The sequence below is a fragment of the Frigoribacterium sp. VKM Ac-1396 genome (genome assembly GCF_015350895.1).
Classification (GTDB): Bacteria; Actinomycetota; Actinomycetes; order Actinomycetales; family Microbacteriaceae; genus Frigoribacterium.
In genome coordinates this window covers 799,267-856,705 of record NZ_JADKSD010000002.1, presented here as the reverse complement: position 1 = coordinate 856,705, position 57,439 = coordinate 799,267, and the positions used below count along the sequence as shown (strand labels likewise).

The 57,439-nt window shown below is 72.1% G+C and carries 47 protein-coding genes and 2 tRNA genes (2 of these 49 running past the window's edge); 17 read left to right on the top strand and 32 right to left on the bottom strand.

The features are described from left to right. From ITJ55_RS11050 to ITJ55_RS11030, 5 genes are all read left to right on the top strand, one after another. On the top strand, positions 1-1,151 hold the 3' portion of the coding sequence (locus ITJ55_RS11050) for an MSMEG_0569 family flavin-dependent oxidoreductase (protein ID WP_194595378.1). 130 nt of this gene lie to the left of the window's left edge; only the last 1,151 of its 1,281 coding nucleotides appear in the window; its start codon lies off the left edge, out of view; it ends in the stop codon at positions 1,149-1,151. A 28-nt stretch (positions 1,152-1,179) separates the two neighbouring features. Beyond that, positions 1,180-2,028 carry a carbon-nitrogen hydrolase family protein gene (locus ITJ55_RS11045; protein WP_194595377.1) on the top strand — a complete coding sequence of 283 codons (849 nt, stop codon included), beginning with the start codon at positions 1,180-1,182 and terminating at the stop codon, positions 2,026-2,028. 25 nt (positions 2,029-2,053) lie between these two features. Beyond that, the gene (locus ITJ55_RS11040) at positions 2,054-3,202 is read left to right on the top strand and encodes an MSMEG_0565 family glycosyltransferase (RefSeq protein ID WP_194595376.1); all 1,149 of its coding nucleotides are present in this window, start codon (positions 2,054-2,056) and stop codon (positions 3,200-3,202) included. Then, complete coding sequence (locus ITJ55_RS11035) at positions 3,159-4,661, top strand: AMP-binding protein (protein WP_194595375.1); 1,503 nt, start codon at positions 3,159-3,161, stop codon at positions 4,659-4,661. Before ITJ55_RS11040 ends, ITJ55_RS11035 begins: the two co-directional genes overlap by 44 nt. Positions 4,662-4,728: 67 nt before the next feature. Further along, entirely contained in the window at positions 4,729-5,055 is a 327-nt protein-coding gene (locus tag ITJ55_RS11030) for a hypothetical protein (protein ID WP_056262342.1), read from the top strand. A 24-nt stretch (positions 5,056-5,079) separates the two neighbouring features. Here ITJ55_RS11030 and ITJ55_RS11025 read toward each other — a convergent pair whose 3' ends face one another. The 10 genes from ITJ55_RS11025 to mnmA all read right to left on the bottom strand — a co-directional run bounded on the left by ITJ55_RS11025 (position 5,080) and on the right by mnmA (position 16,697). Beyond that, complete coding sequence (locus ITJ55_RS11025; RefSeq protein WP_194595374.1) at positions 5,080-5,505, bottom strand: DUF3054 domain-containing protein; 426 nt, start codon at positions 5,503-5,505, stop codon at positions 5,080-5,082. Positions 5,506-5,558: 53 nt separating this feature from the next. After that, positions 5,559-6,413, bottom strand: a complete 855-nt coding sequence (locus ITJ55_RS11020; RefSeq protein ID WP_194595373.1) for a spermidine/putrescine ABC transporter substrate-binding protein — start codon at positions 6,411-6,413, stop codon at positions 5,559-5,561. Positions 6,414-6,517: 104 nt separating this feature from the next. Further along, the gene (locus tag ITJ55_RS11015; RefSeq protein WP_194595372.1) at positions 6,518-7,354 is read right to left on the bottom strand and encodes a DUF3097 domain-containing protein; all 837 of its coding nucleotides are present in this window, start codon (positions 7,352-7,354) and stop codon (positions 6,518-6,520) included. Beyond that, positions 7,347-8,132 (bottom strand): hypothetical protein, encoded by a 786-nt coding sequence (locus ITJ55_RS11010; RefSeq protein ID WP_194595371.1) that lies wholly within the window; start codon positions 8,130-8,132, stop codon positions 7,347-7,349. Before ITJ55_RS11010 ends, ITJ55_RS11015 begins: the two co-directional genes overlap by 8 nt. A 37-nt stretch (positions 8,133-8,169) precedes the next feature. After that, entirely contained in the window at positions 8,170-9,669 is a 1,500-nt protein-coding gene (gene gatB / locus ITJ55_RS11005) for an Asp-tRNA(Asn)/Glu-tRNA(Gln) amidotransferase subunit GatB (protein WP_194595370.1), read from the bottom strand. Beyond that, positions 9,669-11,219, bottom strand: coding sequence for an Asp-tRNA(Asn)/Glu-tRNA(Gln) amidotransferase subunit GatA (gene gatA, locus ITJ55_RS11000; RefSeq protein WP_194595369.1), 1,551 nt, complete (start codon positions 11,217-11,219; stop codon positions 9,669-9,671). Before gatA ends, gatB begins: the two co-directional genes overlap by 1 nt. 2 nt (positions 11,220-11,221) lie before the next feature. Continuing rightward, entirely contained in the window at positions 11,222-11,521 is a 300-nt protein-coding gene (gene gatC / locus ITJ55_RS10995) for an Asp-tRNA(Asn)/Glu-tRNA(Gln) amidotransferase subunit GatC (protein WP_043594160.1), read from the bottom strand. Positions 11,522-11,643: 122 nt separating this feature from the next. Beyond that, positions 11,644-13,101, bottom strand: coding sequence for an alpha/beta hydrolase (locus ITJ55_RS10990; protein ID WP_194595368.1), 1,458 nt, complete (start codon positions 13,099-13,101; stop codon positions 11,644-11,646). Positions 13,102-13,206: 105 nt separating this feature from the next. Further along, positions 13,207-15,555, bottom strand: a complete 2,349-nt coding sequence (gene ligA, locus ITJ55_RS10985) for an NAD-dependent DNA ligase LigA (RefSeq protein WP_194595367.1) — start codon at positions 15,553-15,555, stop codon at positions 13,207-13,209. A gap of 11 nt (positions 15,556-15,566) precedes the next feature. Continuing rightward, positions 15,567-16,697, bottom strand: a complete 1,131-nt coding sequence (gene mnmA / locus ITJ55_RS10980; RefSeq protein ID WP_194595366.1) for a tRNA 2-thiouridine(34) synthase MnmA — start codon at positions 16,695-16,697, stop codon at positions 15,567-15,569. A 39-nt stretch (positions 16,698-16,736) separates the two neighbouring features. Between mnmA and ITJ55_RS10975 the strand changes: the two genes are divergently transcribed. The 3 genes from ITJ55_RS10975 (at position 16,737) to ITJ55_RS10965 (ending at position 18,886) form a co-directional block, all read left to right on the top strand. Then, entirely contained in the window at positions 16,737-17,987 is a 1,251-nt protein-coding gene (locus ITJ55_RS10975) for an MFS transporter (RefSeq protein ID WP_056263122.1), read from the top strand. Between the two features lie 56 nt (positions 17,988-18,043). Next, positions 18,044-18,125: transfer RNA gene (locus ITJ55_RS10970), tRNA-Leu, on the top strand. A gap of 23 nt (positions 18,126-18,148) precedes the next feature. Then, positions 18,149-18,886 (top strand): DedA family protein, encoded by a 738-nt coding sequence (locus tag ITJ55_RS10965; RefSeq protein WP_228498120.1) that lies wholly within the window; start codon positions 18,149-18,151, stop codon positions 18,884-18,886. A 66-nt stretch (positions 18,887-18,952) separates the two neighbouring features. Here the strand turns inward: ITJ55_RS10965 and ITJ55_RS10960 are convergent, their stop codons facing one another. The 4 genes from ITJ55_RS10960 to ITJ55_RS10945 all read right to left on the bottom strand — a co-directional run bounded on the left by ITJ55_RS10960 (position 18,953) and on the right by ITJ55_RS10945 (position 22,969). Beyond that, positions 18,953-19,579 carry a non-canonical purine NTP pyrophosphatase gene (locus tag ITJ55_RS10960; protein ID WP_194595365.1) on the bottom strand — a complete coding sequence of 209 codons (627 nt, stop codon included), beginning with the start codon at positions 19,577-19,579 and terminating at the stop codon, positions 18,953-18,955. After that, positions 19,576-20,322: a ribonuclease PH gene (rph, locus tag ITJ55_RS10955; protein WP_194595364.1), complete on the bottom strand. Its 747-nt coding sequence runs from the start codon at positions 20,320-20,322 to the stop codon at positions 19,576-19,578. The genes ITJ55_RS10960 and rph overlap by 4 nt, the downstream gene beginning before the upstream one ends. Before the next feature lie 72 nt (positions 20,323-20,394). Next, positions 20,395-21,249, bottom strand: coding sequence for a glutamate racemase (murI, locus tag ITJ55_RS10950; protein WP_194595363.1), 855 nt, complete (start codon positions 21,247-21,249; stop codon positions 20,395-20,397). A 124-nt stretch (positions 21,250-21,373) separates the two neighbouring features. Next, the gene (locus tag ITJ55_RS10945; protein WP_194595362.1) at positions 21,374-22,969 is read right to left on the bottom strand and encodes a hypothetical protein; all 1,596 of its coding nucleotides are present in this window, start codon (positions 22,967-22,969) and stop codon (positions 21,374-21,376) included. Between the two features lie 142 nt (positions 22,970-23,111). Between ITJ55_RS10945 and ITJ55_RS10940 the strand changes: the two genes are divergently transcribed. Further along, positions 23,112-24,401: a nicotinate phosphoribosyltransferase gene (locus ITJ55_RS10940; protein WP_194595361.1), complete on the top strand. Its 1,290-nt coding sequence runs from the start codon at positions 23,112-23,114 to the stop codon at positions 24,399-24,401. 13 nt (positions 24,402-24,414) lie between these two features. Here ITJ55_RS10940 and ITJ55_RS10935 read toward each other — a convergent pair whose 3' ends face one another. From ITJ55_RS10935 to ITJ55_RS16045, 3 genes are read right to left on the bottom strand one after another with little or no spacing between them, the layout of a single operon-like run. Next, a complete protein-coding gene (locus ITJ55_RS10935; protein WP_056262309.1) occupies positions 24,415-24,675 on the bottom strand; it encodes a DUF3039 domain-containing protein in 261 nt (86 codons plus the stop codon). A 24-nt stretch (positions 24,676-24,699) separates the two neighbouring features. After that, positions 24,700-26,265, bottom strand: coding sequence for an ABC transporter permease (locus ITJ55_RS10930; protein WP_194595360.1), 1,566 nt, complete (start codon positions 26,263-26,265; stop codon positions 24,700-24,702). After that, on the bottom strand, positions 26,241-27,686 hold the full coding sequence (locus ITJ55_RS16045) for an ABC transporter ATP-binding protein (protein WP_228498118.1): 1,446 nt from the start codon (positions 27,684-27,686) through the stop codon (positions 26,241-26,243). Before ITJ55_RS16045 ends, ITJ55_RS10930 begins: the two co-directional genes overlap by 25 nt. A gap of 264 nt (positions 27,687-27,950) precedes the next feature. On the opposite strand from ITJ55_RS16045, the gene ITJ55_RS10920 reads away from it, so the two are divergent. The 5 genes from ITJ55_RS10920 (at position 27,951) to ITJ55_RS10900 (ending at position 31,515) form a co-directional block, all read left to right on the top strand. Then, a complete protein-coding gene (locus ITJ55_RS10920) occupies positions 27,951-28,664 on the top strand; it encodes a phosphocholine cytidylyltransferase family protein (RefSeq protein ID WP_194595359.1) in 714 nt (237 codons plus the stop codon). A 60-nt stretch (positions 28,665-28,724) separates the two neighbouring features. Further along, positions 28,725-29,522 (top strand): ABC transporter permease, encoded by a 798-nt coding sequence (locus ITJ55_RS10915; RefSeq protein ID WP_194595358.1) that lies wholly within the window; start codon positions 28,725-28,727, stop codon positions 29,520-29,522. Then, on the top strand, positions 29,522-30,283 hold the full coding sequence (locus ITJ55_RS10910; protein WP_194595357.1) for an ABC transporter ATP-binding protein: 762 nt from the start codon (positions 29,522-29,524) through the stop codon (positions 30,281-30,283). Before ITJ55_RS10915 ends, ITJ55_RS10910 begins: the two co-directional genes overlap by 1 nt. 9 nt (positions 30,284-30,292) lie before the next feature. Further along, positions 30,293-31,096: a hypothetical protein gene (locus ITJ55_RS10905; RefSeq protein WP_194595356.1), complete on the top strand. Its 804-nt coding sequence runs from the start codon at positions 30,293-30,295 to the stop codon at positions 31,094-31,096. A gap of 137 nt (positions 31,097-31,233) precedes the next feature. Beyond that, positions 31,234-31,515 carry a PilZ domain-containing protein gene (locus tag ITJ55_RS10900; protein ID WP_194595355.1) on the top strand — a complete coding sequence of 94 codons (282 nt, stop codon included), beginning with the start codon at positions 31,234-31,236 and terminating at the stop codon, positions 31,513-31,515. Between the two features lie 26 nt (positions 31,516-31,541). Here ITJ55_RS10900 and ITJ55_RS10895 read toward each other — a convergent pair whose 3' ends face one another. From ITJ55_RS10895 to ITJ55_RS10870, 6 genes are all read right to left on the bottom strand, one after another. Then, a complete protein-coding gene (locus ITJ55_RS10895) occupies positions 31,542-31,847 on the bottom strand; it encodes a helix-turn-helix domain-containing protein (RefSeq protein WP_056262293.1) in 306 nt (101 codons plus the stop codon). A gap of 159 nt (positions 31,848-32,006) precedes the next feature. Then, the gene (locus ITJ55_RS10890; RefSeq protein ID WP_194595354.1) at positions 32,007-33,311 is read right to left on the bottom strand and encodes a CDP-glycerol glycerophosphotransferase family protein; all 1,305 of its coding nucleotides are present in this window, start codon (positions 33,309-33,311) and stop codon (positions 32,007-32,009) included. Between the two features lie 54 nt (positions 33,312-33,365). After that, positions 33,366-34,253 (bottom strand): glycosyltransferase family 2 protein, encoded by an 888-nt coding sequence (locus ITJ55_RS10885; RefSeq protein ID WP_194595632.1) that lies wholly within the window; start codon positions 34,251-34,253, stop codon positions 33,366-33,368. Further along, a complete protein-coding gene (locus tag ITJ55_RS10880; protein ID WP_194595353.1) occupies positions 34,250-35,056 on the bottom strand; it encodes a CDP-alcohol phosphatidyltransferase family protein in 807 nt (268 codons plus the stop codon). Before ITJ55_RS10880 ends, ITJ55_RS10885 begins: the two co-directional genes overlap by 4 nt. A 6-nt stretch (positions 35,057-35,062) precedes the next feature. Then, positions 35,063-36,106 (bottom strand): glycosyltransferase family 2 protein, encoded by a 1,044-nt coding sequence (locus ITJ55_RS10875; RefSeq protein ID WP_194595352.1) that lies wholly within the window; start codon positions 36,104-36,106, stop codon positions 35,063-35,065. 150 nt (positions 36,107-36,256) lie between these two features. Beyond that, positions 36,257-37,933 (bottom strand): S1C family serine protease, encoded by a 1,677-nt coding sequence (locus ITJ55_RS10870; protein ID WP_228498117.1) that lies wholly within the window; start codon positions 37,931-37,933, stop codon positions 36,257-36,259. Between the two features lie 144 nt (positions 37,934-38,077). Between ITJ55_RS10870 and ITJ55_RS10865 the strand changes: the two genes are divergently transcribed. After that, positions 38,078-39,277 carry an aminotransferase class I/II-fold pyridoxal phosphate-dependent enzyme gene (locus tag ITJ55_RS10865; RefSeq protein WP_194595351.1) on the top strand — a complete coding sequence of 400 codons (1,200 nt, stop codon included), beginning with the start codon at positions 38,078-38,080 and terminating at the stop codon, positions 39,275-39,277. Here the strand turns inward: ITJ55_RS10865 and ITJ55_RS10860 are convergent. The 5 genes from ITJ55_RS10860 to ITJ55_RS10840 all read right to left on the bottom strand — a co-directional run bounded on the left by ITJ55_RS10860 (position 39,263) and on the right by ITJ55_RS10840 (position 45,870). After that, a complete protein-coding gene (locus tag ITJ55_RS10860; protein ID WP_194595350.1) occupies positions 39,263-40,144 on the bottom strand; it encodes a carbon-nitrogen hydrolase family protein in 882 nt (293 codons plus the stop codon). The genes ITJ55_RS10865 and ITJ55_RS10860 overlap by 15 nt on opposite strands. Then, positions 40,141-41,235: a glycerate kinase gene (locus ITJ55_RS10855; RefSeq protein ID WP_194595349.1), complete on the bottom strand. Its 1,095-nt coding sequence runs from the start codon at positions 41,233-41,235 to the stop codon at positions 40,141-40,143. The genes ITJ55_RS10860 and ITJ55_RS10855 overlap by 4 nt, the downstream gene beginning before the upstream one ends. Positions 41,236-41,370: 135 nt before the next feature. Next, positions 41,371-41,444 (bottom strand) — tRNA-Met (locus tag ITJ55_RS10850). A 159-nt stretch (positions 41,445-41,603) separates the two neighbouring features. Then, positions 41,604-44,534 carry a UPF0182 family protein gene (locus tag ITJ55_RS10845; RefSeq protein ID WP_194595348.1) on the bottom strand — a complete coding sequence of 977 codons (2,931 nt, stop codon included), beginning with the start codon at positions 44,532-44,534 and terminating at the stop codon, positions 41,604-41,606. A gap of 100 nt (positions 44,535-44,634) precedes the next feature. Further along, positions 44,635-45,870, bottom strand: coding sequence for a PDZ domain-containing protein (locus tag ITJ55_RS10840; RefSeq protein WP_194595347.1), 1,236 nt, complete (start codon positions 45,868-45,870; stop codon positions 44,635-44,637). On the opposite strand from ITJ55_RS10840, the gene ITJ55_RS10835 reads away from it, so the two are divergent. Further along, entirely contained in the window at positions 45,869-47,263 is a 1,395-nt protein-coding gene (locus ITJ55_RS10835) for a zinc-dependent metalloprotease (RefSeq protein WP_194595346.1), read from the top strand. The two genes, ITJ55_RS10840 and ITJ55_RS10835, sit on opposite strands and share 2 nt — an antisense overlap. 852 nt (positions 47,264-48,115) lie before the next feature. Here the strand turns inward: ITJ55_RS10835 and ITJ55_RS10830 are convergent. Continuing rightward, positions 48,116-49,828 (bottom strand): ATP-dependent helicase, encoded by a 1,713-nt coding sequence (locus tag ITJ55_RS10830; protein ID WP_194595345.1) that lies wholly within the window; start codon positions 49,826-49,828, stop codon positions 48,116-48,118. Then, entirely contained in the window at positions 49,825-50,757 is a 933-nt protein-coding gene (gene nudC, locus ITJ55_RS10825) for an NAD(+) diphosphatase (RefSeq protein WP_194595344.1), read from the bottom strand. Before nudC ends, ITJ55_RS10830 begins: the two co-directional genes overlap by 4 nt. A gap of 74 nt (positions 50,758-50,831) precedes the next feature. Here nudC and ITJ55_RS10820 point away from each other — a divergent pair, with 74 nt between their 5' ends. After that, on the top strand, positions 50,832-51,833 hold the full coding sequence (locus ITJ55_RS10820) for a phosphotransferase (RefSeq protein WP_194595343.1): 1,002 nt from the start codon (positions 50,832-50,834) through the stop codon (positions 51,831-51,833). 4 nt (positions 51,834-51,837) lie between these two features. Here the strand turns inward: ITJ55_RS10820 and ITJ55_RS10810 are convergent, their stop codons facing one another. Both ITJ55_RS10810 and ITJ55_RS10805 read right to left on the bottom strand, forming a co-directional pair. Continuing rightward, positions 51,838-55,287, bottom strand: a complete 3,450-nt coding sequence (locus ITJ55_RS10810) for a UvrD-helicase domain-containing protein (RefSeq protein ID WP_370544128.1) — start codon at positions 55,285-55,287, stop codon at positions 51,838-51,840. Continuing rightward, on the bottom strand, positions 55,284-57,439 hold the 3' portion of the coding sequence (locus ITJ55_RS10805; protein ID WP_194595342.1) for a UrvD/REP family ATP-dependent DNA helicase. The gene runs 1,060 nt beyond the window's last position; the window shows 2,156 of its 3,216 coding nt (coding positions 1,061-3,216); the start codon falls outside the window, past its right edge; its stop codon occupies positions 55,284-55,286. The genes ITJ55_RS10810 and ITJ55_RS10805 overlap by 4 nt, the downstream gene beginning before the upstream one ends.

The window sequence follows — 57,439 nt, the reverse complement described above, 5'->3', positions numbered from 1 at the left end:
ACGCCTTCACGCTGGTCACGCCGAACTGGCAGTGCGTGCTGCCCGGCCACGCCTACGACGGTGACGACCCGGACGGTTTCATGCGCCGCGACGAGGTGCACGCCTGGCTCCGCCGCTACGCCGACGAGTCCGGCGCCCCCGTCGTCGAGGGCGTCCTCGTCACGCGGCTGCGCGAGGCGGCCGGCGGCGGCTTCGAGGTCGTGACCGACCAGGGCACCCTCCTCGCCGACCAGGTCGTCGTCGCCACCGGCGGTTACCACCGCCCCGTGCTGCCCGCCGTGGCCGCCGGGGTCTCGGCGGACGTCGTCCAGCTGCACTCCGCCGACTACCGGTCGCCCGACGCGCTGCCCGACGGTGACGTGCTCGTCGTCGGCTCCGGCCAGTCGGGCGCCCAGATCGCCGAGGACCTGCACCTCGCCGGCCGGCGCGTCCACCTCGCCCTGGGCTCAGCCCCGCGTTGCGCCCGGTTCTACCGCGGCCGCGACTGCATCGCCTGGCTGAGCGACATGGGCGTCTACGACGTGCCCGTGCACGCCCAGGTCGGCGGGTTGACGAAGCGCGAGTCGACCAACCACTACATGACCGGGCGCGACGGCGGACGCGACATCGACCTGCGCGCCTTCGCGCTCGAGGGCATGCGGCTCTACGGCAGGCTCACCGCGGCCGAGGGCACGAGCCTGACCTTCAGTCCGACCGCCGAGGCCTCGCTCGACCACGCCGACTCGGTGATGGAGTCGATCAAGGACGACATCGACCGCCACATCGACCGCACCGGCGTCGACGCCCCGACCGAGCCGCGGTACGTGCCCGTCTGGCGGCCGGAGCGCGAGGTCACCGACCTCGACCTGCGCGGCTCCGGCATCACGAGCATCGTCTGGTCGGCGGGGTTCCGCAGCGACTACTCGTGGGTGCAGGTCGGGGTCTTCGACGGTGCCGGCCACCCCACCCACCAGCGGGGCGTGACCACCACGGCGGGGTTGTACTTCGTCGGCTTGCCCTGGCTCAACACCTGGGGCTCCGGGCGGTTCGAGGCGATCGCCCGGGACGCCGAGCACGTCGCCGACGGCATCGCGGCGCGGTCGGGTCGACCGCTCGTGACCGACGGCGCCGCGCCCCGGGGCGTCGCGCCCGAGGGTGCCGTCGCCCGGTGAGACGGCGCGGCCGGACTAGCCTGTGCCCATGGCCGAGATCACGATGGGCGCCGTCGCCGCCCACTTCGGTCGCGACGTCGAGCGCACCCTCGCGAAACTGCCCGGCGTGATCGAGCAGGCCCGAGAGCGCGGCGTCGACCTGCTCGTGCTGCCCGACGCGACCGTCGGCGGCTACCTGCTCGACCTCGTGCACCCCGGCCCCGAGGCGTTGCCCCCGGCGGTCGAGATGGACGGGCCGGAGGTCCGGGCCGTGGCCGACCTGGCCGGCGACATGACGATCTGCTTCGGCGTCGCCGAACGAGAGCTCGCCGACGGCGAGGACGTCCGGTACAACAGCGCCGTCTGCGTCCAGGGCGGTCGGGTCCTCGGCACGCACCGCAAGGTGCACCTGCCGCTCGGCGAGTCGGAGGCCTACCGGGCGGGGTCCTCCTTCGAGCCGTTCGACACCCCCGTCGGTCGGCTCGGCATGATGATCGACTTCGACAAGACCTTCCCCGAGTCGTCGCGGACCCTCGCCCTCGGCGGCGCCGTGATCCTCGCCTGTCTCAGCGCGTGGCCGGCCAGCGTCACCGATCGCTCCGACCGACTGCGCAACGATCGGCAGGCCCACCTCTTCGACCTCTACGACTGTGCCCGGGCCGCCGAGAACCAGCTCTACCTCGTCTCGTCGAACCAGACGGGGGTGCTCGGGGGGTTGAGGTTCCTCGGCCAGGCCAAGGTCGTCGACCCGGCCGGCGAGATCGTCGCCAAGACCTGGGCGAAGGGCGGGCTCGCCGTCGCCACGGCCGACGTGGCCGGCGACGTCGCCCGAGCCCGCCGCACGATGGACCACCTGCGACAGCGCGCACCGAGCACCTACGCCGTCGACCCCCGCTGATCCGCCCACGACCCCGAGGAGCTCCGTGCGCATCGCCCAGGTCACCTACTCGACGAAACCGCGCGGCGGCGTCGTGCACACGCTCGCCCTGTCCGAGGCCCTCGCCCGACGCGGGCACGACGTGACGGTCTGGACCCTCGGGCGCGGTGGTGACCGGGCGTTCTTCCGCCGGGTCGACCCCGCCGTCTCGATCAGGGTCGTGCCGTTCGAGGCACGCGACGACGAGTCGGTCGGCGACCGCATCCAGCGGTCGATCGAGACGATGCGCGCCGCCTTCGCCCGCGCTCGCGAGGACGAGCCGTACGACGTGGTGCACGCCCAGGACTGCATCTCGGCGAACGCCGTCGGCCCGTGCGTCCGGACGATCCACCACCTCGACGAGTTCACGACACCCCAGCTCGTGCGCTGCCACGACGAGGCCGTCCGCCGACCGCTCGCCCGCATCTGCGTCTCGGCCGCCGTCGCCGCCGACGTCGAGGCCGGGTGGGGGCTGACGCCCACGGTGATCCCCAACGGCGTCGACTCGGCCCGCTTCGCCACCGCCGCGGGGCCGGCCGGGGGGGACGCCCGCGAGCGCTGGCACGAACGGCTCGGCGTCTACGTGCTGGCCCTCGGGGGCATCGAACCCCGCAAGGGCAGCCTCGACCTCGTCGAAGTGTACGCACGGTTGCGACGTCGCCGGCCCGACGTCCGCCTGGTCTTCGGTGGCGGTGAGACCCTGTTCGACTACCGGGCGTACCGGGCCGCCGTCGACGCCCGCGTCGCCGAGCTCGGCCTCGACCCGGTGCTGCTCGGCGTGGTCGACGACGACGAGCTGCCCTCGCTCGTCGCGGCGGCCGGGGCGCTCGCCTTCGTGTCGACGAAGGAGGGCTTCGGGCTCGCCGCGATGGAGGCCCTCGCCGCGGGCGTGCCCGTCGTCGCCCGCGACCTGCCCGTCCTGCGGGAGGTCTTCGGCCCGTCGGTCGCCTACGCGACCGACGTCGCCACGATCGAGGAGGCGCTGGTCGCCGCCCTGGACGGCTCCGGTCCCCCCGCCGCCGCCGGTCGCGCCCTCGCCGCGTCGCACGACTGGGACGACGTCGCTCGGCTGCACGAACGCTTCTACGCCGCCGTCGGAGAGGAGGGCGACCGTGGTCAGGCAGTCGATCTCGCGCATCGTCTCGGGTCTCGCTGACGCCGAGCCGGGCCGCGTGGTGGCCCGCGACGACACGGGGACGCTGACGGCGGGTGGACTGGACCGCGCCTCCCGGGTCCTGGCCCGGGCCTACCTGGCCCTCGGCGTCGGGCGGGACTCGCTGGTGACGGTCTCGTTGCCGAACACGCTCGAGATGGTCGTGGTCTGCGCCGCCGTGTGGAGGTGCGGCGCCACCCCGCACCCGGTCCCCCGCGGGCTCGACGCCGACGAACGGGCCGAACTGGAGGCGCTGGCACGGCCGGCCCTCGTGGTCGGCGTCCGGTCGGCGTCGGCCGACGTCCCCTGGCTGCCGGAGGGCTGGACGCCCCCACCGGTCGGCGACGCCGACCCGGTGGCGCCCCTGCCCGACGCCTGGGCCACGAGCTGGAAGGCGCCGGCCTCGTCGGGCTCGACCGGCCGCCCGAAGGTCGTCCTGGCCGCCGCGCCGGCCCTGCTCGACCCCGACCTGCCCGTGACGTCGTTCCTGCCCCGCGAGCAGGTGCAGCTCGTCACCGGGCCCCTGACCCACTCGGCCGTCTTCACGTACGCGTTCCGCGGCCTGCTGACCGGCCACGAGCTCGTGCTGCTGCCCCGCTTCGACGAGCGGCGGGTGCTGCGGGCGATCGCCGACCACCGCGTCACCTGGACGATGCTCGTGCCGACCATGATGCACCGACTGCTGCGCCTGCCCGAGGCGGAACGGTCCGCGGCCGACCTGTCGTCGCTCGAGACCGTCGTCCACCTCGGCGCCCCGTGCGCCCCCGGACTCAAGCGGCGCTTCCTCGACTGGGTCGGGCCCGAGCGGGTCGTCGAGGTGTACGCCGGCAGCGAGTCGAACGGCGTGCTGACCATCCGTGGCGACGAATGGCTCGAGCACCCGGGCAGCGTCGGGCGGCCGACCGACGGCACGCGGGTGGCCGTGCGGTCGCCCGAGGGCGTCGACCTGCCGCCCGGTGAGGTCGGCCAGGTCTGGCTGCACCGCGAAGGGGGGCCCACCTACCGCTACCTCGGGGGTCGTTCGGCGCGCACGGCGGACGGGTGGGACACCCTCGGCGACCTCGGCCGGCTGGACGCCGAGGGGTACCTCGTCGTCGTCGACCGGGCCGACGACGTCATCCTCCGCGGAGGCGTCACCGTGCACCCGGCCGAGGTGGAACGGGTGCTCGAGGCGCATCCGGCCGTTCGCAGCGCCGTCGCGTTCGGGGTCGCGGACGACGACCTGGGGCAGCGCGTCGAGGCCGTGGTCGACGTCGCCGGGGCTGCCGTCGACCCCGGCGACGTCATGGCCTGGGCCCGGGACCGCCTCGACGACTCGCGACGACCGACCTCGGTGCTCGTGGTCCACGAGCCCGTGCGCGGCGACGCCGGCAAGACCCGGCGCCGGGCCTGGGCCGCCCGGGTGACGGCCGGCACGCCCGGTGAGGGCACGTCACCGGACGCCGGCTCGGGGAATGCCTGATCGCACGGTACATTGACCTGAGTCGGCCTCGTCGCCGGCACCGGACACCCACACGAATCAGGACCCCATGGGATCGCTCATCTACGGCACGTCGGGCATCGAGGTCGAGTTCGACGACCGCGTGCTCGAACACCTCCAGATCGTCATCGCGACCAAGCTGAGACGTCGTGAGTCGTTCTTCTTCTCGTGGCGCGACACGCAGAAGGTCGGTGACGGTCGCAGCAGCATCTGGCTCGACGCGGGCATCCCGCTCTACTTCAAGTACTCGGGCGGCCGGGTGCCCTCGATCAACCGCGACTGGCTCAGCGAGCTGACCGCCTCGTCGAACAGCTCGTCCGGCCTCGTGCTCACCGACGAACCCAGCCTCGACAACAGCACCAAGCGCCGGGGCTGACCCGCACCGGTCGCCGATACGGCCTCAGGCCCGGCGTGTCCGCATTCGTCGCACGAGAGCGACGACGGCCCGCCAGCCGACGACGAAGACGCCGAGCACCACGATCGTGACGATCACGAAGCTGACCTGCACCCCCTGGCCGGCGACCACGCGCAGCAGCACCCCGATCACGGCGGTCGAGACCCAGACGACGGCGCCCGCGCGCACGCTCGCCAGCGGCCATCGGACGCCGGTCACGCTCGCCCAGCCGACGACCGCGCCGACGACGAAGGGCCAGAGCGTGCCGAGCAGGCCCGGCAGGTCGAGCCCCTCGGCGTGACTGCGGCGCCCGATCACGACGAAGGCCAGCACGGCGACGAGGTCCACGACGACCGGCCACCAGGCCGGTGCGGCAGCCGCTCGCCGAGCCGGACTCGGGGTCGGACTCGGGGTCGGGGTCTGACGGGTCATGTCGGGGTCCTCTCGGGGCGTCGGCACCCGGAGTCGATCGGTGGTGGCCCGGTTCAGCGGGACCGCGGCTGCTCGAGTGCGCGCGACAACTCTGCCAGGAGTTCGTCCACCTGCGGAGCCACCAGACGGTCGATCGCCTCGGCGATGCGCGGGCGGTGCTCGACGAGGGCGAGGCAGAGGCTCGTGCCGACGGCCTCGGCGTGGTCCCCCGCCAGCGCGATCTCGCGGCGCAGGGCGGCCTTGGCCTCGTCCGAATACTCGGGCTCGGCCGGCGACCCGGCCTGCGGCTGCTCGACCGGCTCGGGCGCGGCCGGTTCGGGCGCGACCGGCTCGGGCACGACCGGCTCGGGGGTCACGACCGACGCCGCGGAGTCCGGCGACACGAGCCAGCCGTCCAGGTCGTCCAGATCGAAGAGCGCGTCGGCGTCGTCGAGCCGCGGTACCGCACCCGCGGGCTCCGCACCCACGACGGTCGGGTCGGGTGGGACCACGCCGTCGTCCGAGGGCGTCCCCGCGAGACCGGCGAGGGTGAAGAGGAACGGCTGACCCGGTTCGGGCTCGGGGTCGAGGTCGAGACCCTGGAACTCGGGATCGAGACCCTGGTCGGGTCGGTAGCCCCGCGCCTCCTGGGCCTCGGCGAGGCGGAGTTCGCGCGTGACCAGCGGCAGGTTGCGAGCGGTGTACTCGTCGACGTCGTCGTCGACGATCTGCCGCAGGCGGTTCAGCAACGCGTGCTGCACCGCGTGGGGCACGTCGTGGTCGAAGCCGGCGGCGGTGGCGACGGGCGACCCGAGGCACACCCGACAGGGCCGGGTCCGCCCGCGAGCGGTGCCGACGTGCCAGCGGGGCAGCCAGCGCAGCCAGGCGTCCACGGCCGAGCTGACGCGTCCCTCGATCTGCTCGGCCATGACGTCGAATCTAGGGCGAAACCGCGCCGGCGTCCCGACACGCCCGGGCGATTCTCGGGGATCGGGGCCGTTCTCGGGGTCACGAAGCACGGGCCGGCCGTCGGTCAGCCCGACGTGACGAAGTCGATCAGCTCTTCGACCCGCCCGAGCACCGACGGCTCGAGGTCGGCGTAGCTGCGCACCCGCGACAGGATGTGCTGCCAGGCCCGCGCGATGTCGGCCTGGTCGTCGTGCGGCCAGCCCATCGCCTCGCAGACGCCGTGCTTCCACTCGACCGTGCGGGGCACGACCGGCCAGGCGTCGACGCCGAGCCGGGCCGGCTTGACGGCCTGCCAGACGTCGACGAACGGGTGCCCGACCACGAGCACGTGACGGCCGAGCGGGCTGCGGGCGATGCCCTCCGCCACGCGGCTCTCCTTCGAACCCGCGACGAGGTGGTCGACGAGCACGCCGACCCGACGCTCGGGCCCCGGTCGGAACTCGCGCAGCACCTCGGCGAGGTGGTCGACGCCCTCGAGGTACTCGACGACGACGCCCTCGACCCGCAGGTCGGAGCCCCAGACCTTCTCGACCAGCTCGGCGTCGTGTCGACCCTCGACGAAGATGCGGCTCTGTCGAGCGACCCGGGCCTTCGCTCCCTCGACGGCGAACGAGCCGGACGCCGTGCGGGCCCTGCCCTGCGGCGCCGCCCTCGGCACGCGCAACGCGACGGGGGCGCCGTCGATCAGGAACGAGCCGGTCAGCGGGAAGGCCCTCACCCGGCCCTTCCAGTCCTCGAGTTCGACCGTGCCGGCCTCGACCCGCACGATCGCCCCGGTGAACCCGGACCGCACCTCTTCGACCACGAGGTCGCGCACGGCGTCGGTGGGCGTGGCAGCGGGCTTGGACGATCTCTTCCAGTCACCGGCGAGCACGTCGGCGCCGTAGCGGTCGTCATCCACGAGGGCCTCCTGAGCGGGGTCGGGGTTGGTACGGACGCGGCGGTCCCTGGCGCGATCCGTCACCGGACGGCGGGGCCGCGCGGTCGGACGCACGGCGGGGGCCGGTGCCGGAGGGGGAACCCACGGCGGCCGGTCGCTCCGCCCCGGGCGACGGACGAGCACCGGGGGTCGCCCGCCGGCCCGACGTCGCAGCGGCGGTCGACGGCCGACCGGCCGTCGGGGCCGCGGCGTCCGACGTGCGCGCCGGGGCCTTCGCTTCGGTCACCGTCGACGACGTCGGCGTGAACCCGGCCGTGAAGACCCAGACCAGCCCGACGAGGACGAACAACACGTAGGCCGCCGAGATCACCGCGGGCAGCCACCACACGGCGAGCGGCCCCTCTTGCGAGACCGTCGCGAGCACGAACAACGCCGCCACGAACCACAAGGAGGCGCTCGTCGCCACCGCGAGGTACCGCGCGTACCGGCGCCTCATCTCGACACGGTTCGCCGGTCGCTTCCAGAAGGCGGCGTGCGGGACGAGGAGGTGACGGGCGGGCGTCACGGCGAGGAAGAACGCCGCGGCGAGCCAGACGAGCACGATGCCGACGACGAGCAGCAGCCCGAGCAGGATGAGGTCGCTGCGACTCGCGGCGAACGCCGCCCCGCCCGTCTCGCTCAGGTGGACGAGCACCACACGGCGCGGCAGCAGCCGTGACGCGACGGCGAGCCCCACGAGGACGCCCGCGAGGGCGACGGCCACGGGCACGGCGGGGCGGAGGCGCGCGACGAGGTTCATCGTGCGCCGCCCCCTGCCGCGGCCGTGGTCACGTCGATCAGGCCTGCGCCCGCTCGAGCACCAGCTCGCGGACGCGTGCGGCGTCCGCCTGGCCCTTCATGGCCTTCATCACGGCACCGATGACGGCACCGGCTGCCTGGACCTTGCCGTCGCGGATCTTGGCGAGGACGTCGGGCTGGCTCGCCAGGGCCTCGTCGATCGCCGCGATCAACGCGCCGTCGTCCGAGACGACCTTGAGCCCCCGCGCCTCGACGACCTCGGACGGGCTGCCCTCGCCCGCGACGACGCCCTCGAGCACCTGTCGGGCCAGCCGGTCGGTCAGGTCACCGCTCTCGACCAGGGCGATGAGTTCGCTGACGTGCAGTGGAGACACCAGGCTCGAGGCCTCGACGCCCTGGGCGTTGGCCAGGCGGGCGATCTCGCCCGTCCACCACTTGCGCGCCGCCTGGGGCGAGGCGCCGGCGGCGACGGTCTCGACGAGTTCGGTGAGCAGCCCCGAGTTGACGACGTCCTGGAATTCCAGGTCGGCGAAACCCCACTCGGCCTTGAGCCGGCGGCGCTGGGCGACGGGCGTCTCAGGCAGGGCGAGGCGCAGTTCTTCGACGAGCTCGCGAGGCGGCACGACGGGCAGCAGGTCGGGCTCGGGGAAGTACCGGTAGTCGTCGGCGTCGCTCTTGGGGCGACCCGCCGAGGTGCGGCCGGTGTCTTCGTGCCAGTGGCGCGTCTCTTGCGTGATGGTGCCGCCGGCGGCGAGGATCGCGGCCTGACGTTGGATCTCGTGGCGGACCGCGCGCTCGACCGACCGGAACGAGTTGACGTTCTTGGTCTCGGTGCGGGTTCCGAGCTCGACCTGCCCGTGGGGGCGCAGCGAGACGTTCGCGTCGCAGCGCAGGTTGCCACGCTCCATGCGCGCCTCGCTGACGCCCAGGGCGCGAACGATGTCGCGGATGGTCGAGACGTAGGCCGCGCCGAGCTCCGGGCCCTTGGCCCCGGCACCGATGATCGGCTTGGTCACGATCTCGACGAGCGGGATGCCCGCGCGGTTGTAGTCGACGAGTGAGTACTCGGCGCCCTGGATGCGACCGGTCGAACCGCCGACGTGCGTCAGCTTGCCCGCGTCTTCTTCCATGTGGGCGCGCTCGATCGGGATCGCGAAGACCGTCCCGTCGGGCAGCTCGACCTCGACCTCGCCCTCGAACGCGATCGGCTCGTCGAACTGGCTGACCTGGTAGTTCTTGGGGTTGTCGGGGTAGAAGTAGTTCTTGCGCGCGAACCGCGAGCTCTCGGCGATGGAGCAGCCGAGGGCCAGCCCGAGGCTGATCGAGTAGCGCACGGCCTGCTCGTTGACCACCGGCAGCGAGCCGGGCAGCCCCAGGTCGACCGGCGTGACGTTGGTGTTGGGCTCGCCACCGAAGAAGTTCGGGGCGTCCGAGAACATCTTGGTCTTCGTCGCGAGCTCGACGTGGACCTCGAAGCCGAGGACGACCTCGAACTGCTCGAGGGCCGCGTCGTAGTCCATGAGTTCTGCCTTGGCCATCAGATGACTCCCTCGGTGGCGGCGGTCTGCTCGGTGGCGCTCAGGTCGGGCGCGCGCGAGATGAGCGTGTGGCCCCAGCCCTGCTCGAGCAGCTGCTCGAGGGCGGCGCCGTAGGTGTACAGGCGGGCGTCGCCGCGGGCGGGTGCCATGAACTGCAGACCCGTCGGCAACCCGTCTTCGTCGGCCAGGCCCATCGGCACCGTGATGCCGGGGATGCCGGCCAGGTTGGCGGGGATGGTCGTGATGTCGTTGAGGTACATCGCCAGCGGGTCGTCGATCTTCTCGCCGAGCCGGAACGCCGTCGTGGGCGCGGACGGGGAGACGAGCACGTCGACCTGGTCGAACGCGGCCGCGAAGTCGCGCTGCACCAGGGTGCGCACCTTCTGGGCGCTGCCGTAGTACGCGTCGTAGTACCCGGCGCTGAGGGCGTAGGTGCCGAGGATGATGCGACGCTTCACCTCGGGGCCGAAGCCGGCCTCGCGCGTGGCGGCCATGACGTCTTCGACGGTGCCGCCGCCCTCGGGCACGACCCGCAGGCCGAACCGCACCGAGTCGAACTTGGCGAGGTTGCTCGAGGCCTCGGCCGGCAGGATCAGGTAGTAGGCGCTGATCGCGTGCTCGAAGCTCGGGGCCGAGACGTCGACGATCTCGGCACCGGCGGCGCTCATCAGCTCGAGCGCCTCGGCGAAGCGGGCCTTGACGCCGGCCTGGAACCCGTCGCCGTTCAACTCGCGGACGACGCCCACGCGGACGCCCTTCAGGGCACCCCCGGCCAGGCCCGTGCGCGCCGCCTCGGTGAACGACGGCCAGGCGTCGCGCAGCGAGGTGGAGTCGCGGGGGTCGTGGCCGGTGATGACGTCGTGCAGCATGGCGCTGTCGAGCACCGTGCGGCTGACCGGGCCGACCTGGTCGAGCGAGCTCGCGAGGGCGATGGCGCCGTAGCGGCTGACCGAGCCGTACGTCGGCTTGACGCCGACCGTGCCCGTGACGGCACCCGGCTGGCGGATCGAGCCGCCCGTGTCGCTGCCGAGGGCGAGGGGCGCCTCGAAGGCGGCGACGGCGGCCGCGGAGCCACCGCCCGACCCGCCGGGGATGCGGTCGAGCGACCACGGGTTGTGCGTCGGGCCGTAGGCGGAGAACTCGGTCGACGAGCCCATCGCGAACTCGTCCATGTTGGTCTTGCCGAGCGGCACGAGGTCGGCCGCGCGCAGCTTGGCGACGACGGTGGCGTCGTAGGGCGGCACCCAGCCCTCGAGGATCTTGCTGCCGGAGGTCGACGGCATGTCGATGGTGCAGAGCACGTCTTTGATGGCGATCGGGACGCCGGCGAGCGGCCCCAGCGCCTCGCCCGCGGCACGTCGACGGTCGACGTCGGCCGCGGTGTCGAGGGCGGCGGCGCTGACGTGCAGGAAGGCGTGGACGTCACCGTCGACGGCCTCGATGCGGTCGAGGTGGGCGCGCGTGACGTCGACCGACGAGACGTCGCCGGCGGCCAGTCGCGTCGACAGGTCGGCGGCCGACAGGTGGACGAGTGAGGTGGTGTCTGTCATGGCTACTGCTCTTCTCCCAGGATGGCGCTCACCCGGAAGCGCGAACCGTCGTGGTCGGGGGCGCCGGACAGCGCTTGTTCGGCCGTGAGCGTCTCGCCCACGACGTCGGGCCGGAACACGTTCTCGAGCGGGATCGGGTGGCTGGTCGCCGGGACGTCGTCGGTGGCGACCTCGCGGACCTTCGCGACGCTGTCGACGATGTGGCCGAGCTCGGCCGTCATCGTGTCGATCTCGGCCTCGGTGAGGGCGATGCGGGCGAGACCGGCGAGGTGCTGCACCTGCTCGCGCGTGATTTCGGACATGCTTCTCTCTCACGTGCTCGTGCGGGCGTGCCGCGGCGGGGGTACCGGACGATTCTACGGGGCGGCACCGACGGCCGAGGCCAGCACGACCCGGTGCCGCGACGCCGTCGCGCCGGCGAGCGTCAGTCCCTGAAGTAGAGGTCCTGCGGGCGGATCAACGCGAGGCTCGGCGCCTCGGGGCCGCCCCGGCCGGGGTCGCCCGCACGGCCGTCGACGAGGTCGCCGTGCCCCAACCCGATCAGCGCGAGACTGCGCATCGACTCCGTTCCGGCCCGGAAGTAGTCGTTGTGGCCGAGGGCCGCGGCGAGCGCGCGCCCCGTCACGGTGTCGGCCCCACCGCCGAGGTGCAGCACGACCGCGCCGAACGCGGCGGTCGCCGGGTCGGCCCCGAAGAAGCCGCTGCCGGCCACCGGGTCGAAGCTGCCTGCTGCCGCGTACACGTCGTCGTCGTGCACCGCGAGGCCGCCCGCGTCGGGCACGACGCTGCCGGGCGACCCCAGCAGCACGAGCGAGTCGACCGAGACCCGCCCCGACGACAGGGCGATCGTCGCCGTCGTCGAGCCGTACGAGTGGGCCATGACCGAGACGCGCGGTTCGTGCCCCGCGCGCGTCGCGTCGAGGCCGGAGAGGGCGTCCTCGAGGTGCGCGGCACCCCGTTGGGCGAGGCGGAGGTCGTAGAAGTTCGTCAGGTCGGGCGTCTGGTAGCCCATCCAGGCCACGACCGCCACGGTCGGCACCGGGCCGGGTCCGTCGTGCCCGAGCAGCGTCGCCCAGGTGGCCTGCTCGTCGTGCAGGGCCCCCGCGGTGTTGGTCCAGTCGACCAGCTGGTCCGACACGGTGAAGAGCATGCCCGGCACGAGGACGCTCACGTCGTCCGCGGTGTCGAGGTCGCCGACGGTGACGGCCGCCCGTCCGGGCAGTGCCGTGTCGAGGGCGACCAGGTGCCGGTCGGCCGCCCCGGCGAAGGGCACGTCGTGCGTGGCGCCGTCGAGCGTCGCCCGCACCTGCTGCAGCATCGCGAGGCGTCGGGCGTCGTCCGGCTCCTCGACGTCCGAACCGAGACGGGCCGTGACGGCCGTGGTCGCGTACCGCAAGGCCTGTCGGTTGGCGCTGTCGCGCACCGAGTAGGGCACCCCCTCGAGGTTGCCGACGACGCCGGGGGCCGCCTGCGCGAGCAGGGTGCGTCGCTCGTCGCCGAGGCCCGCCCACCAGGTCGTCGTGGACCCCGCCGAGACCTGCTCGCCGACCGCCGCCACGAGCGAGGCCGCGTCGTCCCCGTCGGCGTCGAGGGACGACGCGTACCGCTCGACCCCGACCGAGGAGGCGCGGGCCAGCTGGTCGAGGCAGGCCTCAGCCGAGAACGTGGTCGCGTCGACCTCCCGGCAGCCGTCGAGCTCGGGCTCGGCCGGCGCGTCCCGCACCGGTGACGGCTCGGGCACGCCCCGCACCGACGCCTCGACGACGAGCGCCGAGGCCGGACGGGCGTCGGTCGTGACCGGTGCCGAGGGCACGGTCGGAGCATCGGCCACCCCGGCGAGGTGCACCGAGGCAGAGAGCATGGCTGCGGCGAGCAACAGCACGTCGGGTCTTCCCCCTCGTCACGTGCCTGTACCCCGGCTCCCTACAGCCTGAGAACGACACGTCCTCACATCTTAGGAAGGAGAAGTGCCCTCTGACCAGGGAAATCACGAATCCGACGGGTCGTCGTCCCCCATCTGGGGGTCAGCCAGAGCGGCCGGGCCCTCCTTAAGGAGGACAGCGAACTGCTCGGCGTCGATGATCCGTACCCCGAGTTGTTCGGCTTTTGTCAGCTTCGACCCCGCGCCCGGTCCGGCCGCGACGAAGTCGGTCTTCTTGCTGACGCTGCTCGCGGCCTTGCCACCGGCCTCGACGATGGCTTCGAGCGCCCCTTCTCGCGTGAACCCCTCGAGGCTGCCAGTCGCGACCACGGTCACGCCGGACAACACGCCACCGGCTGCTTCGGCCGCACCCGGGCCGGGGTGGCCGGGCGTCGCGAACTGCACCCCCGCGGCCGCCCAGCGCTCGATGATCTCGACGTGCCAGTCGACCTCGAACCAGGCGAGCAACGCGTCGGCGATGATGCCGCCGACGCCGTCCACCGCCGCGAGGTCGTCACGAGACGCCGTGCGCATGGCGTCGAGCGAGCCGAAGTGGTTCGCCAGCGCCCTGGCCGCGACCGGCCCCACGTGCCGGATGCTCAGCCCGACGAGGATGCGCCACAGCGGGCTGGTCTTCGCCTTCTCGAGGTTCGCCAGCATCTCGATCGCCGTCTTGGACGGCACCGAGGTCTCGTCGCCCGAGAACTCGGCCGACGACGGGTCGAACTCGCCGTCGCGCTTCGCGCGCTTGCGACGGAAGGGCGTCACGAGCTTGGGCCGACCGTCGGCCTCGAGCTTCTGCATGCCCGTCTCGGCGTCGCGCACGACGACGCGCACGGGGAAGACGTCGGCCATCGTCAGGCTGAAGAGGCCGGCCTCGGTGCGCAGCGGCGGTGTGGCCGGCTCGACGGGCTGGGTCAGGGCCGCCGCGGCGACCTCGCCGAGCCCCTCGACGTCGAGCGAGCCGCGCGAGGCGATGTGCTCGACGCGGCCACGCACCTGGGCGGGGCAGCTCTCGGCGTTCGGGCAGCGCAGGTCGATGTCGCCCTCTTTGGCGGGCTTCAGGGGCGTGCCGCACTCGGGGCAGTCGGACGGCATGACGAACTCGCGCTCGGTGCCGTCGCGCAGCTCGATGACCGGGCCCAGCACCTCGGGGATGACGTCTCCGGCCTTCCGCAGCACGACGGTGTCGCCGATGAGCACGCCCTTGGCCTTGACCACCTGCTGGTTGTGCAGGGTCGCCTGACGCACCTCGCTGCCGGCGACCTCGACCTTCTCCATCACGGCGAACGGCGTGGCACGGCCGGTGCGGCCGACGCTGACGACGATGTCGAGCAGCGTCGTGTTCACCTCTTCGGGCGGGTACTTGAACGCCGTCGCCCACCGCGGGGCCCGGCTCGTGGCGCCGAGTTCTTCGTGCAGGGCCAGGTCGTCGACCTTGACCACGATGCCGTCGATCTGGTGCTCGACGGACGAGCGTCGCACGCCGTAGTCGTGGATGAACGCCTCGACCTCGGCCACCGTGTCGAAGACCCGGTGGTGCGTCGAGATCGGCAGGCCCCAGCCGCGCAGCAGGTCGTAGACCTCGGACTGCGAGCGCACCTCGGTGGCACGCTCGAGCTCGCGCACGGGCCAGGCGCCGATGCCGTGAACGAGCATGCGCAGGCGTCGGAGGCGCGCGTGCATCAGGTCACGCTTGGCCGGCGTCTTGCCCTCTTCTTTCTGACGGAGCGAGCCGGCCGCGGCGTTGCGGGGGTTCGCGAAGACTCGTTCGCCGGCCTCGCGCTGCTGCGCGTTGAGCTCGTCGAACTCGCTCACCGGGAAGAAGATCTCGCCTCGCACCTCGACCAGCGGCGGGTGGCCCGTGCCCTCGAGCCGCTCGGGGATCGTGCCCATGGCGAGCACGTTGCCGGTCACGTCTTCGCCGACGACGCCGTCGCCCCGGGTGGCGGCCGTGACGAGGACGCCGTCTTCGTAGCGGAGGTTGATCGCCAGGCCGTCGATCTTGAGCTCGGTGAGGAACCGGACGCGTTCGGCACCCGCGTCGCGCTGCACCTTGCCGGCCCATTCGGCGAGCTCGTCGTCGCTGAACACGTTGTCGAGGCTCAGCATGCGCTCGGCGTGTTCGACCGGCGCGAACTGGGTCGTCTCGGCCCGCCCGCCGACGGTCTGCGTGGGGCTGTCGGGCTTCTGCAGCTCGGGGTGGGTGCGCTCGAGGGCGTCGAGGCGCCGGACGAGCGCGTCGTAGTCGGAGTCGGCGACGGTCGAGCCGTTGCCCTCGTAGTACTGGTCGCGCAGCTCGAGGATGCGGGTGGTCAACCGTTCGGCCTCGTCACGGGCCTCGGTCAGGTCGGCGGGCACGCCGTCGACCTCGACCGCCGCCTCGGGTGCGCCCTCGGTGCCGGTGTCGCTCATCGTCGGTCGACTCAGACGGACGCGGCGGCAGGAACCGGCACGGCCGAGACCGTGCGGTCGATGGTGCACTGGCCGAGCACTCGGGTGCCGACGTAGACGACGGCGGTCTGCCCGGGGGCGACGCCGTTGAGGGGTTCGCGAGGAGTGATCACGAGTTCTTTCTTACCCTCGACCACCGACACCCGCGCGACGGCGGGCACCGGGTCGGCGTGGGCGCGGATCTGCACGTCGCAGTCGAACGCCGTGGTCGGGTCGGCGGGGGCCCGCCCCGCCCAGGTGTACGAACCGCCGGCGATCTCGGCGATGTCGAGCGCCTCCTTCGGCCCGACGACGACGGTGTTGTCGACCGGCCGCACCTCGAGCACGAAGCGGGGCTTGCCGTCGTCCGACGGGAACCCGATGTTCAACCCCTTGCGCTGGCCGACGGTGAACGCGTGGGCGCCCTCGTGCGACCCGACGACGGTGCCGCTGCGGTCGAGGATCTCGCCCGTCTCGGCGCCGACGCGCTCGGCCAGCCAGCCCCGGGTGTCGCCGTCCGGGATGAAGCAGATGTCGTGGCTGTCGGGCTTCGACGCCACGCTGAAACCGCGCTCGGCCGCTTCGGCCCTCACCTCGGCCTTGGACGGCGTCGCCCCGAGGGGGAACATCGAGTGGGCGAGCTGCTCGGCCGTGAGCACGCCCAGCACGTACGACTGGTCCTTCGCCCACGCGGAGGCGCGGTGCAGCTCGCGTTCGCCCCGGTCGTCGGTGACGATGGTCGCGTAGTGACCGGTGCAGACCGCGTCGAAGCCGAGGGCGAGGGCCTTCTCGAGCAGGGCGGCGAACTTGATGCGCTCGTTGCAGCGCATGCACGGGTTCGGCGTGCGACCCGCGCTGTACTCGGCCACGAAGTCGTCGACGACGTCGAGCTTGAAGCGCTCGGAGAAGTCCCACACGTAGTACGGGATGCCGATCTTGTTCGCGGCGCGCTGGGCGTCCATCGAGTCCTCGATCGTGCAGCAGCCGCGGCTGCCGGTGCGGAGCGTGCCGGGCATCCGACTGAGTGCCAGGTGCACCCCCACCACGTCGTGGCCGGCCTCGACCGCCCTCGCTGCGGCGACCGCCGAGTCGACGCCACCACTCATCGCTGCCAAGACCTTCATCCGACAAGTGTACGCAGCGGGCCTAGGGTGGCGAGCGACATGTCTTCCTCCTCCCCCGCCTTCAGCATGCGGTCGGTGGCCCTCGCGGCGTTCCTGCCCGCCGCGCTCTTCGCCATCGGCGAGGGCGCGATCATCCCGATCATCCCCGTCGTGGCGAGCGAACTCGGGGCGTCGTTGCCGTTCGCCGGCTTCGTCGCCGCGCTCATCCTGGTCGGCGAGCTGATCGGCGACATCCCGAGCGGGTGGCTCGTCAGCCGCATCGGCGAGCGCACCTCGATGATCGGCGCCTCGCTGGTCAGCATCGGCGGCCTCGTCACCTGCCTGCTGGCGCCGAACGAGATCGTCCTCGCGGTCGGCGTCCTCGTGATCGGCCTCGCGACGGCCGTGTTCGCCCTGGCGCGGCACGCCTTCATGACGAGCTTCGTCCCGATCGAGATCCGCGCCCGCGCCCTGTCGAGCCTCGGCGGCGTGTTCCGGCTCGGCTACTTCGTCGGCCCGTTCCTGTCGGCCGGGGTCATCGAGCTCACCGGCTCGGTCCAGTCGGCCTTCGTCGTCCACATCGTCGGCTGCCTCGGCGCCGCGATCGCCCTGCTCGTGCTGCGCGACCCGTCGGCCGCGTTCGGCGTCCGGCCGGGTCGTGGCGGCGACGACGGCGCCGAGCTCGTCGCGAAGGAGGCGCAGGGCCTGTTCGGCACCCTCTGGCGTCATCGCGGCGTGCTGGTCAAGCTCGGCAGCGGCGCGGCACTCATCGGAGCCATGCGGTCCGGTCGCCAGGTGATGCTGCCGCTGTGGGCCGTCAGCATCGGCCTCGGCGCCTCCGAGACCGCGATCATCATCGGCATCGCGGGGGCGGTCGACTTCGCGCTCTTCTACACGAGCGGCCAGATCATGGACCGCTTCGGACGCCTCTGGAGCGCCGTGCCCTGCATGGTCGGGCTGGGCCTGTCGTACCTCGCCCTGTCGGTCACGCACGACCTCGACGCGAACGTCGGCTGGTTCGTCACGGTGGCGATCTTGATGTCGCTCGCCAACGGCGTCGGCAGCGGCATCCTCATGACGCTCGGCGCCGACCTGGCGGACAAGGGCGACCCCGCCCCCTTCCTCGGCGCCTGGCGCTTCACGGGCGACGCGGGCAGCGCGGCGGCGCCCCTGCTCATCTCGGGCGTGACCGCGCTCGTGTCCATCTCGATCGCCAGCGGGGTGATGGGCGTCCTCGGCCTCGTCGGCGCCGCGATCCTCGTGCGCTACGTGCCCCGGTACTCACCGCACGTCCCCCGCTCGAAGCGCTAGCGCCTCCTCGTCCCGCGTTCCGGCCGGAGGCCGCCGTCGGTACACTCGGTGCTGCCGCGGGAGTGGTGGAATTGGCAGACACGCAGGATTTAGGTTCCTGTGCTTTCGAGCGTGAGGGTTCAAGTCCCTTCTCCCGCACGAGTAGCCTGATCGAGCCCGGCATGCCGGCCACCTCGACCGGAGAACACCCGATGCTGCCCCTCGTCTCCATCCCCTGGCTGAACCCCGAGTACCTGCTCACGTCGTTCGGCCCGTGGGCCGTGCTCGGCGTCTGCCTGCTCGTCTTCGCCGAGACCGGGCTGCTCATCGGGTTCCTGTTCCCGGGTGACACGCTGCTGATCATCACGGGCATCCTGGCCGCCACGAACCCGGGCGCACTGGGCATGCCGATCTGGCTCATCGCGATCTTCATCAGCATCGCCGCGTTCGCGGGCGGCGAGCTCGGCTACCTCATCGGCCACAAGGTCGGGCCCCGCATCTTCGAGCGGAAGGAGAGCGGGCTGTTCAGCGTCGCCAACGTCAACCGCACGAACGCCTTCTTCGAGCGCTTCGGCCCGATGGCCGTCATCATCGCCCGGTTCGTCCCGGTGGTCCGCACCTTCGCGCCGATCATGGCCGGCGTCGGGCACATGAGCTACCGGCGCTACTCGCTCTTCAACGCGATCGGCGCCGTCGTCTGGGGCATGGGCATCACGCTGGCGGGCTTCGGCATCGGGCACATCCCGCCCGTGGCCGACTTCGTCAGCTCGTACATCGACCTGATCCTGCTCGGCGCCGTCCTGGCCACGGTGATCCCGATCGCGATCCACTACCTCCACGGCGTGCACCAGGCCAAGAAGGCCGAGGAGTCCGGCGAGGTCGAGGCACCTCGGGTGTCGTCCGCTCCGCACGACGCCTGAGCGTCGTCGCGCCCCCGGACGACGCCGGCCCCGCTCGGCGGCGGACCCGAGGAGGCGCGGCTCGGCTCAGTCGGCGAGCGCCGCGACCCGGGGCGCCATCGCCCGGAACGCCCGTGAGCGGTGGCTGACCGCGTTCTTCTCGTCCGCGGTGAGCTCGGCCGCACTGCGGCTCTCGCCCTCGGGCCGGAACACGGGGTCGTACCCGTGCCCGTTCGTGCCGACCCGCGCCTCCAGCACCTCGCCGTGCCATTCGCCGTACTCGACGTGTTCGTCCCACGCGCTCGCCTCCGGCGGTCCGTCGGGGCCCTCGGCGCCGACGGCCGGCGGCACGACGAGGGCGGCGGCGCACGAGAACCATGCCGAGCGGTCGTCGGCACCGTCGAGTTCGGCGAGCAGCTTGTCGATGTTGTCGTCCGCGTCGCGCGTGCCGGCGTAGCGCGCCGAGTGGATGCCCGGGGCACCGCCGAGGGCCGCCGCCGAGATGCCGCTGTCGTCGGCGAGCGCGGGCAGGCCGGTGTGACGCGCCGCCGCGCGGGCCTTGATGAGGGCGTTGGCGGCGAAGGTGTCGCCGTCCTCGACCGGCTCCGGGCCGTCGTAGGCGACGAGTTCGACGCCCGGCGCCGTCTCAGCGAGCAGCAGCCGCAGCTCGGCGACCTTGCCCTGGTTGTGCGTGGCGATGACGACCCGGGTCATCGACCGAGCGCCTCGCGCTGGAAGCGGCTCAGGTCGACCGCACCGGCCACGGCGAGGTCGAGCAGCGAGTCGAGCTCGCGACGGTCGAACGGCGCCCCCTCGGCGGTGCCCTGCACCTCGACGAACGAGCCGCTGCCGGTGACGACGACGTTCATGTCGGTCTCGGCGCGGACGTCCTCGACGTAGGCGAGGTCGAGCATCGCCTCGCCGTCGATGATGCCGACCGACACGGCCGAGACGCTGTCGGTCAGGGGCGTCGCCTTCTGACCGACGAACTTCTTCTCGCGGCCCCACTCGATCGCCTGGGCCAGGGCGACGTAGGCGCCCGTGATCGCGGCGGTGCGGGTGCCGCCGTCGGCCTGCAGCACGTCGCAGTCGAGCACGATCGTGTTCTCGCCGAGGGCCTTGGTGTCGACGACCGCCCGCAGGCTGCGGCCGATCAGGCGCGAGATCTCGTGCGTGCGCCCGCCGATCTTGCCCTTGACGCTCTCGCGGTCGTTGCGCGAGTTGGTCGCGCGGGGAAGCATCGCGTACTCGGCGGTGACCCAGCCCTTGCCCTTGCCGGTCAGCCACCGGGGCACGCCGTTCGTGAACGACGCGGTGCAGAGCACCTTCGTCCCGCCGAAGGTGATGAGGGCGCTGCCCTCGGCGTGGGCGCTCCAGCCGGTCTCGATCGTGACGGGGCGCAGGTCGGTGGTGGACCGGCCGTCGGCGCGGACGGTCGTGCTCGTGGTGTCGGTCATGGTGCCTTCTCTCGGCGGTGGGGGACGGTGGGCGGACGGGACGTCGACCCCGAGGGGCCGAGGAGGCGCGGGTCAGGTCCGTTCGGCGGGGCGGAGGCCTGCGGGCAGCTCGATGGCGCCCGTCTCGAGGTGGCCGACGCGCGAGACCTCGGGCCCCAGGAACCGGCGGGCCAGGCGCAGGAACGACTTCTCGTCGGGGCCGGTGGCCTCGAACTCGTGGTGCGGGGCGCCCCGGTCGGCGCGTTCGAGCCCGTGCTGGACGAGGGTGCGGTAGACGTCGGCGGCGGTCTCTTCGGCACTCGACACGAGCCGCACGTCGGGGCCCACGACGTACTGCACGGCGGCCGACATGAGCGGGTAGTGCGTGCACCCGAGGACGAGCGTGTCGATGCCCGCGTCGCGGAGCGGTGCGAGGTACCCCTCGGCGACCGCGCGCAGCTCGGGGCTCGACGTGTCGCCCGCCTCGACGAACTCGACGAACCGCGGGCAGGCCTGCGTGAACAGCTCGAGACCCGCCGCCGCCGCGAAGGCGTCCTCGTAGGCGCGCGAGTTGATCGTGCCCTCGGTGCCGATCACGCCGATGCGGCCGTTGCGCGTCTGTTGCACCGCGGCGCGCACGGCGGGCTGGATGACCTCGACGACGGGGATGCCCGCGCCGATCGTGTACCGCTCGCGGGCGTCGCGCAGCACCGCCGACGAGGCCGTGTTGCAGGCGATGACCAGCAGCTTGACGCCCTGCGCCACGAGGTCGTCCATGACGGCGAGGGCGTACTCGCGCACGAGGGCGATGGGCTTCGGCCCGTACGGCGAGTGGGCGGTGTCGCCCACGTATCGGATGGACTCGTGCGGCAGCTGGTCGATGATCGCCCGCGACACGGTGAGACCGCCGACGCCGCTGTCGAAGACTCCGATGGGTGCGTCCGTCACGACCACCGAGCCTAGCCCGGCCGCGGTCACCCGCCCCCACGCGCGCCGAAGATGCCCGCCCAGAACTCCGCCCGGCGGGCGATGACGACCCCGAGGGTCACCGCCGCCCGCCGAGAGGCTCAGCTCAGCCTCGCCAGGCCTGCACCGTGAAGGGGGCCCGGTCGAACCAGCGTTCCCCGTGCGGCTGAGCGATGGCCCACATGTCGTAGACACGCGTGCCCTCGAGCCACAGATCGATCGTCACGAGGCCCTCGGCGTTCGCGGTCGCCGAAGGTCCGTCACCGTATTGGTCATCCGTGAAGACGACCGTGCGCCCCGGTGCGGTCTGGAACGTCACGGCCGTGTAGCCGGGTTTCGATCCGGCCGCCGTACCGACGAAGCGGACGTCCGGGTTCTCGACGACCGGCGTGGGGTCGGTCCACGCCTCGGTCTGCACCTCGACCCGCTCGTAGGGCAGGTCACCGTCCTGGCGGGCGGTCACCCAGAAGGTGTAGGTCTGACCACGCTCGAGCGGCTCCTCGAAAGTCACACGACCCTCGGCGTCGGCCTTCTTCGCGGTGCTCCACCCGTATTTGTTCGAGAACTCGATCTCGCGCAACGGCGTGGTCTGGAACTCGAGATTCGTGAAGCCCCTCGCGTGCCCCGCCGACGTGCCCACGAACCGGAGGGGCGAGACCGAGAAACCGGGGTCGGTGACGCCGGGGTTCGGGTCGGCCACGACCGGCTCGGGCTTCGGCTCGGGGAACGGCGCGAACCCCTCGTCGACCGCACCCTCAGCAGGGTCGGCCACGACCGGCTCGGGCGTCGGCTCGGGGAACGGAGCGAACCCCGCGTCGACCGCACCCTCAGCAGGGTCGGCCACGACCGGCTCGGGCGTCGGCTCGGGGAACGGAGCGAACCCCTCGTCGACCGCACCCTCGGCAGGGTCGGCCACGACCGGCTCGGGCGTCGGCTCGGGGAACGGAGCGAACCCCTCGTCGACCGCACCCTCGGACGGATCGGCCACGACCGGGTCGGGGCCCGGGACGGGATCGGTGTCCACCCGGACGATCGTCGATGCGACCCCGTACGAGTCGGCACCGGGGACGGCGACCTCGACGATGAGCCCCGCGCCGGGGTGCTCGTCGGCGAACGAGAGCGTGAACGCACCGTTCTCGTCGGTCGTCGTCACGTGCTCCTCGCGTCCTCTCGTCACCGTGATGGTCGACGACGGCTCGGATGTGCCCGACACCGTGGTGACGCCGCCTTCGTGGACGGCGGTCGCCCGGGGAGCTTTGACACTGGCGAACACCCACACGGGTGCCGACTTCTCGGCGCCCGAGTCGGTCGTGACCGTCGCCGTGAGGCGGCTGAATCCGAGTTCGAGACCCTGGAGGGTGCACTGGAACCGGAAGTCGCTGACCTTGTCGGAGGTCCGACACAGGGTGTCGCCGTCCAGGTCGTCGCGGATGACGAGCTCGCCCACGTCGGAGCTGAAGATCGTCGCGGTCGGAGTGGTCCCCGTGCGTCCGTTGATGATCTGAGGAGTGCCCGTGCCCGCCGAAATCCCGTCGAGCGAGCCCCACAGCGGCTGCTCGTAGAACGCCGCCTGCGCCGAAGGAACGATCCCGGCTCCGGTGACGCCGACCATCGCGACTCCGAACGCGGCACCGGCTGAGACGAGCACGCGCGAGCGGCGACGGCGTGAGGCCTGGGGCACGTCTGTCGATTGGGTCTTCATGTACTGCCTTTCTCGAAGGGGAAGTGACTCGCATGTGAGTCAGCTTGAAATACTGTATGCCATTTACGAAATGAGTCATCCTTAGTGATTGAGGCGTCACGCGATGACCAGGACGCCTGCTCGGCTCCCCTAGGCTGACCGCGTGACGAGTGCGCTGTTGACTGACCGCTACGAATTGACGATGGTCGAGGCCGCCCTCCGGGCGGGCACGGCCCACCGCGACAGCGTGTTCGAGGTGTTCGCCCGTCGCCTGCCCGAGGGACGGCGCTACGGCATCGTCGCGGGCACCGGTCGGTTCCTCGAGCTGCTCGCCGACTTCCGGTTCGGTGACGACGAGGTGCGGTGGCTCCGCGAGGCGGGGGTCGTCGACGCGGCGACGGCCGACTGGCTGGCCGACTACCGGTTCTCGGGCGACGTCTGGGGCTACGCCGAGGGCGAGGTCTACCTGCCGGGGTCGCCGCTGCTCGTGATCGAGTCGACCTTCGCCGAGGCCGTGCTGCTCGAGACCCTGGCCCTCAGCGTCTTCAACTACGACTCGGCCGTGGCCAGCGCCGCAGCCCGCATGGTGTCCGCCGCCGACGGTCGCCCCCTCGCCGAGATGGGCTCGCGCCGGACGGGTGAGCGGAGCGCCGTCGCGGCCGCCCGCGCCGCCTACATCGCCGGCTTCGGCGCGACGAGCAACCTCGAGGCCGGTCGCTCGTGGGGCGTGCCCACCATGGGCACCGCCGCGCACGCCTTCACGCTGCTGCACGACAGCGAAGAGGCCGCCTTCCGCGCCCAGGTCGACACCCTCGGCCCGGGCACGACGCTGCTCGTCGACACCTACGACATCCCCGAGGCCGTGGCCACCGCCGTGCGGGTCGCCGGCCCGGGCCTCGGCGCGGTGCGCATCGACAGCGGCGACCTGCCCTCGCTCGTGGCCCAGGTCCGCGCCCAGCTCGACGACCTGGGTGCGACCGGCGCGAAGATCACGGTCACGAACGACCTCGACGAGTACACGATCGCCGCCCTGCGGGCCGCGCCGGTCGACTCCTTCGGCGTCGGGACGTCCGTCGTCTCGGGGTCGGGCCACCCGGCCGCCGGCATGGTCTTCAAGCTCGTGGCGCGACGCGGTGACGACGGCGCCTGGGTCTCGGTGGCCAAGAAGTCCGCCGACAAGGCGACCGTCGGCGGCCGGAAGTCACCGGTCCGGGTGCTCGTCGACGGCGTCGCGACCACCGAGCTCATCCGCGTCGGCTCGGACGAGCACGCGGCCGGGGAGCGCCCCCTGCACGTCCCCCTGGTGACGGCGGGCGAGATCGACCCCCGGCACACGGGGGCCGAGGGCGTGGCCCGCGCGCGCCTCCATCGGGCCGCCGCCGTGGCCGAACTGCCCGACCAGGCTCTGCGGCTGGGTCGCGGCGAGCCGGTCGTGCCGACCGTCTACGCCTGACGTCGGGCGCGGATCACTCGGAGGTCATCTTCTCGTAGATCTCTTTGCAGGTCGGGCACACCGGGAACTTCTCGGGGTCGCGACCGGGCGTCCACTTCTTGCCACAGAGCGCCTTGACCGGCTTGCCGCTCAGGGCGGACTCCATGATCTTGTCCTTCTTGACGTAGTGCGAGAACCGCTCGTGGTCGCCGGGGTCGATCGCCTCGTCGTTCAGGAGCTTCTCGAGCTCACGGTCCAGGACGTCGAGGCCGCCGCCCGTCTGCGTGTCAGTCATGCCGACATCGTACGTCGACCCGGGTCAGCTGCGCAGGGCGAACGCCAACAGCTCGGGGGCGCGGCGAGAGAAGACCCGGGCGCCGAGGGCCACGCCCGCGACCAGGACCACGAGCCCCGCGCCGACGCCCGACACGAGTGCCCAGGTGCCACCCGACGGGTACCCCGAGATCAGCCCACGCCCCGCGAACCACAGGGCCGGAGCGGTCGCGAGCAGGGCCCCGGCGATCATGACGCTCTGCGCCCAGGCCGCGGTCGCGCCGTTCGACTGGGGCTGCTGGAAGGGGTCGTCGTGCGGCCGGACCGTGGCGTAGGGCAGGAGGGCCGAGACGACGCTCGACAGCCCCAGGCCGCTGAGCAGGAAGCCCGCGCTCACCCCGAGCTCGGACGGCAACGCCTGCCAGTCGCCGAACAGCCACGTCGCGACGACCGATCCGAGTGCGACGAGAGGCACCCCGATCAGCAGAGGAGGCGCGAGTCGCCCCACGCGGTCGGCCAGACCCCGCGTGTCGGAGGCCACGTGCATCCACAGCGCGGTGCTGTCGTAGGCCACGTCGTTGTGCGGCAGGAAGCCCAGGATGAGGCACATGATCGGCACCGGCACGAGTGCCAGCCAGTTCCAGCTCACGCCCGCGATACCCAGCGGGACGACGAGCAGCGGCAGGAACGGGATGATGACGAGCGACATGCGGTACCGGGCGTCGCGCATCCAGTAGGTGAGACTGCGGCCGGCGACGGCCCCGGTCGGCGAGGCCCGGACGTACTCGAACCAGCCGAGGCCGTCGCCGTCGTCGACCTCTTCGGGCTCGGGTCGGTCGACGAACGCGCGAGCGACGAGTGCCCGCCAGGCGAGCCAGAGGGCCACGAGCGTGACGGCGGCGATGGCGACGTCGGCCACGACGCGACCGGTCTGGCCGGCGGCGACGTGACCGGGGAGCGCAAGCGCGGCCCCGAACGGCGTCCAAGCGAGGGCGTCCGCGATGACTCCGGTGCCCGAGCGACCGGGCAACGAGAGGCGGACGAGGTCGACGATCACCGGCACGGCCAGCAGGACGACGAGCACGGCGCCGACGAGCGCGAGCTCACGACCGCGACGGGACGTCAGGACGACGCTGTTCAGCGTCGAGGCCACGAGGGCCAGCAACAGCGCGGTGACTCCGGCGACGAGGGCGCCGACGACGGCGACCGCCGCGACGCCGCCGCCCTCACCCCAGGCACGGACGTACCCGGTCGAGAGGACGAGCAGGGCCAGCGTGGGCAGGCCGATCGCGGCACCGAGCGCCAGGCCGACCGCGGCCCGCGGCTCGGGCACGCCGAGGACGGCGAGACGGCGGGGGTCGCTCCAGGCGGGACGGACGGTCGCGAAGGGGACGACGGCGAAGCCGACCAGCAGCAGGGCGCCCCCGCCGACCGCGAGGGCGCGGACGTCGTCGAGGGGCGCGTCGCGCAGGCCGCTCACGAGGCTCGCGACCGCGATCGTGACGATGAGGACGGCGAGCACGGAAGCCACGGCGACGGTCAGGCGGCGCGGCCCGAAGCGGACCGTGTTGCCGATCGTCTGCAGCCTCAGTCGGAGAAGTTCTGCAACCATTCCATGCCCTCCGTGACCGCGCGTCCACCGGCGAGCTCGACGAAACGCTGCTCGAGCGAGCGCCCGGCCCGGACCTCGTCGACCGTGCCGCTCGCGAGGACGTGCCCGTCGACGATCACCGCGACGCTGTCACAGATGCGTTCGACGAGATCCATGCTGTGGCTGGACAGCAACACCGTGCCCCCGCCGGCGACGTACCGCTGCAGGACGTCGGTGACGGTCGCGGCCGAGACCGGGTCGACCGACTCGAAGGGCTCGTCGAGCACGAGGACCCGCGGAGAATGGATGATGGCGGCCGCGAGGGCGATCTTCTTGGTCATGCCGACCGAGTAGTCGCTCACGAGGCGCCCCAGGGCGTCGTGCAGGCCGAAGGCCGTCGCCAGGTCGGACGACCGCTTGCGCGCCGTCACGCCGTCGAGGCCCCGGAGGGTCGCGGAGTAGTAGAGCAGCTGGGCCCCGGTCAGGCGGTCGAACAGTCGCAGGCGGTCGGGCAGCACGCCGAGCGACCGCTTCGCCGCCGCCGGGTCGCGCCAGACGTCGGCGCCCAGGACGGTCACCGTGCCGGCGTCGGGCCGCAGCAGACCCGTCACGATCGACAGGGTCGTGGTCTTGCCGGCACCGTTCGGCCCGACGATGCCGTAGAACGACCCCGCCCTCACCTCGAGGTCGACGTTCTCGACGGCGACGGTGCCGCCGTAGCGCTTCACGAGCCCCGAGATGGCGAGCACCACCGGAGCCTCGGCGTCGACCGCGCCGACGCCCCGCCCCGTGATCGACTCGGGGACGGCGGTCGCGTCGTCGTCGCTCGGCGACTCGGCGTCGGCGTCGGCGTCGACCGTCCGCTCGTCGGACGGACCGTCGTCACCGACGTCGGCCGCTCCGACCTCGGGGGCGACGGTGGTCGGTTCGCCGGCCGACAGCGCGTCCTCGAGGGCCGCCGCCGACGCCTCCTCGGCGCTCAGGGCGTCTCCGAAGTAGTCGTCGGCCGAGACCGGCACGACGACGGTGCCGTCCGTCGTCACGCCCGCGTCCGCGAGCTCGACGACCAGTTCTTCTTCGGCGGCCTTCGCCGCGGCCTCGGCCCGGGCCCGGGCGTTCGCCGCCCGGGTGGCCGCGGCCTTCTTCGCCGCGGCGGACCGGTCAGCCGCCGTTCGCTGGGAGGGCTTGCGGGGCGCCGCCGGTTTGCGGGGCGTCGCCGGCTTGCGGGACGTCGAGGCCTTCCGGGCACCGGTCGCCGACGTCGGGTTCGTCTCGTCCCCGCTCGTCACGGTCGCGTCCTCGGCCACGTCCCCCGTGGTCGTCGCGTCGTCGTCCACTGCGTTCTCCCCCTGGTCGGCGGTGCCCACCGCTCGGACCGTGTCGTCGCCCGGCGTCGAGTCGAGGGCGTCGTCACCCACTTCGTCCTCGCGCCGTCCAGCCATCGCCCCACCGTACCAAGGCCGCGACACCCGTCGGACGACAGGAGGCGCACATCACGAAAAGGACACGCTTCGGAGGCGATCCCTGGCCGCCCGGAGCCTCGTCGGGTAGTCTGCGACAGCACGACGACGTGTCCAGATCGATGCTCCGCGGTGAACACCGCTCGAACACGAGGCGAATCGCACCCAGAGACGGGTCCGGTCCGCACCGCCGGGGCCGCCGCAGAGCCCGTCCCGCACGAGCTCGCCCCTTGTGAGGAGACCACCGTGAGCAAGAACGACACGAACCACCGCCAGCAGATCGTCATCCTGGCCGCCGGGCTCGGCAGCCGTCTCGGCCGCTCGCTGCCGAAGGCGCTGACCGAGTTGAACGACGGCCGCACCATCATGCAGCAGCAGTTCGACAACATCCGCGAGGCCTTCGGGCCCGACGCCCGGGTGACCGTCGTGGTCGGCTACAAGTTCGAGCACATCGTCGAGGCGTTCCCGTCCGCATCGTTCGTCTACAACGAGATGTACGACCAGACCAACACCTCGAAGAGCCTGCTCCGCGCCCTGCGGGCCAGCGCCTCCGGTGGCGTCCTGTGGATGAACGGCGACGTCGTCTTCGACCCGACCGCCCTCACCCGCGCGGCGCGCCTGGTCCGCGACGACCAGTCCTTCGTCACCGTCAACACGTCCAAGGTGTCCGACGAAGAGGTCAAGTACACGACCGACGCCGAGGGCTACATCGCCGGGCTCTCGAAGCAGGTCAAGGGCGGCCTCGGCGAGGCCGTCGGCATCAACTACGTGTCGAAGGCCGACAAGGCCACCCTCGTGCACCAGCTGTCGAAGGTCGACAACCAGGACTACTTCGAGCGCGGCATCGAACTGGCCATCGGCCAGGACGGGCTACGCTTTGAGCCCGTGGACATCTCCGACCTCTACGCCGTCGAGGTCGACTTCGCCGAAGACCTCGAGCGCGCGAACCTGTTCGTCTGAACCGGACCGTCACCGACGGTCGCGCGTCGGGGCGAGACGTCCTGAGCGTGAAGGACGTCCGTGAGCACTGACCTGGCCGGCCGGCCCCGTCGTAGCGGGGCCGCACGATACCGCCAGACGCTGTGGCTGCTGACGAGTCGAGACCTCAAGGTCCGCTACTCGACGTCGAAGCTCGGCTACGTGTGGTCGATCCTCGACCCGCTCGTCATGTCGGGCATCTACTTCTTCGTCTTCTCGGTCGTCTTCAAGCGCTCGGTCGGCGACGAGCCCTACATCGTCTTCCTGCTGTCGGGCCTGCTGCCCTGGATGTGGTTCAACGGTGCCGTCTCGGACAGCACCCGCGCCTTCATCCGCGAGGCCAAGCTCGTCCGGTCGACGAAGATCCCGCGCACGATCTGGGTGTTCCGACTGGTGGGGTCCAAGGGCATCGAGTTCGCCCTCAGCCTGCCCGTCCTGGCCGTGTTCGCCGTCGCCGGCGGTGCCGAGCTGCACTGGCAGGTCGTGTTCTTCCCCCTGGCCATGGTCATGCAGACGCTGCTCGTCGCCGGGGTCGGGCTGATCGTCGCCCCGCTCGTGGTGTTCTTCCGTGACCTCGAGCGGGCGACCAAGCTCGCCCTCCGCTTCACGTTCTACGCCTCCCCCGTCATCTACGGCACCCAGGACCTCCCCGACGACCTCCACCTGCTCGCGGCGTTCAACCCGTTGAGCGGCATCTTCGGGCTCTACCGCTCGGCGTTCTTCCCCGAGCAGTTCGACCTCACCGAAGTCCTCGTCGGCGGGGGCGTGTGCCTCGTGGTCCTGGCCGTCGGGCTGCTCGTCTTCCGCGCGAGCGAGCGCGCCGTGCTGAAGGAGATCTGATGACCCCGACCGGCCAGGGTCCCGTGATCCGCGTCGACGGCGTCGGCATCCGGTTCCGACGCAACCGACGTGGACGTCGCTCGTTCAAGGACCTCTTCGCCGACAGCGGTCGCCGCTCACGGCCGGGCGAGTTCTGGGCCCTGCGCGACGTGAGCTTCGAGGTGCATCCGGGCGAGGCCATCGGCGTCGTGGGGCGCAACGGCCAGGGCAAGTCCACGTTGCTCAAGTTGGTGGCCGAGGTGATCCTGCCCGACACGGGCACCGTCGTCGTCTCAGGCGGCGTCGCACCCCTGATCGAGATCACGGGTGGCTTCGTCGCCGACCTGACGGTGAGTGAGAACGTCTACCTGACGGCCGGCCTGCACGGCATGCACCGCAGCGAGATCGACGAACGGTTCGACGAGATCATCGAGTTCGCCGAGATCGCCGACTTCGTCGACACCCCCTACAAGCACCTCTCGAGCGGCATGAAGGTCCGCATCGCCTTCGCGGTGATCTCACGACTCGAAGAACCCGTGGTCCTCGTCGACGAGGTGTTGGCGGTCGGCGACAAGGCCTTCCGCGAGAAGTGCTACGCCCGGATCGGCGAGATGCTGGCCGACGGTCGCACGCTCTTCCTCGTCTCGCACAACGAACGTGACCTGAAGCGGTTCTGTCGACGGGGGCTCTACCTCGACAAGGGTCGACTGGCCTTCGACGGGCCGCTCGACGAGGCGCTGGCCCGCTACGCCGCCGACCACCCTCCCCGCCCCCCGGCGTAGTGTCGACGGGTGCCCTTCCGCCGTCACCCCCAGAGCCCCGACCACGAACCCTCCCCGTCGAGCGACGCGCTGACCGCGCGCGACGACGGCGCGTCGCCCGAGTACCACTACGAGACCTCGGCGCCCGAGCGGACGGACGACGCCGCGTGGGTCCGGCGCCTCGACAAGCTGCTCGCCGTCCAGCGCCCGGTGGTCGTGAAGCACGTCGCCATGCTGCGCCGTCGTCACAAGAAGGCCACGCCGCAGAAGTTGATCGCCGTCCTCGAGCGCGAGTACCTCGCCGCCGTGACGACCGGCGGCGCCGCCGTCGGGGCCAGCGCGGTCATCCCCGGTGTCGGCTGGGGCGTCTCGCTCGCCCTGTCCGGCGTCGAGACCGCCGGGTTCCTCGAGGCGAGCGCCCTCTTCGCACAGTCGGTCACCGAGGTCCACGGCATAGCCGTCTCGGATCCCGACCGTGCCCGCGCCCTGGTCATGGCCATGCTGCTCGGAGGCCCCGGTGCCAGTCTCGTGCGGCAGTTCGCCGGCGAGGCCATGGGCACCGCTCCGGCCAGGACGGCGTTCTGGGGCGAGTTGGTGACCGACAAGCTGCCCAAGGCGGCCATGAGCGGCCTCACCGACACCATCCGCAAGCAGTTCATCCGACGCTTCGCGGCCTCCCAGGGTGCGTCGGTGCTCGGCCGCGCGATCCCGTTCGGCATCGGGGCGGTCGTGGGCGGAACGGGCAACCACCTGCTCGGCCGCAAGGTCGTCACGACCGCCCGGACGGCGTTCGGCGTGCCCCCCACCGAGTTCCCCGCCAGCCTGACGCCCTGACGCCCCGACGCCCGGCCCTGCCAGACCGTCACCGTGGGCGTGCGTCGCCGACCAGGGTCCGATCGTCTCGTCCCCGACCCCCCCGTCGTCCACAGGCCCTCGGAACGGGCATCGGTGGTCGCACCCACCATGGGCCCATGACCACGACGACCCTCGCCTACACCGTTCCGTTCACCCTCGATCGCCGTCGCGCACCCCGGGTGTACCGCCTCCTCAACGACTCCCCCGAGACCGTCACGGGCGTCCGCGTCACCCTGGTGGGCACGGGGCTCCTCGTGCCGGTGGCGACCACGCGCCTCGACCCGGGCTCCTCCGTCGACCTCTGCGTGATCGGCGTCGAGCTGGCCCGCAGCGCGATCGCCGTCGTCCGGTGGTTCCGACCCGACGGCACCGAGTACCTCTGGCGGTTCAGCTTCTGAGCGACGGTCGTGAGGCGGCGACCGCGTCAGCTCGAGAGCCGAGCCCGCCGTTCGGCCACGTAGTCGGCGGCGGTGAAGGCCTCGACGAGGGGCGGCAGGTGCTCGACCCCGAGACCGGTGACCAGCTCGGCCGGGTCGACGCCCAGCACGACGGCCAGTCGGACGACCGTGTGCAGCACGGGGTTGCCGATGCCCCGTTCGATCTTGCCGTAGTTCGAGACGTTCATGCCCGCCAGGTGCGCGACCTCGTCCTGGCTGAGCCCGAGCCGGAGGCGCTGGTCACGGATGCGCTCCCCGAAGAGGCGGGCGGCGGCTGACGTCGGTTCAGGCATGCCTCATGGATACGCTGCTCGGCGTCTGAGATCCAGAGTCCAGAACACCGAGACATGAATGCCCTGTGCATCGAGACACCATCGCGTGAATCGGCCGCGGACCTCGACGCCGTGAAGGTCGGTCGCCCCGAGGGTCGGTCGCCTCGGAGGTCTCCCGCCTCAGAGGTCGGTCGCCTCCGGGTCCCCGGCCTCGGGGTCCGCGCCTCCCGACGCTCCGGCGGCACGCCGTTCGTCGTCGGCAGGGTGGCGCGCGGCGTAGTCGTCGCGCAACCGGACGAGGTCTTCGACCGCGGTCTCGAAGCGCTGCGTGGCGGCCCCGGGCGACGTGTCACCGAAATGGTGACGGACCCAGTGCTCGAGGCGCCCCCGCGCCTCCGGGTCGCCGACGACGCGATCGACGAGCGCGACGATGTCACCGGCCCCCTCTGCCGACAGCCACTCGGCGTGGCCGAGGTAGCCCGACTCGTCGACGTCGGCCTCGACCGCCACCGGTCGCGTCACGACGAGGGGTCGACCCGTGGCGAGGCGGTCGTAGACCATCGCCGAGATGTCGGTGACGGCGACGTCGGCCGACGCCAGCTGCCACCCCAGCTCGGGCCCCACGTCGTGGACGTGGTGCGCCTCGGGGTCACGCGCGTTGGCTTCGGCGATCGCCCTGATGACGGACTCGTGCGCCCGCTTGTAGTCGGGATCGAGCACGCCGCTGCGCGGATGCGCCCGGTAGACGACCCGGTGTCGCCCCGTGGCGAGGAGCGCCTCGACGAGGGCGAGTCCGTGCGTGGCGATCGAGCCGTACGCGGCCGCGGCGCGGTCGCCCTCCCAGGTCGGGGCGTAGAGCACGACGAGCCGGTCGTCGTGCGGGTACGGCACGTCTCCCGCGAAGTGGTCGGCCTGTGGTCTGCCGACGGGCACGGCACGCTTCTCGAGGTCGTAGTCCCAGAGCTTGGCGGCCAGGCGCCCCTTGGCGGCGTCCCCGGCCACGAAGGCGTAGTCGTACGCCTTGAACTGGTTGGTCGTCATGTACATCTTGTCGCTCTCGCCGTGGTTGACGAAGACGTGCCACATGCGGCCGTACCGCATCATCTGGAAGTTCTTGGCGTTCTGATTGACGTACAGCGTGAGCGCGAGGGGCTGGTCGGCGACGAAGTCCTCGAGGTCGGCCACCTTGCGGGCGTAGACGAGCGGCACCGGGCACTCGTCGAGCATCGTGACCATCGTGCCGGGCGAGCGGACGACGACGGCGACGGGGTACGTCTCGGCCAGGTGCGCCAAGGGCGCGTACCACTGCCTGATCTGGTACATGTTGACGGTCGTGTCGGCGAAGTAGACGGCAACGCGGACGGTGCCCGGTGCGGGCGTCGCGGCGGCCCGGGGGTCGCGCTCGAGTCGACGCCGGCTGCTGCGCGACCGGACGGCACGGCGGGCGAGGCTCCAGGCGAGCCCCAGGTCTCGGGTCAACGGCACACGGACTCCTCGGATCGGGTCCGCCGCCCCGATCGGCGCCGGACCCCGGAAAGCCTAGAGGACCGGAGGTCGGCCGGCCCTGGACATCCGCAGGACCGTTACCCAACCGATGGAGCGTCGGCCCCCCGGCGTCTCACGCCAGCCCTCGAGCCACCCCGCGAACCACGGGCGAAGGCGCTCGGGCGTGCGAGCCCAGCGGAGCACCTGCACGGCCGTCCACGACCCGACGTAGACGGGCACCAGGGGCCAGGGCAGGTTGCGCTTCGCGAGCCAGACGCGGTTGCGGGCGTTGAGACGGTAGTAGTCGGCGTGCCGCGCCGGGTCGACGGCCGGGTGGTTCGCGACGAGCGCGCCCTCGTACCAGGCGCGTCGCCCCTGGGCCCAGACCCGCCAGGCGAGCTCGATGCCCTCGTGCGCGTAGAAGTACGGTTCGCCCCATCCGCCGCAGGCGTCGAAGACCTCCCGGGGCAAGAGCGTCGCGCCCTCCCAGACCGAGAACACGTCGCTCGACCGTCGGGGGTCTCCCTTGCGCAGCCGCGGCGTCCACCGACGAGGGTTGGCGGCGCCGTCGGGGTCCACGACGCGCGGCTGCAGCAGCCCGATCTCGGGTCGGGCACGCAACAGGGCGACGGCGTCGGCCACGAAGCTCTCGGACGGCAGACGGGCGTCGTCGTCGAGGAAGAACACCCAGTCGCCCGTCACGGACTCGGCCCCGCGGTTGCGACCGGCGGGGATGCCCACGTTCTCGTCGAGCTCGAGCAGACGGACCCCGGCCGGCACCTCGACGCGGGGGGTCCCCTCGTCGCGCCCGTTGACCACGCAGACGACGTCCAGCTCGACGTCGCGCTGGGCGAGCAACGACGCCAGCCCGCGACGCAGGTCGTCGGGTCGACGCCCCTGCGTCAGGCTCACGACGCCGACGCGGGGCACGTCCTCGCTCAGGAGCGCACCCGCTTCGAGGCCATGATCGCGACGAAGTGGCCGACCAGGGCCAGCACCGAGAGGGGCAGCAGGGCGACCAGCAGGACGCGGTCGGCCGTGGCACCACCCACCACGAGGCCGACGATCGCGGCGACGAACACGAGCATGGTCAGCTCGACCGAGTGGTAGAGCCGGTGGAAGGGCACGAACCTCGCCGCGCTGCGGAGCCGGGACAGGAGGCGCCCGCTCGGTTGCGTCGCGCCTCCTCGCTTGTCTTCGAGGCGGTCGAGACCCGCGTTCGCGCGCGCGACGTGGACCATGTCGTTGAGGGCCTTGTTCAGCACGATGACGAGGGCCAGGGCGAAGCCGGCGGTCGTCCAGGCGAAGTCGGCGGGGGTCTCGAACGGGAATCCCGCGGCCCGGACGCCGAGCACGATCGGGATGAGCGCCTCGGTCGAGTAGTGGCCGACCTTGTCGAGGAACACCCCGGCGGGCGAACTCGTGCCACGCCACCGGGCGACCTCACCGTCGCAGCAGTCGACGAGCATCTGCAGCTGACCGAGCACGAGGGCGAGCAGGGCGCCCGTGATGCCCGGCACGAGCAGCGACAGGGCCGTGCACCAGCCGACCAGGATCATCAGCCCCGTCACGCCGTTCGCCGAGACGCTCGTCTTCAGCAGCCACCACGTCAGGTAGGGCGAGACGTCGCGCAGGTACAGCGACGCCGTCCAGTGCTCGGCGTTCGCACGGCTGCGCACCTCGGGCGGCTGGGCGACGCGTCGCAGCTCGGCGATCGAGTTCGGTCTCGCGGGCAGCGCGGTCATCGGCGGCTACCTTCCGGTCTGGGCGGTGATGTTCTTCGTGAGGTCGAGGAAGCCGAGCACGAAGCCGACGCCCCACCCGAAGTGGATGGAAGGCAAGACTACGAGAAACCAGGCACGGGTGCGGAGGTCGTCGCCCCGTGCCGCGAGCACGGCGGCGGCGAGCACGAAGACGACGTAGACGCCGGGCACGACCAGGGCGAGCGTCGCCCAGCCGAGCGGGCTGCCGAGCGCGAGCCCGACCACGCCCACGAGCCCCAGGACGAGGCCGAGGGCGACGCCGAGCACCATGGCCGGCGGCACGAGGTAGCGCAGCGTGTTGGCCTTGGGGAACCGTCTCGCGAGTTCGCCGCGCCACAGCCCCGTGGCGACGAACTGCCGTGCCAGCTTTCGCAGGCTCGGCCGCGGACGGTACGTGACGACGAGCCGGGGGGTGAACCACACCGTGCCGCCCGTGGCCCGGAGCCGGCGGTTGAGCTCCCAGTCCTGACCGCGCTTGACGCCCTCGTCGAAGAGGCCGACCTCGATCAGACGGTGCCGCAGGAAGACCCCCAGGTAGGCCGTGTCGGTCGGCCCCTCGGCACCGCCGACGTGGTGGGGCGTCCCGCCGAGGCCGACCCGACTGCCGTAGGCGCGGGCCACGGCCTTCTCGAAGGGAGTGCGGCCGACCGCGGCCATGATGCCGCCCACGTTGTCGGCGCCGCTGCGTTCGAGGGTCTCGACCGCGATGCGGGTGTAGTCGCTCGGCAGCACCGAATGGGCGTCGACGCGGACGGTGACGGGGTGCACCGAGGCGCGGATGGCCACGTTGAGCCCGGCGGGGGTCGACCCCACGGGGTTGGGGATGCTGCGGACCCGCGGGTCGGCGGCCGACATCTCGGCGACGACCTCGTTCGTCCGGTCGACGCTCGGGCCGAGCGCCAGGATCACCTCGAACGGGCCCTCGTAGTCCTGGACCAGCAGGCTCTCGACCGCCGCCCGGATCTCGTGCTCTTCGTTGAGGACGGGCATGACGTACGAGACACCGGGTCGGGTGCTGTCGCCTGCTGGCATGGGTCGCGTTCCTCGGGCTCGTGAGCGCCGGGGAGGCGCGGGTCGGTGCTGCGGGACGGCCGCAGTGATCGTGGCGAGCTTAGCAACACGCGAACGGGGGCCGGGACGCCGAAGCGCCCCGACCCCCGTCACGTCGACCGGGGAGGTCTGTCAGCTGGTGAGCGTGTCGAGGGTCACGTCGGTCGTGGCGGTCTGCCCGTCTCGCACGTACGTGAGCTCGGCCGTCGCGCCGCCGGCGAGGAACCTGACCTGCGCGGTGAGGTCGGTGCGGTCGCTGATCGGCACGCCGTTGAACTCGGTGACGACGTCGCCCTGGCGCAGACCGGCGTTCTGTGCCGCGCCACCCGGGCTGAGCTGCACGATGAGGGCACCGACGCGGTTCGCGTTCGCGTCGCTCGTGGCGTCGTTCACGCTGGCTCCGAGCAGCCCGTGGCTGGCCGAACCGTTCGCCATGATCTCTTTCGCGACGCGCTGCACCAGGTTCGAGGGCACCGAGAAGCCGACGCCGATGCTGCCCGACGAGTCACCCGAGCTCGCGATGGCGACGTTCAGGCCGATCAGCTCGCCCTGCGAGTTCAGCAACGCACCACCCGAGTTGCCCGGGTTGATCGAGGCGTCGGTCTGGATCACCGGCAACGAGATGACCGAACTCGCCTGGTTCTGCGTGCTGCCGTCACCGTTGTTGAACGAGAAGGGGCCCTGGCCGTTGTTGTCGTTCTGCTGGCCCTGGTCGCTGCCGTCGCTCGGCGCGGCCGAGGACTGCACGGTGATGCTGCGGTTGAGCGTCGACACGATGCCGTCGGTGACCGTGTTCGAGAGTCCGAGCGGTGCGCCGATGGCCACGGCCGTGTCGCCGACGTTGAGCTTCGACGAATCGGCGAAGTCGATGGGCGTGAGGCCGCTCGCGTCGATCTTGAGGACGGCGAGGTCGACGGTGGGGTCGAGGCCGACGACCTCGGCCGGCAGGATGCTGCCGTCGCTGAGGGTCACGGTGATGGTGCCCGACGCGCTGGCACCGTCGAGCGTGACCACGTGCGTGTTCGTGACGATGTAGCCGTCGTCGCTGAGGATGACGCCCGAACCCGTGCCGCCGGACTCCCCCGCCGTCACGTTGATGGTGACGACGGACTTCGTCGCCTTGGCGGCCACCGCCGTCACGACCGTGGCGTCGTCGTAGTCGTTCACCGTGAGGTCGCGCGACTGACCCGTCGCCGAGACGCCGACCCCGGAGTCGCGCGAGAGCACGGCCGCGACGCCACCACCGGCCGCACCGCCCACGAGGACCCCGACGAGCAGTGCCGCGGCGACGGTGCCCAGGCCCCGTCGGTTCTTCTTGGGCTGCGGCGCGGGTGCCTGCCAGCCCGCCGAGGCGTAGGAGTTCGTCGAGTCGTAGGCGAACGCCGACGACTCGGACGCCGGTTGCCGGTACGGGTCGGTGGTCGGCTGCTGAGGGTACGACCCGTCCTGCTGGTACGAACCGGGCTGCTGGTACGAGGCGGGCTGTTGGTACGAACCCGGCTGCTGGTACGAACCGGGCTGCTGGTACGAACCGGGCTGCTGGTACGAACCAGGCTGCTGGTACGAACCCGGCTGCTGGTACGGATCGGGCTGGTGCTGCGCGAACGCCCCGGTCTCCGGCGTGCTGCCGGGCAGGGGAGGCGCCCCGTACGTGACCCCCTGGTCGGCCGGGTACGGCGTCGTGGGCTGGGCGTCGTCCGGTGCGACCCGGTGCTCGCCCTGGGTGCCCTGCGAACCGTCGGCGGTTCCGTCGGACGCGCGGGACGCGCCGTCGTCGGTGCCGTCGTCGCGGCGGGGGGTGTCGGTCATGGTGCTCCTTCCAAGCCCTGACAGCCTGGTCGCCCAAGCTGGGCGGATCATTCGGCGAGCCTGTGAGCGGACTGCGCCCACCTTATGCGGCACCTGGACATACCGACCCCATCATCCGCCGCGCAGGGCTACGGTGACGGGATCATGACCCATCAGGCACCCTGGCAACGCGCCGCGAGCGGCGCCATGCTCCTCGACCACGACGGCCGGCTCGCTTCCACGATCTTCGCCGAGATGTCGGCCCTCGCCACGGCGACCGACAGCATCAACCTCGGCCAGGGCTTCCCCGACGAGGACGGCCCGGACGAGGTCCTCGCCGCCGCCCACGAGGCCATGCGGTCCGGGCTCAACCAGTACCCGCCCGGCCGCGGCATGCCCGTCCTCCTCGACGCCGTCGTCGCCCACCAGCGACGGTTCTACGGCATCGACCTCGACCCCCGCCGCGAGGTCCTGGTGACGGCAGGGGCGACCGAGGCCCTGGCGGCGACGATCCTGGCCTTCGTCGACCGGGGCGACGAGGTGGTGACCCTCGAGCCCTTCTACGACGCCTACGGTGCCGTGATCGGGCTCGCGGGAGGCGTGCACGTCACCGTTCCGCTCCGGGGGCCCGAGTCGAGAGTCGACCCCGACGAGCTCCGTCGGGCCTTCGGTCCCCGCACCCGACTGGTGGTGCTCAACGATCCGCACAACCCGACCGGAAGCGTCCTCGACGACGCGACCAGGCGCCTCCTGCTCGAGTTGGCCGTCGAGCACGACGCGCTCGTCGTCACCGACGAGGTCTACGAGCACCTGCTCTTCGACGGAGTCGCCCACGTGCCGTTCGCCACCCTGCCGGGTGCGGCCGACCGCACGATCACGATCTCGTCGGGCGGCAAGACCTTCAACACGACCGGCTGGAAGATCGGCTGGCTGACCGGCCCGGCCGAGCTCGTCGATCGCGTCGTCGCGGTCAAGCAGTACCTGACCTTCGTCAACGGCTCGGTCTTCCAGCCCGCGATCGCCGTCGGCCTCGGACTGCCGGACTCCTACTTCGACGGCATCGCCCGGACGCTCGGCCACAAGCGGGACGTGCTCTCGGCCGGGCTGCGCCGCGCGGGGTTCGCCGTCCGGCGGAGCGTCGGCTCGTACTTCGTGGTGGCCGACGCGGCGCCCCTCGGCTTCGACGACGCGGCCGACCTGTGCCGACGCCTGCCCGAGCTCGCCGGCGTCGTCGGGGTCCCGATCAGCGCGTTCTGCCACCCCGCCTTCGCCGTCGAGCAGTCGTCACTCGTGCGGTTCGCGTTCTGCAAGCGCATCGACGTGCTCGAACGGGCCTCGGCCCAGCTCGCGTCACTCTCGGTCTGACCCCGACCCGGTCGACGTGCCGTCGTCGACCGGACGCGGGACGACGTCGTACCGCCGCAGGGCCAGCGAAGGGTTCGTCCGGCGCACGGCGGCGATCCGGGCGGACGACACCCGCGCGAGCGCCAGCACGTCGACCTCGTCGCCGACCGACGCCAGTGCCACCCCCGTCGGGTCGACGATCGTGCTGCACCCGACGCCGACGGGCGGGGCGTGGTCGGCCGCGGCGACGTAGATGGTGTTCTCGAGCGCCCTGGCCGTCACGAGCGTCGTCCAGTGGTGTTGCTTCAAGGGCCCGCGCACCCATTCGGCCGGCATCAGCACGACGTCGGCCCCGGCGTCGACGAGCGTGCGGGTGACCTCGGGGAACCTCAGGTCGTAGCAGGTCTGCAGCCCGAAGACGAGCCCGTCGGCCTCGAACGTCGCGGAGACGGCGAGGGGGCCGGGGACGATCCAGCGGGACTCCTGCCCTCCGAATGCGTCGTACAGGTGCTGTTTCGAGTAGGTCGCGACGATCCCTCGACCGGGCGCGACCGCCACCAGCAGGTTCTCGAATCGTGACGGGTCCGACGAGACGGCGACCAGTCCGGCCACGAGGACGACGTCCAGGCGGTCGGCCAGTCGGCGGAGGTGCTGCACGAACGGCCCGTCGACGGGCTCGGCGGCCTCGAGGTAGGCGGGGCCGAGCTCGGCGGAGAAGAACGACGAGTACTCGGGGAAGACCACCACGCGTGCCCCGCGGCGGGAGGCCTCCTCGGCGAGGCCCTCGATGGTCCGCCGGTTGAGAGCCGGGTCGTCACCCGGCGCGGTCTGGGCCACCGCGACGACGACGTCGCCCGCGTCGACGCCTGTGCCCGTGCCCGCACTCATCGTGCCCACCTCGCGGCCACCACGGCGGCCGCCTCCTCGAGCCAGAAGGAGGCGCGGGTCGTCGACTCGTCGACGCCACCGGCCAGCTGCGTGGTCGCCACCACGTCGGCGAAAGCGCCGGTGGGGGCGGCGACGTCACCCGCGACCAGGACGACCGGGAGGCCGCGCTCGGTCGCGAGTCGCGTCACCAGCGACACGGTCTTGCCCGCCGCGGTCTGGTCGTCGAAGCGGCCCTCGCCCGTGAGCACGAGATCGGCCGCCGTCAGGGCTTCGGGCAGGCCGACGGCCCGGGCGACGGCGTCCGCGCCCGGCACCAGTCGGGCACCCCAGGCGAGCAGGCCGAACGCGGCGCCGCCGGCCGCCCCGGCACCCGGTGTCGTCGGGTCCACGTCGACGAGGCTCGCGAAACGTTCGAGGCCCCGCTCGAGCGCCAGGACGTCGTCTGCCGACGCCCCCTTCTGCGGCCCGAAGACCGCGGCCGCACCGCGGGGCCCGAGCAACGGACTGTCGACGTCGGCCAACAGGCTCGCGCCCCCGCGCGGAACGGGCACCGCGGCCGAGAGATCGACCCGCACGGCGGTGGTGAGGCCGTGGTTGCCCTCGGCGACGGGTTCGCCGAGCGAGTCGACGATGCGGGCGCCCAAGCCCATGAGCGCCCCCGCTCCCCCGTCCGTCGAGCCGCTGCCGCCGAGACCGACGAGCAGCCGGTCGGCGCCGGACTCGACGGCCGCCCGCATGACCGTGCCGAGCCCCCGGGTGTGCGCGTCGTGCGGCGCGGGCACGGCGAGGAGCCCGAGGCCGCACGACGAGGCCAGTTCGACGACGGCCGTGCCGTCGGGCAGGGCGAGCCACGGGGCGTCGACGGCACGGCCGTCGGGGCCCTCGACGACGACCTCGTGACGGATGCTTCCGGGCACGGACCTCTCGAAGGCGTCGAGGGTGCCCTCCCCACCGTCGGCGAGGGGCAGCACGACGATCTCGTCGTCGGGCCGCGAGCGCGTCCACCCCCTGGCGAGCGCGTCGGCGACCCCGGACGCACCCAGGCTGCCCTTGAACGAATCGGGCGCGACGACCACCCGCAGTCTCGACATGTCTCAACCATGGCACGGTCGGTGCCTTCGCCACGGCGCGTCGACGACCGGACTCTCTGACGTCGGTACCCGAGACGAGGCTCCGGGGACGAGAAGAAGGCCCCGGTCTCTCGACCGGGGCCTTCTCGTTTCTTGTTGCGGGGGCAGGATTTGAACCTACGACCTCTGGGTTATGAGCCCAGCGAGCTACCGAACTGCTCCACCCCGCGGCACAAGAAATGACTCTAGCACGCCCGGAGCGAGCCGTCCAATCGAGCCCCCGACCCCCGTCGCGTCTCACCGCACGCGCTCTCGCCGCGCCCCACCCGAGACGACGAGACCCCCTTGCCGAGAACGGGAAGGGGGTCTCGTGACGGTGCACCGAGCGTCTACTGCCCGCTCGCCGCCACGGCGTCCTCGAGTGCGGTCTGGAGGCGCGCATCGGCTTCAGCCGCCTGGACGAGGTCGTTGTCGGCGTAGGCCGCGGCCCGGTCGTTCAGCGCCTGCTGGGCGTCGGCGAGCGCCTGGTCGAGCGCGGCGTTGGAGGTGCTCGTCCCCGTGCCCCCGGTGTCGGGAGTCGCGGTCCCGCCGTCGGTCGAGCCGTCGTCGGTGCCGTCGCCGTCCGTGCCGCTGCCCGTCGTGGGCACGCCGTTGTCGCCGGCCGTCGCCCCCGAGTTGCCGCCGAAGAGCGAGTCGAGCGCGCCGTCGAGGGTGTCCTCGAAGGCGATCTTGTCACCGAACGAGACCAGGATGCGCTGCAGGACCGGGTACGACGTCTCGGAGTTGGACTTGACGTAGATCGGCTGGACGTAGAGCAGACCACCGCCGACCGGCAGGGTCAAGAGGTTGCCCCGGACGACGCTCGTGTCGCCTCGCGTCAGGAGCGCGAGCTGGTTCGCCACGGCCGTGTCGGTGTTGAAGTTGTTCTGCACCTGGCCGGGGCCGGGCAACGTGTCGGTGCGCGGCAGGGCCAGGAGCGTGAGCTTGCCGTAGTCCGACGAGATCTCGCCCGGCGTCGAGCCCGCGTCCGCGTTGGCCGCCAGGTAACCCGTCAGCACGTTCCGGGCGTTCTCACCCGACTGTTGCGGGATGTACGTCGAGTAGATCGAGAAGGCGGGGTCTTGGTCGGGCAGCTGCAGCGTGAGGTAGTACGGCGGCTGCAGCGGCGGGTTCTGCGCGTTGCTCGTCGGCTCGTTGGGCGTGACCCAGGCGTCGTCGCTCGAGTAGAACGAGTCCGCGTCGGTGACGTGGTAGGTGCCGAGGATGGCCCGCTGGACCTTGAACATGTCTTGCGGGTAGCGGACGTGCTGCAGCAGCTCGGCCGACATGTCGCTCAGCGGCGACAGCGTCGAGGGGAAGATCTTGTCGTAGGTCTGCAGGATCGGATCGCTGGTGTCCCACGCGTAGAGCTTGACCGAACCGTCGTAGGCGTCGACCGTGGCCTTCACCGAGTTGCGGATGTAGTTGATGTTGTTCGACGCGTACACCGGACGGTCGTTATAGGTGTCGGCGATCGCGTCGGACAACGCCTGCGGCTTGGAGTACGGGTACTCGTTCGTCGTGGTGTACCCGTCGACGATCCAGACGACCTTGCCGTCGACGACCGAGGGGTACGGTGCGCTGTCGATGGTGAGGTACGGGGCCACCTTCTGGACGCGCTCGGTGGGGTCGCGGTCGTAGAGGATCTGCGACTGGTCGTTCACCGCGTCGGACAGGAAGATCTGCTCGGACTGGAACTTGATCGCGTAGATGAGCTTCTTGAAGACGTTGTCGAGCTTGGGCCCGCCGTCGCCCTCGAAGGTCGTCGTCTCGTTGGTGCCGTTGTCGTTGCTGCCCGACGGGTAGTCGAGCTCGATGTCGTTCTGACCGGTGCCACCCACGATCGAGTAGGTCGGCGACTCCTGGCCGAAGTAGATGCGCGGCTCGTAGTCGCCGAGGGCACCCGTCACGGGAATGCCCGATTCGAGGAAGACGGGCTGACCGTCCGCCGACCGCTGGTTGCCGTAGGCCGCGACGACCCCGTAACCGTGCGTGTAGACGAACGTCGTGTTGTACGGCGTGGCCGAGTTGCCGAGCTGCGAGGTGTTCAACTCGCGCACCGCGATCACGGTGTCTTGCACGTTGCCGTCGATCGTGTACCGGTCGACCGCGAGCTGCTCGGGGAAGCTGTAGTACTGGCGGTACTGCTGCAGCTGCGCGAAGGCGTCGGTGACGAGCGCCGGGTCGATGATGCGGATGTTGGCGGTGGTCACGGCGTCGCCCGCCAGGGCACCCGCCTCGGCGTCGGACTTCGCGTCGTAGGTCTGCTCCTCGACGTCGGCCACGCCGTAGGCCTCGCGCGTGGCCTGGATGTTGCGCTCGATGTACGGCGACTCGACCGTCCGCTCGCTCGGCTCGACGGTGAAGCGCTGCACGATCCAGGGGTAGATGCCCCCGACGATGATGCTGATGATGATGAGGGCGGCGGTGCCGATCACCGGCAGGCGCCACCGACCGACGATCGCGGTCACGACGAACAGGATCGCCACGACGACGGCGATGCCGGCGAGGATCTGCTTGCCGGGGATGCCGGCGTTGACGTCGGTGTAGGTTGCACCGGTCAGCAGCTTGTTCGTGCCGTCGGACAGCGTCGCGTACTGGTCGAGCCAGAGGCTGACGCCCTGCAGCAGCAGGTAGACGGCCGCCGTGGTCGCCAGCTGGATGCGGGCCACCTTCGAGATGCGCACCTCGCGACCGGTGAAGCGCAGCGCGCCGTAGAGGTAGCTGGTCGCGACGGCGGCGATGCCAGCGATGAGGACGACGGCCGAGGCGAATCCGACCGCGGCCTGGTACAGCGGCAGCTCAAACACGTAGAAGCCGATGTCGAGCCCGAACTGGGCGTCGGTCTGACCGAAGGGCGTGCGGTTGATCCACTCGAGCACTGTCTGCCACTGCGTCGACGTCGCGATGCCCGCGAAGAGGCCGAGCACGACGGGGACGCCGATGACCACGGCACGACGCAGGGGTTCGATGACCTGCTGGTAGCGGTCGAGCTGCGAGTTGAGCTTCGCGTAGACGGGACGGAAGCGGAAGGCCACCTCGATGCTGACGTAGACCGGCACGGCCATGGCGACGAAGCCCACCGCGAACATGACGAGGCGCGAGATCCACTGGGTCGTCAGCACGCCCGTGAACCCGAGCTGCTGGTACCAGAGGTAGTCGGTGAGCAGCGACGAGAAGATGAAGAAGGCGATGACCAGGGCGGCGAGGACGGCCACCGTGACGAGGACGGGCAGTCGGGGCGAGCGTCGTGCGGTTCGCGACGATGCGGGTGACGTCAAGGGTGTGCTCCTGGCTGACGGGGACGTGGACGGCCATCCTACGGGTCGAGCCTGGTCGTCTCAGCGTCCGCCTCTCAGCTTTGCGCGGGCTGCACGAACCCTATCGAGCAGCAGTGCACGTGGGCAGTGACGACGTGTCGCCGCCGTCCGCGACCGTCTCGAGCGCGGTGACGGCGTCGTCCAGGGTGGCGACCGAGTAGACGTCGAGCCCGGCGGGCACGTTGCCCACGACCTCGGAGCAGTTCGAGGCCGGTGCGAGGAAGATCGTGGCACCGGCGTCACGGGCGCCGTAGAGCTTCTGGCGGATGCCGCCGATGGCACCGACCTCGCCCGAGGCGGTGATGGTGCCCGTGCCGGCGACGTTCTCGCCCCCGTTGAGCTCACCGGGTGTCGTCTTGTCGATGATGCCGAGGGCGAACATCATGCCGGCGCTCGGGCCGCCGACCTGATCGAGCTTCAGCGTGACGTCGAAGGGATAGGTGTAGTCGACGCTCACCCCGACCCCGAGCAGGGGCGTGCCGGCCACTTCTTCCGGGGTGACCTGCTCGGTCACGGTCGTCCCGTCGCGCTCGACGACGACCTCGGCGGGGGCGGACGCACCGTTCGCCGCGACGAGGCGGCGCAGCACGTCCACGTCGGCGTCGGTCGACAGGCTCGTGCCGTTCACGCTGACCAGCACGTCGCCCTCTCGCAGGACGCCCTCGGCCGGGCTGCCCTGCGACACCTGGCTCACGGTCACGGCGCTGGGGACTGCGTACCCCTCGTGGATCAGCGCCGCGGCGATCGCGGACTTCTGCGAGTTCTGCATGTCGACGGCGTTCTGCTCGTCGACCTGGTTGTTCGAGACACCCGACGGGTAGACCGCCTCGACCGGGATCACCGAGCGGCTGCGGTCCGCCCAGGCCCCGACGACGTCGACCCACCCGGGTCGGACGTCCTGGTTGCCCTGGACGCTCACGGTCAGCAGGTCGAGAGTGCCCGAGGTGGGATACGTCTCGTGACCCGACACCGTGATCAGCGGCTGCGACGCCCCCTCGTACTCGGCGCTGCCCAGGGTGTCGAACACGGGCCCCGGCTGCTCGATGAGGTACGGCGACGGGAGCAGGCTGAGGGCGACGGCCGAGACGACGGCCACGCCGAGCAGCGGCCAGCCCCAGCGACCGGCGCGACGGTCGGACGAGGGGGCGGTGCGCGGGGGCGTGAAGAAGGCCACTGCGGTCCTTTCGGGATCGGACGGGGAGGCGCGGGTCGCGTTCGCCACGAGCGGAGCGTCGGCCCCGGGGCGGTGGCCGAATCCCAGGATCTTCGTGCGGCCAGCAGCTAGCGTAGTCAGCATGACCGATGATTCGCCGCGCGGGCCTGAGGACGAGTTCCGCGACATGCTGCGGCAGTTCCTGTCCGGCGGGTCCGAGATCGATCCGTCGCAGCTCGCCGGGGCCGCGGGGCTACCCGACGACCCCGCGTTCGTCGCCCGCCTCATGAGCCAGCTGCAGGACGCCGTCAACCGCAGCGGCGAGGGCATCGACTGGTCGGTCGCGACCGACCAGGCCGTCGCCGTCGGTACGCAGACGGCGGTCGCCACGACGGCGAGCGAGACCGCCGCGCTCGAGCAGGCCTTCCACGTCGCCGCCCTCTGGCTCGACGACGTCACCTACGTGGCCGAGTTGACCGTCACGCCCCGCCTCGTGACCCGGGCCGAGTGGGCCCGCCTCACCATGCCCGTCTGGAGCCAGCTCGCCGAGCCCGTCGCCACCTCGATCGCCGACTCGCTGACGGGTGTGCTCGGTGAGCAGGCCCCCGAAGAGATGCGGTCCATGCTGGCCGGTGCGAGCCAGGTCATGCGCAGCGTCGGCGGCACGCTCTTCGCGATGCAGCTCGGGCAGGTCGTCGGCCAGCTCTCGACCGAGGTCGTCTCGGGCGGTGACGTGGGCATCCCGCTCCTCGACGACCAGCAGGCCGCCCTCGTGCCCCAGAACGTCGCCGGTTTCGGCGAGGGCCTCGACATCGAGGCCGACCAGGTGCAGCTCTACCTCGCGGTCCGCGAACTGGCGCACGCCCGCCTCTTCCGGCATGCCCGGTGGTTGCGCCTGCACCTGATCTCGTCCATCCGCGAGTTCGCCCAGGGCATCCGGATCGACACGTCCCGTCTCGAAGAGCTCGCGGTCGACTTCGACCCGTCGAACCCCGGCGAGCTGCAAGAGGCCATGAAGAGCGGCGCGCTCATCCCGCCCAAGAGCGACGAGCAGCTCGCCGCGCTGGCCCGTCTCGAGACGACCCTCGCGCTCATCGAGGGCTGGGTCGACGTCGTGACCGCCCAGGCCACCGCGCGCCTCCCGAAGTCCGCCGCCATCGCCGAGACCGTGCGCCGACGCCGTGCCGCAGGCGGCCCGGCCGAGTCGGCGTTCTCGACCCTCGTGGGCCTCGAGCTGCGGCCCCGGCGGCTGCGCGAGGCCGCCGCCCTCTGGCAGACGGTGTCCGACGCGGTCGGGGCCGAGCGCCGCGACGCCCTCTGGTCGCACCCGGACATCGTGCCCACGAGCGCCGACGTCGACGATCCCCAGGGGCTCGTCACCCGCCTGACGTCGAGTGAGCCCGCCTTCGACGACGTCGACCAGGCCATCCGCGACCTGTTGGACGACACGACCGACGACCGGCCCCGCGAGGGCGAGGACGGTTCGGCGACCGAGCCGGGCGATCCGGGGCCCGACACGGACGCACCCCGCGCCTGAGTCCTCGTCGTCGGACGGTCCGTCCCGGGTGCGCGTGAGCGCGGCCGGCGCCGTCGACGATCGCGCCTGTGGACAACCCCGGAACGGCTCGTCCGCCCCGGCATGATCGGACGATGAGCCTCACCCTCGACCCGCGCGCACCCGTGGTGTGGCGCGATCCCGGCACCCTGCAGTTCGGAGTCGACCGGCCGTCGCTCGTCCTGAGTCCCGTCAGCAGGCTCGACGAGCAGGTCGTCGCCGCGGTCGCCGCGGGCCACGGAGCCGGTGGCCTGCCCACGCTCGTGGCCCACCTCGGCGCCGACCCGGCCGCCGTGTCGGCCTCGATCGACCGGCTGCGTCCCGCGTTGGCGACCGGGGCGTCGCCGGTCGCGCCTCCGCCCGTCGTCCTCGTCGCCGGGCCGGGCCCGGTCACCGATGCCGTCGCGCACCTCCTCGGGTCGTGCGGTGTCGACGTACGGCGACCTGCTGCCGACGCACGCCCACCACGAGGCGCCACGGGCGTGCTCGTCGGAGGGCACGTCGTCGACCCCGGGCGGCGGCGCGAGTGGGTGGGGTGCGACCTCACGCACCTGCTCGTCCGCGTCGGCGACCGACATGCAAAGGTCGGTCCCGTGACGGTGCCGGGGTCGACCGCCTGCGCGCGCTGCCTCGACCTCCACGCGGGCGAGGCCGACCCCGCCTGGCCGGCCATCGCGGGTCAGCTGAGCCGACGACCCCTGGCCGCGCCTCCGTCGCTCTCGGTCCACGAGATCGCCTCGCGGGCCGCTCGCCGCCTGTCGTCACGCCTCGCCGGGGCCGCCGGCACGGTCGCTAACGACGTGGTGGAGTCGATCTCGATCGACGACGGTGTCGTCACTCGCGCGAGCGTCCGGCCGCACCCGGAGTGCGGGTGCGCAGCTCTTCCACGAAGCGACTCACCCGTCGTTCGCCGCCCCGCCCCTGGCCGGACCGGCTCCACGACAGCCGGAGCCGTTCTCGGGCCCTCGTGACCCCGACGTACAGCAGCCTGCGCTCTTCGTCGATCGCCGCGTCGTCCTTGGCGTAGCTGATCGGCACCAGCCCCTCGCTGAGGCCGACGAGGTACACGCTGCGCCACTCGAGCCCCTTCGCCGAGTGCAGCGTCGCCAGCGTCACCGCGGCCATGGTCGGCTCGTGCTGACCGGCCTGCCGTGCGAAGAGTTCGTCGACGAACTGGCGGAGCGTCGTGCCGGGCGCCGACGACTCGGCCAGGCCCATGATCGTGTTCAGGGACTCCCACCGGTCACGGACGGCTCCACGCTGCTCGGGGGCCTCCTGGGTCCAGCCGAGTGAGCGCAGCACGTCGCTGACCGTCTTGAAGAGCGGTTCACCGACGATGCTGACCGCGGCACCCTTCATCATCATCAGCGCCTCCTTCACCTCGCGCAGCTCGAAGAAGCGCGTGGCGCCGTGGATGCGGGTCGACACGCCGACGTCGGCGAGCGCGCGTTCGATCGCCGCGGCCTGGACGTTGACCCGGTAGAGCACCGCGATCTCTTCGGGCGCGACACCCGAACGGATCTCGTCGGCGATCGTCTCGGCGATGCCCCGGGCCTCGGACGAGTCGCTCGGGTACTCGGTGACCGGCGGCACGGGGCCCGTCGTCTCGACGGCGGGGTGCAGGTGCAGGGCGCCCGGCCGGCCCCGCATCAGCTGGTTGGCCGTGTCGACGATCTGCCTCGACGAGCGGTAGTTCTGCTCGAGACGGACGACCGTGGCGTCGTCGTAGCGCGAGCCGAAGCCCAGCAGGTAGTCCGACGACGCGCCCGCGAACGAGTAGATCGTCTGGCTGGCGTCGCCCACGACGCACAGGTCGTTGCGGCCACCGAGCCAGAGGTCGAGGAGGTCTTGCTGCAGGGGCGAGACGTCCTGGTACTCGTCCACGACGAAGAAGCGGTACTGCTCGTGCACCTGCTGGGCCACGCGGGGCTCGAGCTCGAGCATGCCGACCGTCGCGAGCAGGACGTCCTCGAAGTCGAGCTGGCGGCGTTCGTCCTTGACGGCCTCGTAGGCGCGGTGCAGGTCGAGGGCCTTCTCGACGGTGATCGCCTGCGGCAGCGACCGGCTCGGCAGGGCCGTCGCGTACTCCTCGAGCGTCAGCCGCGAGACCTTGCGCCACTCGATCTCGGCGGCGAGGTCGCGCAGGGCGGCCGTGTCGATCTTGAGCCTCAACGACTCGGCGGCGTGGGCGAGGGCCTTGGCCTTGCTGTCGAGCAGGCGCGGCATCTGACCGCCCATCGTCTGCGGCCAGAAGTACGACAGCTGCGAGAGGGCCGAGGCGTGGAAGGTCCGGGCGGAGACTCCCCCGGCGCCCAGGTGACGCAGGCGCCCCCGCAGCTCGGCCGCCGCCCGAGAGGTGAAGGTGAGCGCCATGACGCGGTTCGGCGCGTAGACGCCGGTCGCCACCCCGTAGGCGATGCGGTGGGTGATGGCCCGCGTCTTGCCGGTGCCGGCCCCGGCCAGCAGGCACACGGGCCCGAGCAGCTTCGACGCCGCCCGGCGCTGCTGCTCGTCGAGCCCGGCGATCAGGTCGGCGGCCTCGGTCACTGGTCGATCTCGCCGCCGAACCAGTCCTCGATGATGGCTCGGGCGATGGACGTGCGCCCCGGCAGGACGATCTCGCCGAGGCCGGCGACCAGTTCGTCCCGGCTGAACCACCGCAACTCGAGGATCTCGGCACCGTCGGGGGTCAGCGTGCCGGGGTCGTCGGCGTCGACCTCCGCCCGGAACCCGACCATCAGGCTCGCCGGGAACGGCCAGGGCTGCGACCCCACGTAGCGGGGCGAGACCACGTTGATGCCGGACTCCTCGAAGATCTCGCGCTGGACGGCGTGCTCGAGCGACTCGCCGGGCTCGACGAAGCCCGCCAGCAACGAGTAGCGGTTCTTCTCCCACAGGGCGTTCGAACCGAGCAGGAGGCGGTCGTCGGCATCCGTGACGCCGACGATGATCGCCGGGTCGGTCCGGGGGAAGATCTCGTGGCCGTCGTCGGGATCGCGTCGGACCCAACCTGCCTTGTCGGTGACCAGACGGCGCCCGGTGCGGGGCGAGAACCGGTGGGAGTCGTGCCAGTTCGCCACGGCCACGGCCTCGACGGCGAGGCCGGCGTCCCGGGCGCTGAGTTCGGACCCGGACACCCGCGGGCTGCCCCAGGCGGCCTCGTCGGGCGCGATGGACCGGGCGCGCTCGTCGTCGAGGAGGGCGGCCAGCACGGGGGTGCCCACCGGCTCGGCGGCCGACGGGTCTTTCGAGACCCCGAGGTAGACGTACTCGTCGGCGGCCGGGACCGACGCGGCCGGCAGCAGCGCCAGGGCACCGGCCGAGGCCATCAGCGTGCGGCCTCGCCAGACCGGCAGCACGCGCGTCGACGTCGAGGCGAGCAGCTCGTCGACGACGCCGTCACGCTCTCTGGTCAGGTAGTCCCGGTCGACCTGGTGGCGGGCGAGCGGGAGGCGGGACGTGAGCGGCGAGGACATCGGACGACCAATCATCGCGAGTTGACAGCGTGGCGCACGGCAGGGCACCGCGTGCGGCGGCCTACCCTGAGGGCATGGCCAGATCTCATCTCACTCTAGCCGCGCTGGCCACGGCCGCCGTCGCGGACCTGGACGTCACGCGCGCGTCCCGACACGGCAGCGAGACGGGTGGCGACTTCGACTCGGCGCTCGTCGTCGGGCGGGCCGGTGAGCACTGCATCGTGCGCGTGCCGAGGTCGCAGCGCGCCGAGGCGGAACAGTCCGCCGACCTGGTCGCCCTGCGGGCCCTGAGCGCGGGGGTGCGAGGACGCCTCTCGTTCGACGTGCCCCTCTACCGTGGCCAGGCACCCATCGGGCGGACGCGCGGCATCGTCTACGACGTCGTCCCGGGCGAGCACCTGTCCGTCTCCCGCCTCACCGACGGCAGCGACCTGCCGACGGCCCTGGGCCGCGCGGTCGCCGCGATCCACTCGCTGCCCACGAGCTTCGTCACCGACGCCGGCCTCACGAGCCACACCCCGTTCGAGGCCATGCGCTCGTCGGCGGCCCTCGTCGACCGGGCCGCGTCGACCCGCCTGCTGCCGGCCGCCCTGCTCGAACGCTGGGAGGCGGCGATCCAGGACTCGGTGCTCTGGCAGTTCCAGCCCACGGTCGTCAACGGCTCGCTCGACGCGGGGTCGGTCCTCGTCGTCGGCGACACCGTCAGCGGCGTGCTCGGTTGGCACGACCTACAGGTCGGCGACCCGGCCCGTGACCTGGCCTGGCTGCTCGGTGCTCCGACTCCGAAGGCCGTCGACGCCGCCTTCGAGGCGTACAACACCGCCCGGGGCACGAGCGACCACCAGCTGAGGCACCGCGCGACGCTCTACCGCGAACTCGACCTGGCCAAGTGGCTGCTGCACGGGACGGCGACCAAGAACACCTCGGTCGTCGACGACGCCGTCGAGATGATGACCAAGCTCGTCGACTCGTTGCCGGGCGACCGTCGGGCCGGCATCGGCTCGGGCTCGACCGCCGCCCTCGACGTCGACGGCGTCGAGGACCTGCTCGAGGCGACCGAACGCCGACACGTCTGAATCGTCACCCTCGAGCCTCGAGCTCGACCCGTCGCCACAGCTCGACCAGTTCGTCGCGGTCCGCGACGTGCCGGGGGCGGAGCACGACGTCGTCGGCCACGAAGTAGAAGACGGCATCGATGTCGTCGGCCGGCACACCCCTGAACTGCGCGTAGGCCTCACGGTAGAGGGCGAGCTGCAGCTGTTTGAGCTCGAGATCGGCGTCGTCGGTCGGAGCCTTGCCGGTCTTCCAGTCGACGACCTCGAACCGGCCGTCGCGCTCGAACACCGCGTCGATCTTGCAGATGACCGTGCGGCTGCCGAGCGGGAGGTGGATCTCGAGTTCGACGTCGGTCGGTTCGAGCGTGGCCCAGGCCGACCGCTCGAAGGTGGCGACCAACTGCTCGAACCGTCGCGCGTCGTCGGGGTCGACCGGGCCGGAACCCGGTGACCCGACACGCTCGTCGTCGAGGTCGCTCTCGTCACCCCAGGCGTCGAGCGTCTCGGAGCGCCCCGTCGGTCGGAACCGCTCTTCGACCCACTCGTGGAACAGCGTGCCGAGTCGGGTGGCCCGATAGGGGCGTTCGGGCAGGGGGCGCCGCAGGGCAGCCGCGACCGCGGCGGGATCGTCGACGTAGTCCTTGAAGCGCGAGGCCGGGATGCGCTGCGGCAGGGGCGTCGCACCGGCACCGGACCGTGCGGCGTCGCGTTCGAGCAGCAGCAGGTCGATGTCGGACGACCACCTCGACCCCGTCGTCGGTCGCGTCGGGTCGACGACGTCGACCGCCTCGGCGACTTCAGCCACTTCGGCCGCTTCGACCGCCTCGTGACGCTCGCGGACGTCCGGACGCGGGAGCGCCTCCTCGTCGTCGCGCCGCTCGGTGACGGCCCGCGTCCGACGGTCGACGGCCTCGCCGACCCGGGCGGCGGCGTACTCGACGGCCGCCCGCCGTGAGCCCAGCGGGTCGAGGGGCCACGTCAGCTCTCTCGAGGCCGCGGCCAACGGGTTCTCGTCGTCGTCGGGCCGCTCGGGGAGGTCGCCGGGCGGGACGAGCCCCCGCTCGGCGAGCTCGACGACGAACCGGCTCGCGGGACGAGGGCGGACGGCGCTCGTCCAGAACGACCCGCTGACGAGGAGGGCGTCCCGAGCCCGGGTGAGGGCGACGTACGCCAGACGTCGTTCTTCGGCCTGATGACGGACGACCAGCTCGTCCTTGAAGGCCTTGAGCGCCTGGTCGAACTCCTTCTGGTCGGCGACCCCCCGCCAGCCGAGCACCGGCAGCTCGGCCGCGTCACCCCGGAACTCGTACGGCAGTTCACCGAAGCCGAGCCAACCGACCCCCTCTCGTGAGGTGCCGGGCAGCTCGCCCTCGACCAGTCGTGGCACCGCGACGACGTCCCATTCGAGCCCCTTCGACCCGTGGATCGTCAAGAGCTGGACCGTCCCCCGCTCGGCCTGTTCGGACCGGGGACCCATGTCGTCACGACGTTCGGCCGCCTCGAGCCACGAGAGGAACCCGCCGAGGCCCGCGTTCTCGTCGGTCGCGACGTACCCGGCCAACTCGTCCTCGAACGCCTGCAGCCAGGCCCCGCCCGACGGCGCTCCGGTGGCCGCCGCGACCTCGACGTCGAGCAGCATCTCGTGCTCGACCAGCGTGACGAGGTCGACCAGGTCGAGGCCGGTGCGTCCCCGCAACGACGCGAGCTGTGAGCCGAGCCGACGCAGGCGCCCGAGCCCCTCGTCGCTGAAGCCGGAGAGCTGGCGGTGGGTGAGCGGCGCCGTGGCGACGAAGTCGAGGGCGTCGACGATCGACCCGTGCTCGCCGACCGCGACCGACGCCCGGAACCCGGCGGCGACGTCGTCGTCGAGGCGCTGTTGGGCGTGGTCGTGCGAGAACAGCCACGAGGCGACGTCACGCAACCGGGCGATGTCCCGGACGCCGACCCGCCACCGTGCCCCGGCCATGAGCCGGATGGCCTCGGAGCCCGCCGACGGGTCGTGCAGCACCCGCAGGCACGCGACGAGGTCCACCACCTCGGGTCGCTGCAGCAGGCCGCCGACGCCGAGCACGTGGTAGCGCACCCCTCGCGCCGCCAGGGCTTCGACGAACACCGGCATGGTCTTCTTCGACCGGAACAGCAGCGCCGCCGTGCGTGGGGCCGGCTCGCCGTCGACGACCGTCGGGACGGCCAGCTCGTCGTGCAGCCAGGCGGCCACCTGGTCGGCCTCGCCCGGCAGGGTCTGGTCGAAGAGCAGCTCGACCCGACCCTCGGGGGCGCCCGGCCGAGCGCGCAGCTCGCCCACCACCGCGTCGGAGGACCGGGCGAGCTCGGCGACCACGGTGTTGGCGGCGTCGAGCACGCGGGACGCGTTGCGCCAACTGGTCGAGAGGCTGAACACCGCGTCGGGTCGCGCCCCGAAGTCGACCGGGAACCGACCCAGGTTCGCGGCACTGGCACCGCGGAAGCCGTAGATCGACTGGTGGGGGTCGCCGACGGCCATGACGCCGGTGCCCTCGAAGAGGCGGGAGAGCAGGGTGGTCTGCACGACGCTCGTGTCTTGGTACTCGTCGAGCAGGACCACGCGGTACCGGTCGCGCAGCTCGGCCACGACGCCGGGGGCGGTGTCGCACACCTCGAGCGCCAGGGCCACCTGGTCGGAGTACTCGACCAGACCACGACGGGCCTTCTCGTCGGCGAAGGCCGTCGCGAGGTCGAGCAGCGGGGGCAGGGCCGAGACGGCACCGACGGCGTCGAGGACCGACTTGTAGGCGCTGCCCTTGGACGACGGCAGACCCGCCAGGTCGAGGAACCGGTCGGCCAGGCGCGCCACGGGCTCGGCCCCGCTCACGTTCTCGCTCAGCGCGTGGCTCAGGCGGAGGACGGCCTCGGTGATGCCGTCGACGCTCCGCCCGAGACCGGCGAGACGCTCGTCACGGCTGCCGACGACCAGCGATCGGGCCAGTTGCCAGGCCGAGGCGTCGCCGAGCACCTGCGACTCGCTCTCGCGACCGACCCGCAGCGCGTTGTCACGGAAGATCGCGTTGGCGAAGGCGTTGTAGGTCGAGACGGTCGGGACGTCGAACGGGTCGACCTCGTCGCCGAGCAGCCCGACGTCGGCGAGCTGCGCGATGCGGCGCTCGATGCGTTCACCGAGCTCGCCCGCGGCCTTGCGCGTGAAAGTCAGCCCGAGCACCTGAGAGACGCCGACGAGTCGGTTCGCGAGCAACCACACGACGCGGTTGGCCATCGTCTCGGTCTTGCCGCTGCCGGCACCGGCCACCACGAGCGCGGGCTCGAGCGGGGCCTCGATGACGGCCTGCTGCTCGGGCGTCGGCGTGGGCAGCGACAGTGCCTCGGCGATCTCGGCGGCGCCGAGCAGGGACGAGGAGGCGCGGGTCGCGCCACCGTCGCCACCCGCGTCGGTCGGGCCGAGACCCCCCGCCGGGCCCTGTGGCCGGTTCGAGGCCGTCACGGACCGCTCACCTCGCCCACCACGTGGATGCGGCACGAGCCGCCGTGACGCCCCTCGCAGTGGTCGTCGAGTCGCGCCACGAACACCCGACCCGCCATGTGCTCGGCCGCGTCGACGACCCGGGCCCGGAAGGCCGCGAGCTGCTCGTCGTCGAAGGCCACCTGGGCCGGCTCGCGGTAGAGCTTGCCCCGGACGCCGGACGACACGATCACGAGCTTCGCCCCACCCGGCGGCGTGCCCTCGGGCACCGCCTCGACGGCGCCGTCGGCCAGGGCGACCTGGTAGCTGCCCAGTTGCGGGTGCTCGGCCACGGCCTGCGTCGACGTCGGGGCCGACCGGCCCGTCTTGAGGTCGACGATGACGGCGGCACCGTCACGGGTGCGTTCGACCCGGTCGATCGAGCCGCGGAGCCGGGCCGGCCCGACGTCGAGGGTGAAGGTGGACTCGGCTCCGAGGAGGCTGCCGCCCGAGGCCTCGAAATCGCGCAGGTAGGCGGACAGGCTCTCGGTCATGGCTCGCGCCCGGTGCTTCTCGGACTCGGCGATCCAGGCCGACTCGAACTCGAGTTCGGGCCAGCGGCCCTCGACCGCCCGCCACAGGGAGTCGACGTCGGTGCCCTCGGCGTGCTCCATCACGTCGTGCAGGACGGTGCCGAGCCCCATCGCGGCGTTGGGCGCCGACCCGCCGAAGCGGTCGACGAACCAGTGCAGGGGGCACTCTTCGAACGAACCGAGCTGCGACGGCGAGACGGGCACGTGGGCCTCGGGGTCGTCGAGGTCGATCAGCGGCTCGGTCGTGCTCGGCTCGAGCAGCCCGTACCAGTCGTCGGGCGAGGCGCCCGCGACGCCTTCTGCGGCCAGCCGTGCCAGCGCCTCGGTCGCGTCGTCGGCGCGCGGGCCGTGGGGCGACGAGACGAGCACGTGTCGCAGGTGGCCGACGAGACCGCGCAACGACAACGGGTGACCCACGGGGGCCTCGGGGCAGTCGTCGGGCAGCAGTCGGAAGAACGGCGACGGCCCCTCGTCGTCGTTCGAGGTGCACGAGAGGACGACCTGCCGGGTGGCCCTCGAGACCGTGAGGGCGAACATGCGCAGCTCGTCGGACAGCACCGAGGCCCGGGCGTCGGACGGGGCGGCCGGCTCGTCGTCGCGATCGTCGGCCGTGCCGGGGCCGTTAGGCACGCCCACGTGCGGACCGCGCTCGAGCCGACCGTGCTCGGCCAGGGACACCAGGTCGTCGGGCCCCAGCAACCCGCCCCGGACGCGGAGGTTCGGCCACACGCCGTCCTGCAGGCGGGCGGCGACCACGACGTCGACCTCGACGCCCACGGCGGCGGACGGCGTGCAGACCAGCACGGTCTCGGTCGTCGCCTGGGGCGAGAGCGTGTCTTCGGGGACCTCGGCGCCCAGGAGCGCGTCGAGGAACGCCGCGGGCGGCGCCTCGGGCGTGCGCTCGACGAAGCGTTTCGCGGCGGTGAAGAGGGCGACGACCCCGTCGAGGTGGCGATCGGCCTCGGCGGCGACGATGCCGCGACCCGCGCTCTGGGCCGACCACTCCGCAGCCAGGCCGCTGCGCTCCCACAGCCCCCAGAGCACCTCTTCGATGCTGCCCCCGGCGGCCGCGGACCGGCGCGCCGCGTCGAGGCTCGTCGAGAAGCGCCCGGCACGAGCCGCGAACCTCGAGTCGATCGTGACGAACCTGCCGGGGCCCTCGAGCGCCTCGACCAGCAGGTCGTCGGCCGGGCGCACACCGCCCGACGCCAGTTCGTCGGCTCGCAGCGCGAGCCGAAGGCGCCTCAGCGAGAGCGGGTCGAACCCGGCGAGCGGCCCCAGCAACAGCTCGGTGGCCAGCTCGGCCGTGAGTTCGTCCCGCCCGACCGCCACCGAGGCGGCGAGCAACAGGTGGCGCGCCGCGTGCTCGTCGCGCACGGCGCGACCGGCGACCGAGGTCCGGGTCGGCACCTCGGCGAGTTGCAGCCCCCGGGCGACCCCGGCCACCTGGCCGCCGCTGCGGACGACGACCATCATCCGCGACCACGGCACCCGGCGGACGAGGTGGTGCTCGCGCAGCAGACGGGCCACCGAAGCCACCTCGTGGGTCGGGCTGTCGGCCCGCACCGTGACGACGGCCGCGACGTCGTCGTCGGGCGCGG

Excerpts from the sequence above, each read along its gene's own strand:
- ITJ55_RS11045 (WP_194595377.1), top strand. The coding sequence starts at position 1,180 with ATGGCCGAGATCACGATGGGCGCCGTCGCCGCCCACTTCGGTCGCGAC.
- ITJ55_RS11030 (WP_056262342.1), top strand. The coding sequence starts at position 4,729 with ATGGGATCGCTCATCTACGGCACGTCGGGCATCGAGGTCGAGTTCGAC.
- ITJ55_RS11025 (WP_194595374.1), bottom strand. The coding sequence starts at position 5,505 with ATGACCCGTCAGACCCCGACCCCGAGTCCGACCCCGAGTCCGGCTCGG.
- ITJ55_RS11020 (WP_194595373.1), bottom strand. The coding sequence starts at position 6,413 with ATGGCCGAGCAGATCGAGGGACGCGTCAGCTCGGCCGTGGACGCCTGG.
- ITJ55_RS11010 (WP_194595371.1), bottom strand. The coding sequence starts at position 8,132 with ATGAACCTCGTCGCGCGCCTCCGCCCCGCCGTGCCCGTGGCCGTCGCC.
- gatB (WP_194595370.1), bottom strand. The coding sequence starts at position 9,669 with ATGGCCAAGGCAGAACTCATGGACTACGACGCGGCCCTCGAGCAGTTC.
- gatA (WP_194595369.1), bottom strand. The coding sequence starts at position 11,219 with ATGACAGACACCACCTCACTCGTCCACCTGTCGGCCGCCGACCTGTCG.
- gatC (WP_043594160.1), bottom strand. The coding sequence starts at position 11,521 with ATGTCCGAAATCACGCGCGAGCAGGTGCAGCACCTCGCCGGTCTCGCC.
- ligA (WP_194595367.1), bottom strand. The coding sequence starts at position 15,555 with ATGAGCGACACCGGCACCGAGGGCGCACCCGAGGCGGCGGTCGAGGTC.
- mnmA (WP_194595366.1), bottom strand. The coding sequence starts at position 16,697 with ATGAAGGTCTTGGCAGCGATGAGTGGTGGCGTCGACTCGGCGGTCGCC.
- ITJ55_RS10975 (WP_056263122.1), top strand. The coding sequence starts at position 16,737 with ATGTCTTCCTCCTCCCCCGCCTTCAGCATGCGGTCGGTGGCCCTCGCG.
- ITJ55_RS10965 (WP_228498120.1), top strand. The coding sequence starts at position 18,149 with ATGCCGGCCACCTCGACCGGAGAACACCCGATGCTGCCCCTCGTCTCC.
- ITJ55_RS10960 (WP_194595365.1), bottom strand. The coding sequence starts at position 19,579 with ATGACCCGGGTCGTCATCGCCACGCACAACCAGGGCAAGGTCGCCGAG.
- rph (WP_194595364.1), bottom strand. The coding sequence starts at position 20,322 with ATGACCGACACCACGAGCACGACCGTCCGCGCCGACGGCCGGTCCACC.
- ITJ55_RS10945 (WP_194595362.1), bottom strand. The coding sequence starts at position 22,969 with ATGAAGACCCAATCGACAGACGTGCCCCAGGCCTCACGCCGTCGCCGC.
- ITJ55_RS10935 (WP_056262309.1), bottom strand. The coding sequence starts at position 24,675 with ATGACTGACACGCAGACGGGCGGCGGCCTCGACGTCCTGGACCGTGAG.
- ITJ55_RS10930 (WP_194595360.1), bottom strand. The coding sequence starts at position 26,265 with ATGGTTGCAGAACTTCTCCGACTGAGGCTGCAGACGATCGGCAACACG.
- ITJ55_RS16045 (WP_228498118.1), bottom strand. The coding sequence starts at position 27,686 with ATGGCTGGACGGCGCGAGGACGAAGTGGGTGACGACGCCCTCGACTCG.
- ITJ55_RS10910 (WP_194595357.1), top strand. The coding sequence starts at position 29,522 with ATGACCCCGACCGGCCAGGGTCCCGTGATCCGCGTCGACGGCGTCGGC.
- ITJ55_RS10900 (WP_194595355.1), top strand. The coding sequence starts at position 31,234 with ATGACCACGACGACCCTCGCCTACACCGTTCCGTTCACCCTCGATCGC.
- ITJ55_RS10895 (WP_056262293.1), bottom strand. The coding sequence starts at position 31,847 with ATGCCTGAACCGACGTCAGCCGCCGCCCGCCTCTTCGGGGAGCGCATC.
- ITJ55_RS10880 (WP_194595353.1), bottom strand. The coding sequence starts at position 35,056 with ATGACCGCGCTGCCCGCGAGACCGAACTCGATCGCCGAGCTGCGACGC.
- ITJ55_RS10875 (WP_194595352.1), bottom strand. The coding sequence starts at position 36,106 with ATGCCAGCAGGCGACAGCACCCGACCCGGTGTCTCGTACGTCATGCCC.
- ITJ55_RS10870 (WP_228498117.1), bottom strand. The coding sequence starts at position 37,933 with ATGACCGACACCCCCCGCCGCGACGACGGCACCGACGACGGCGCGTCC.
- ITJ55_RS10865 (WP_194595351.1), top strand. The coding sequence starts at position 38,078 with ATGACCCATCAGGCACCCTGGCAACGCGCCGCGAGCGGCGCCATGCTC.
- ITJ55_RS10860 (WP_194595350.1), bottom strand. The coding sequence starts at position 40,144 with ATGAGTGCGGGCACGGGCACAGGCGTCGACGCGGGCGACGTCGTCGTC.
- ITJ55_RS10855 (WP_194595349.1), bottom strand. The coding sequence starts at position 41,235 with ATGTCGAGACTGCGGGTGGTCGTCGCGCCCGATTCGTTCAAGGGCAGC.
- ITJ55_RS10835 (WP_194595346.1), top strand. The coding sequence starts at position 45,869 with ATGACCGATGATTCGCCGCGCGGGCCTGAGGACGAGTTCCGCGACATG.
- ITJ55_RS10840 (WP_194595347.1), bottom strand. The coding sequence starts at position 45,870 with ATGCTGACTACGCTAGCTGCTGGCCGCACGAAGATCCTGGGATTCGGC.
- nudC (WP_194595344.1), bottom strand. The coding sequence starts at position 50,757 with ATGTCCTCGCCGCTCACGTCCCGCCTCCCGCTCGCCCGCCACCAGGTC.
- ITJ55_RS10820 (WP_194595343.1), top strand. The coding sequence starts at position 50,832 with ATGGCCAGATCTCATCTCACTCTAGCCGCGCTGGCCACGGCCGCCGTC.